General features: G+C 66.0%; 54 protein-coding genes and 3 tRNA genes (1 of these 57 running past the window's edge). 2 read left to right on the top strand and 55 right to left on the bottom strand.

Translation table 11 applies throughout. The annotated features are described in order from the left end of the window. Together WDC82_RS19670 and WDC82_RS19675 are read left to right on the top strand one after the other, a co-directional pair. Positions 1-145, top strand: a 145-nt coding sequence (locus WDC82_RS19670) for a citrate/2-methylcitrate synthase (RefSeq protein ID WP_340119165.1), incomplete at its 5' end; no start/stop codon positions are given. A 175-nt stretch (positions 146-320) separates the two neighbouring features. Beyond that, positions 321-833: a hypothetical protein gene (locus WDC82_RS19675; RefSeq protein WP_340119100.1), complete on the top strand. Its 513-nt coding sequence runs from the start codon at positions 321-323 to the stop codon at positions 831-833. A gap of 53 nt (positions 834-886) precedes the next feature. On the opposite strand, the gene lpxB is transcribed toward WDC82_RS19675, so the two are convergent. The 55 genes from lpxB to WDC82_RS19950 all read right to left on the bottom strand — a co-directional run. Then, on the bottom strand, positions 887-2050 hold the full coding sequence (gene lpxB, locus WDC82_RS19680; protein ID WP_340119101.1) for a lipid-A-disaccharide synthase: 1164 nt from the start codon (positions 2048-2050) through the stop codon (positions 887-889). Beyond that, positions 2047-2886 (bottom strand): UDP-2,3-diacylglucosamine diphosphatase LpxI domain-containing protein, encoded by an 840-nt coding sequence (locus WDC82_RS19685; RefSeq protein WP_340119102.1) that lies wholly within the window; start codon positions 2884-2886, stop codon positions 2047-2049. The genes lpxB and WDC82_RS19685 overlap by 4 nt, the downstream gene beginning before the upstream one ends. Then, a complete protein-coding gene (lpxA, locus tag WDC82_RS19690) occupies positions 2886-3677 on the bottom strand; it encodes an acyl-ACP--UDP-N-acetylglucosamine O-acyltransferase (RefSeq protein ID WP_340119103.1) in 792 nt (263 codons plus the stop codon). The genes WDC82_RS19685 and lpxA overlap by 1 nt, the downstream gene beginning before the upstream one ends. Beyond that, a complete protein-coding gene (gene fabZ, locus WDC82_RS19695; protein ID WP_340119104.1) occupies positions 3677-4165 on the bottom strand; it encodes a 3-hydroxyacyl-ACP dehydratase FabZ in 489 nt (162 codons plus the stop codon). The genes lpxA and fabZ overlap by 1 nt, the downstream gene beginning before the upstream one ends. Next, positions 4158-5192, bottom strand: coding sequence for a UDP-3-O-(3-hydroxymyristoyl)glucosamine N-acyltransferase (lpxD, locus tag WDC82_RS19700; protein WP_340119105.1), 1035 nt, complete (start codon positions 5190-5192; stop codon positions 4158-4160). The genes fabZ and lpxD overlap by 8 nt, the downstream gene beginning before the upstream one ends. A 53-nt stretch (positions 5193-5245) precedes the next feature. Continuing rightward, a complete protein-coding gene (locus tag WDC82_RS19705) occupies positions 5246-5752 on the bottom strand; it encodes an OmpH family outer membrane protein (protein WP_340119106.1) in 507 nt (168 codons plus the stop codon). Positions 5753-5814: 62 nt separating this feature from the next. Beyond that, the gene (gene bamA, locus WDC82_RS19710; RefSeq protein ID WP_340119107.1) at positions 5815-8037 is read right to left on the bottom strand and encodes an outer membrane protein assembly factor BamA; all 2223 of its coding nucleotides are present in this window, start codon (positions 8035-8037) and stop codon (positions 5815-5817) included. 128 nt (positions 8038-8165) lie between these two features. After that, a complete protein-coding gene (gene rseP / locus WDC82_RS19715; RefSeq protein ID WP_340119108.1) occupies positions 8166-9302 on the bottom strand; it encodes an RIP metalloprotease RseP in 1137 nt (378 codons plus the stop codon). Positions 9303-9504: 202 nt separating this feature from the next. Beyond that, positions 9505-10707: a 1-deoxy-D-xylulose-5-phosphate reductoisomerase gene (locus WDC82_RS19720; protein WP_340119109.1), complete on the bottom strand. Its 1203-nt coding sequence runs from the start codon at positions 10705-10707 to the stop codon at positions 9505-9507. A gap of 1 nt (position 10708) precedes the next feature. Beyond that, positions 10709-11491 (bottom strand): phosphatidate cytidylyltransferase, encoded by a 783-nt coding sequence (locus tag WDC82_RS19725; protein ID WP_340119110.1) that lies wholly within the window; start codon positions 11489-11491, stop codon positions 10709-10711. 10 nt (positions 11492-11501) lie between these two features. Continuing rightward, the gene (locus tag WDC82_RS19730; protein WP_340119111.1) at positions 11502-12239 is read right to left on the bottom strand and encodes an isoprenyl transferase; all 738 of its coding nucleotides are present in this window, start codon (positions 12237-12239) and stop codon (positions 11502-11504) included. Between the two features lie 63 nt (positions 12240-12302). After that, complete coding sequence (gene frr / locus WDC82_RS19735) at positions 12303-12860, bottom strand: ribosome recycling factor (protein WP_340119112.1); 558 nt, start codon at positions 12858-12860, stop codon at positions 12303-12305. 3 nt (positions 12861-12863) lie between these two features. Continuing rightward, complete coding sequence (pyrH, locus tag WDC82_RS19740) at positions 12864-13610, bottom strand: UMP kinase (RefSeq protein WP_340119113.1); 747 nt, start codon at positions 13608-13610, stop codon at positions 12864-12866. A gap of 240 nt (positions 13611-13850) precedes the next feature. Further along, positions 13851-14777, bottom strand: coding sequence for a translation elongation factor Ts (tsf, locus tag WDC82_RS19745; RefSeq protein ID WP_340119114.1), 927 nt, complete (start codon positions 14775-14777; stop codon positions 13851-13853). A 121-nt stretch (positions 14778-14898) separates the two neighbouring features. Beyond that, positions 14899-15702, bottom strand: coding sequence for a 30S ribosomal protein S2 (rpsB, locus tag WDC82_RS19750; RefSeq protein WP_340119115.1), 804 nt, complete (start codon positions 15700-15702; stop codon positions 14899-14901). Between the two features lie 232 nt (positions 15703-15934). Further along, positions 15935-17170: a cyclopropane-fatty-acyl-phospholipid synthase family protein gene (locus WDC82_RS19755; protein ID WP_340119116.1), complete on the bottom strand. Its 1236-nt coding sequence runs from the start codon at positions 17168-17170 to the stop codon at positions 15935-15937. Positions 17171-17343: 173 nt separating this feature from the next. Next, a complete protein-coding gene (gene dnaE, locus WDC82_RS19760) occupies positions 17344-20817 on the bottom strand; it encodes a DNA polymerase III subunit alpha (protein WP_340119117.1) in 3474 nt (1157 codons plus the stop codon). Between the two features lie 109 nt (positions 20818-20926). Next, entirely contained in the window at positions 20927-21391 is a 465-nt protein-coding gene (locus WDC82_RS19765) for a PAS domain-containing protein (protein ID WP_340119118.1), read from the bottom strand. A 405-nt stretch (positions 21392-21796) separates the two neighbouring features. Further along, positions 21797-22117, bottom strand: coding sequence for a multidrug efflux SMR transporter (locus WDC82_RS19770; RefSeq protein WP_340119119.1), 321 nt, complete (start codon positions 22115-22117; stop codon positions 21797-21799). A 206-nt stretch (positions 22118-22323) separates the two neighbouring features. Further along, entirely contained in the window at positions 22324-22998 is a 675-nt protein-coding gene (locus WDC82_RS19775) for a hypothetical protein (protein WP_340119120.1), read from the bottom strand. Between the two features lie 15 nt (positions 22999-23013). Continuing rightward, positions 23014-23727, bottom strand: coding sequence for an ABC transporter ATP-binding protein (locus WDC82_RS19780; RefSeq protein WP_340119121.1), 714 nt, complete (start codon positions 23725-23727; stop codon positions 23014-23016). A gap of 7 nt (positions 23728-23734) precedes the next feature. Then, on the bottom strand, positions 23735-24982 hold the full coding sequence (locus WDC82_RS19785) for a lipoprotein-releasing ABC transporter permease subunit (protein WP_340119122.1): 1248 nt from the start codon (positions 24980-24982) through the stop codon (positions 23735-23737). A 9-nt stretch (positions 24983-24991) separates the two neighbouring features. Then, positions 24992-26317, bottom strand: coding sequence for a proline--tRNA ligase (gene proS / locus WDC82_RS19790; RefSeq protein WP_340119123.1), 1326 nt, complete (start codon positions 26315-26317; stop codon positions 24992-24994). Between the two features lie 197 nt (positions 26318-26514). Next, positions 26515-26970, bottom strand: coding sequence for a hypothetical protein (locus WDC82_RS19795; RefSeq protein WP_340119124.1), 456 nt, complete (start codon positions 26968-26970; stop codon positions 26515-26517). 375 nt (positions 26971-27345) lie between these two features. Continuing rightward, the gene (locus tag WDC82_RS19800) at positions 27346-27882 is read right to left on the bottom strand and encodes a DNA-3-methyladenine glycosylase I (protein WP_340119125.1); all 537 of its coding nucleotides are present in this window, start codon (positions 27880-27882) and stop codon (positions 27346-27348) included. Continuing rightward, positions 27879-28172: a DUF1467 family protein gene (locus WDC82_RS19805; protein ID WP_340119126.1), complete on the bottom strand. Its 294-nt coding sequence runs from the start codon at positions 28170-28172 to the stop codon at positions 27879-27881. The genes WDC82_RS19800 and WDC82_RS19805 overlap by 4 nt, the downstream gene beginning before the upstream one ends. A gap of 11 nt (positions 28173-28183) precedes the next feature. After that, positions 28184-28588, bottom strand: coding sequence for a methylmalonyl-CoA epimerase (gene mce, locus WDC82_RS19810; RefSeq protein WP_340119127.1), 405 nt, complete (start codon positions 28586-28588; stop codon positions 28184-28186). Positions 28589-28704: 116 nt separating this feature from the next. Beyond that, positions 28705-30384 (bottom strand): ribonuclease J, encoded by a 1680-nt coding sequence (locus WDC82_RS19815; protein WP_340119128.1) that lies wholly within the window; start codon positions 30382-30384, stop codon positions 28705-28707. Positions 30385-30388: 4 nt separating this feature from the next. Further along, positions 30389-31162: a type III pantothenate kinase gene (locus tag WDC82_RS19820; protein WP_340119129.1), complete on the bottom strand. Its 774-nt coding sequence runs from the start codon at positions 31160-31162 to the stop codon at positions 30389-30391. Between the two features lie 21 nt (positions 31163-31183). Further along, positions 31184-31990: a biotin--[acetyl-CoA-carboxylase] ligase gene (locus tag WDC82_RS19825; protein ID WP_340119130.1), complete on the bottom strand. Its 807-nt coding sequence runs from the start codon at positions 31988-31990 to the stop codon at positions 31184-31186. After that, a complete protein-coding gene (gene nuoN / locus WDC82_RS19830; protein WP_340119131.1) occupies positions 31987-33432 on the bottom strand; it encodes an NADH-quinone oxidoreductase subunit NuoN in 1446 nt (481 codons plus the stop codon). Before nuoN ends, WDC82_RS19825 begins: the two co-directional genes overlap by 4 nt. A gap of 19 nt (positions 33433-33451) precedes the next feature. Next, positions 33452-34984 carry an NADH-quinone oxidoreductase subunit M gene (locus WDC82_RS19835; protein ID WP_340119132.1) on the bottom strand — a complete coding sequence of 511 codons (1533 nt, stop codon included), beginning with the start codon at positions 34982-34984 and terminating at the stop codon, positions 33452-33454. A gap of 7 nt (positions 34985-34991) precedes the next feature. Further along, on the bottom strand, positions 34992-36938 hold the full coding sequence (gene nuoL, locus WDC82_RS19840) for an NADH-quinone oxidoreductase subunit L (RefSeq protein WP_340119133.1): 1947 nt from the start codon (positions 36936-36938) through the stop codon (positions 34992-34994). Positions 36939-36948: 10 nt separating this feature from the next. Next, entirely contained in the window at positions 36949-37260 is a 312-nt protein-coding gene (gene nuoK / locus WDC82_RS19845; RefSeq protein WP_340119134.1) for an NADH-quinone oxidoreductase subunit NuoK, read from the bottom strand. Positions 37261-37264: 4 nt separating this feature from the next. After that, positions 37265-37879: an NADH-quinone oxidoreductase subunit J gene (locus tag WDC82_RS19850; protein ID WP_340119135.1), complete on the bottom strand. Its 615-nt coding sequence runs from the start codon at positions 37877-37879 to the stop codon at positions 37265-37267. 116 nt (positions 37880-37995) lie between these two features. Next, positions 37996-38484 (bottom strand): NADH-quinone oxidoreductase subunit NuoI, encoded by a 489-nt coding sequence (gene nuoI / locus WDC82_RS19855; RefSeq protein ID WP_340119136.1) that lies wholly within the window; start codon positions 38482-38484, stop codon positions 37996-37998. A 17-nt stretch (positions 38485-38501) separates the two neighbouring features. Continuing rightward, positions 38502-39530: an NADH-quinone oxidoreductase subunit NuoH gene (nuoH, locus tag WDC82_RS19860; RefSeq protein WP_340119166.1), complete on the bottom strand. Its 1029-nt coding sequence runs from the start codon at positions 39528-39530 to the stop codon at positions 38502-38504. A 4-nt stretch (positions 39531-39534) separates the two neighbouring features. Beyond that, positions 39535-41610, bottom strand: coding sequence for an NADH-quinone oxidoreductase subunit NuoG (nuoG, locus tag WDC82_RS19865; protein ID WP_340119137.1), 2076 nt, complete (start codon positions 41608-41610; stop codon positions 39535-39537). 10 nt (positions 41611-41620) lie between these two features. After that, positions 41621-42907, bottom strand: coding sequence for an NADH-quinone oxidoreductase subunit NuoF (gene nuoF / locus WDC82_RS19870; RefSeq protein ID WP_340119138.1), 1287 nt, complete (start codon positions 42905-42907; stop codon positions 41621-41623). Between the two features lie 20 nt (positions 42908-42927). Beyond that, the gene (gene nuoE, locus WDC82_RS19875) at positions 42928-43563 is read right to left on the bottom strand and encodes an NADH-quinone oxidoreductase subunit NuoE (RefSeq protein WP_340119139.1); all 636 of its coding nucleotides are present in this window, start codon (positions 43561-43563) and stop codon (positions 42928-42930) included. Continuing rightward, a complete protein-coding gene (locus WDC82_RS19880) occupies positions 43560-44738 on the bottom strand; it encodes an NADH-quinone oxidoreductase subunit D (RefSeq protein WP_340119140.1) in 1179 nt (392 codons plus the stop codon). Before WDC82_RS19880 ends, nuoE begins: the two co-directional genes overlap by 4 nt. Beyond that, positions 44738-45364, bottom strand: a complete 627-nt coding sequence (locus WDC82_RS19885) for an NADH-quinone oxidoreductase subunit C (protein WP_340119141.1) — start codon at positions 45362-45364, stop codon at positions 44738-44740. Before WDC82_RS19885 ends, WDC82_RS19880 begins: the two co-directional genes overlap by 1 nt. A 41-nt stretch (positions 45365-45405) precedes the next feature. After that, on the bottom strand, positions 45406-45954 hold the full coding sequence (locus WDC82_RS19890) for an NADH-quinone oxidoreductase subunit B family protein (RefSeq protein ID WP_340119143.1): 549 nt from the start codon (positions 45952-45954) through the stop codon (positions 45406-45408). Then, positions 45945-46310, bottom strand: a complete 366-nt coding sequence (locus WDC82_RS19895; RefSeq protein ID WP_340119144.1) for an NADH-quinone oxidoreductase subunit A — start codon at positions 46308-46310, stop codon at positions 45945-45947. The genes WDC82_RS19890 and WDC82_RS19895 overlap by 10 nt, the downstream gene beginning before the upstream one ends. Before the next feature lie 342 nt (positions 46311-46652). Then, a tRNA-Asp gene (locus WDC82_RS19900) sits at positions 46653-46729 on the bottom strand. A gap of 236 nt (positions 46730-46965) precedes the next feature. Next, positions 46966-47041: transfer RNA gene (locus WDC82_RS19905), tRNA-Val, on the bottom strand. A gap of 104 nt (positions 47042-47145) precedes the next feature. Further along, complete coding sequence (locus WDC82_RS19910; protein ID WP_340119145.1) at positions 47146-47418, bottom strand: HU family DNA-binding protein; 273 nt, start codon at positions 47416-47418, stop codon at positions 47146-47148. A gap of 194 nt (positions 47419-47612) precedes the next feature. Continuing rightward, a complete protein-coding gene (gene lon / locus WDC82_RS19915) occupies positions 47613-50024 on the bottom strand; it encodes an endopeptidase La (protein WP_340119146.1) in 2412 nt (803 codons plus the stop codon). A 156-nt stretch (positions 50025-50180) separates the two neighbouring features. Then, entirely contained in the window at positions 50181-51446 is a 1266-nt protein-coding gene (gene clpX / locus WDC82_RS19920) for an ATP-dependent Clp protease ATP-binding subunit ClpX (protein WP_340119147.1), read from the bottom strand. Positions 51447-51779: 333 nt separating this feature from the next. After that, complete coding sequence (locus WDC82_RS19925) at positions 51780-52439, bottom strand: ATP-dependent Clp protease proteolytic subunit (protein WP_340119148.1); 660 nt, start codon at positions 52437-52439, stop codon at positions 51780-51782. A 164-nt stretch (positions 52440-52603) separates the two neighbouring features. Continuing rightward, a complete protein-coding gene (gene tig, locus WDC82_RS19930; RefSeq protein ID WP_340119149.1) occupies positions 52604-54058 on the bottom strand; it encodes a trigger factor in 1455 nt (484 codons plus the stop codon). A gap of 135 nt (positions 54059-54193) precedes the next feature. Further along, positions 54194-54278: transfer RNA gene (locus tag WDC82_RS19935), tRNA-Leu, on the bottom strand. Between the two features lie 177 nt (positions 54279-54455). After that, positions 54456-54809: a hypothetical protein gene (locus WDC82_RS19940; RefSeq protein WP_340119150.1), complete on the bottom strand. Its 354-nt coding sequence runs from the start codon at positions 54807-54809 to the stop codon at positions 54456-54458. An 87-nt stretch (positions 54810-54896) separates the two neighbouring features. Next, positions 54897-55166 (bottom strand): hypothetical protein, encoded by a 270-nt coding sequence (locus WDC82_RS19945; protein ID WP_340119151.1) that lies wholly within the window; start codon positions 55164-55166, stop codon positions 54897-54899. A 116-nt stretch (positions 55167-55282) separates the two neighbouring features. Continuing rightward, positions 55283-56513, bottom strand: the 3' portion of a protein-coding gene (locus WDC82_RS19950; protein ID WP_340119152.1) for an NAD(P)H-hydrate dehydratase. It continues 302 nt past the right edge of the window; only the last 1231 of its 1533 coding nucleotides appear in the window; its start codon lies off the right edge, out of view; it ends in the stop codon at positions 55283-55285.

Below are 56513 nucleotides of genomic sequence, written 5' to 3' on the forward strand. Positions count from 1 at the left end.
GGTGCTCTTCGCCGTCGCCCGCACGGTCGGCTGGGTCGCCCAGTGGCGCGAGATGATCGAGGACCCCAAGCAGCGCATCAGCCGCCCGCGCCAGCTCTACCACGGCGAAACCAAGCGCGAGTACATCCCGCTCGACAAGCGCTGATCCGCAACGCTCGAGACTAAAAGAAAGGGCGCCCTGCCAAGAGCAGCGGCGCCCTTTCCTTTTGCGGGCAGCCTTAATCGGTGTTCGCGCGGCGCCTCTTTAGGTTACCTTTGTAAGGGGGCGACGCCGTCAGGCGACTGTCCATTCGTGACGAAGTCAGAAGGACAGTCAGCCGATGGACGAGTGCAGCACAGGAGAGCTGATCGGGTCGTTCGTTTTCTTTTTTCTGCTTATTGTCCTCATCCATGCCGCGCCGATGGCCTGGCTCTTCAAGCGGTGGGGTTATCGATATTATTTGGGGCTCCTTCCAGCCGCATTTTGCGCCATGGGGGCCGCTACCTACCTCAGTTTTAAAGTGTCATGCGGAACGGCAGGCTTCGAACATCCAATCACCTACGTGGCCGCTGCGTTTTACGCCGTTTGCTATCTCCTGTTGGTGTTCTTTAAGCCCGATATGGCCGTCCCTGGTGAGGCGGGGGGCGAAGTGATCTTGCCTTTCATTCTGAGCATTCCATCAGTGGGCGCGGTTGCGGCAGTTGTCTGGCTGTTGTTGAGCCTAGGGCGGGATCGCCTGCTGATGGTAACCGGAAAGGAAACGACCCTAAGGTACAGGGCCTATGAAACCTTAGCGCTTGGTGTGATCATCATTTTGGGCGGCGCATATGTCGCCTATCGAAACCTTGACTAGAGCCACGCATATCGCACGCAGCTCGTCCAAGTGTTACCCAATTCCCGATGATTTCAGCCCTTCAGGCTGTCCAGAATGCACTTGGCCGCCGCACGGCTGGGTGAGCCCTCGGGCGGGGTCAAGGCTTCGACCACGCCGCGGTAGCCCTGGCGCTGGTCGGCGCGGGCGACCGGGTCGCTCAGCAGGCGCTCGACGGCGGGCAGCAGATGCTCGCTGCGGCAGCGGCGCTGCAGGTATTCCGGCTGCACCTCGCGCCCGGCGATGAGGTTGGCCAGGCTGACAAAGGGAACGCCCAGCAGCGAGGGCGGCAGCAGCCCGACGATGCCGGCGAAGCGGTAGGCCACCACGGTCGGCACCTTGGCGACGGCGAGCTCCAGGGCGACGGTGCCGGAAGCCGCCAGGGCCGCCGTCGCCGCCCGGAAGGCCTGCGCCTTGGCTTCGGCGCCGCGCACCACCGCGACCGGGACAGGCCAGTCGGCGGTCTGTGCGCGCACCATATCCTCCACGGTTTCCACCGTCGGGATGACCACCTTCAGGCCCGGATGCCGCGGCGCCAGGCCGCGCACCACCGCGGCGAAGACCGGCAGCAGCTTCTTCACCTCGCCCTTGCGGCTGCCCGGCAGCACCAGCAAGCGTGGCGGGCCTTGCGGCTCTTCCGGGGCCAGCCCAGCCGCGGCGGCCTCCACGGCGGGGTGGCCGACGAAGTGGGTCGCCAGGCCGTGGCGCTCGAAGTACGGCGGCTCGAAGGGCAGCAGCACCAGCAGGTGGTCGAGGTAGCGGGCGATCTTCTTGGCCCGCCACGGCTTCCAGGCCCAGACCTGCGGCGCCACGTAGTGGATCAGCGGGATGCCCTCACCGTGCAGGCGCTGGGCGATCTCCAGGGTGAAGCTCGGCGAGTCGATGGTGACCACGGCATCGGGATGCAGGGCGCGGATCGCCGTCACGGTTTCGCGCATGCGCCTCAGGATCACAAAGAGGTGCGGCAGCACCTCGATCAGCCCCATCACCGCCAGCTCGTGGATCGGAAAGCGGCTCTTCAGCCCCTCCGCCGTCATCTGCTCTCCGCCGACGCCGGCGAAACGCACCCGCCCCCCGGTCTCCTCCCGCAGCGCCGCCATCAGGCGGGCGCCCAACTGGTCGCCCGAAGGCTCGCCGGCGATCAGAAAGATCAGCGGGGCGGCCGCCGGATCCGCGTCTGACGGGGCGGGCCCGGTCATGACGACGCGGCGCGGATGCCGACGAGGAACAGTCCCGCCCGGTCGGCCGCCTCGGCCACCGCCGGCGCGTCCACCACCAGGGTGGCGCCGGCCTCCACAGCGATGCCGCGCAGGCCGGCGGCGGCGGCTTCCGCGACGGTCCTCACGCCGATGGTCGGCAGATCGGCGCGGCGTTCCTGGCCCGGCTTGCTGAGCTTCACCAGCACGCCGCCCGGCCCGGCCCGGCGCAGCGGTCCGCAGCGTGCCAGCAGGGCGTCGGTGCCCTCCACCGCCTCGACCCCCAGCACCAGGCCGTCCTGGATCACCGTGGCCTGGCCGACGTCGGCGGCGCCCATGGCGCGCACCACCTCGATGCCGCGGCGGATGTCCCGCCAGGCCGCTTCGTCCGGCACCACCTGCCCCAGGCAGCCTTCCTGGGCCAGCAGATCGGCGAGGAACTCGTCGACGCCGCGCAGGGTGAAGCCCTCGGCCTCCAGGGCCTTGACCACGGCGCCCAGCAGACCGTCGTCGCCCAGCGCCTTGAAGCCGATCCTGGCGAAGAACTTGAAGGTCAGGCGGTCGGGCCGGAGCTCGGTCATGCTCGGCCGCTTCACGGCGCCGACCAGGACGAGTTCCTCGGCGCCGGCGGCACGCAGGGCGCCGATCGCCTTCTCGCTCTGGCCCATGCGGATCCACAGGTGGTCGGTGCCGGCGACCGTGGCGGGGTCGGTGTGTCCCTCGATGGCGATGACGAAAGCGCCGCGGCCGCTGTCGCGGCAGACCTCGACGAGCCGGCGAGGAAGCGATCCGCCACCGGCAACGATACCGAGCGGCCCCGTTCCCGGCGGCCGGGCCATCAATCCTCTTCCGGCCGCAGGATCGGGCGCGAGGTTTCGGCGCGCAGGAAGCCGACCACGGCGTCGACGGTGGCGCGGCCGCCGTAGGATTCGGCCACGGTGTCGATGCGCTCGGCGAAGGTGCCTTCGGTGCCGAAGAGGTGCTCGTAGGCCTTCATCAGGGCCTGGATTTCCTTCGAGTCGACGCCGGCCCGCTTGAGGCCGACCAGGTTGAGGCCGGCCAAGAGGCCCGGGCGTCCCATCACCATGCCGTAGGGAATGACGTCGCTCTTGGCGCCGGCCATGGCGCCGATGATGGCGCCGCGCCCGATCCGCACGAACTGCTGCGCGCCGGAGAGGCCGCCCATGATGACATGGTCCTCCAGAACGACGTGACCGGCCAGGGTCGTGTGGTTGGCCATGATCACGTTGTCGCCGATGCGGCAATCATGGGCGACGTGGCTGCCGGGCATGAAGAGGCAGCGGTTGCCGATCCGGGTCACCATGCCGCCCCCCTCGGTGCCGGTATTCATGGTGACGTGTTCACGAATGACGTTGTCGGTGCCGAGGCGCAGTTCCGAGGGTTCGCCCTTGTACTTGAGATCCTGAGGCGGCTGGCCGATCGAGGAAAAAGGATAGATCTGGGTGCGCGCGCCGACGGTCGTGCGCCCATCGATCACCACGTGGCTGTGCAGCCGCACCCCCTCACCCAGGCTGACGTGCGGCCCGACGACACAATAGGGGCCGACGACACAACCTTCGGCGATCTGCGCCGCGGGATCGACGATGGCGGTTGCATGGATATCCGGCATCAGTAGCCCATGATCATGGCAGAAAAGCTCGCGTTTGCGACTAGCACGCCCTCGACCTTGGCTTCGCCCTGGAACTTCCAGACACTGCGCCGGTTCTGGATGCGGGTGACGTGGATCTTCAGCGTATCGCCCGGCACCACCGGCTTGCGGAAGCGCGCGTCGTCGACGGACATGAAGTATACGACCTTGCCATGCGCTTCCTCCCCGAGGGTGTACATGACCAGCGCGGCGGCGCTCTGCGCCATGGCTTCGACGATCAGCACGCCCGGCATGACCGCCTGGGCGGGGAAATGCCCCTGGAAGAAGGGCTCGTTGATAGTGACGTTCTTGAGGCCGGTCGCGCTCTCGCCGGGGACGATGTCCTCCAGGCGATCGATCAACAGGAAGGGATAGCGATGGGGCAGCAGCCCCATGATCTCGTGTACGTTGAGCGGGCCCAGCTTCTGCTGCTTATCCGCCGGCTGCTGCTCGGGGGTTTCTTTATTCATCCTTCTTCTTGCCTCTTGCCTTCAACTCCCGATCCCACAAGGCGCAAAGCCGGAAAAACTCCCGCACCGGCCGAGCGGGACTGCCGAGCACCTGCATGCCGCTCGGAATGTCGCGCATAACGCCGGACTTTGCGCCAATCTGCGCGCCGGCACCGATCTTCAGATGGCCGGAGATTCCGGCCTGGGCGGCGACGGCAACGAAGTCCTGCAGCACGGTGCTGCCGGCCACGCCGGACTGGGCCACCAGGACGCAGCCGCGCCCGATGCGCACGTTGTGCCCGATCTGCACCAGATTATCAATCTTCGCCCCGGCCCCGATTACGGTGTCCGGGCCGGCGCCACGGTCGATCGTGGTGTTGGCTCCGATTTCGACGCCATCCTCGACGATCACGCGGCCCAGTTGGGGGACATCGACAAAGCCCTCCGGATCCATGGAAAAGCCGAATCCCCGGGTGCCGATTCGCGCGCCGGCGTGAATCTGGCAGGCGCGCCCGATCCGGCAATAGGCCAGGGAGACATTGGGGCCGATGACGGTGGCGTCGCCGATGCTGACCGCTTCGCCGACCACGGTGTTGGCCTCGATGCGGCAGCCGCGCCCGATCTCGGCGCCAGGGCCGACCACGACGCCGGCGCCCAGTTCGCTGCCTTCGCCGACGCTGGCGGAGGGATCGACCACGGCGGAGGGATGCACCCCCGGACGCGGTCGCGGCAGCGGGTAGAAAGCCTGGGCGACCTTGGCGTAGCCCCGGTAGGGCCGCCGGGCCAGCAGCAGCAGCATCCCCGGCGGCGCCCGCTCGGCGAGTTCCGGTGACACGATGCAGGCGCCGGCCTTGCTCTCGGCGAACTGCCCCAGATAGCGTCGGTTGTCGAGGAAGCTCACATCGTCCGGGCCGGCGCTGTCCAGCGGCGCCACGTCGGCGAAGCTGCGCTCGCCGTCGGCGCCGGGCTGTAGCTCGGCTTCAGCGATCCCCGCCAGGGCGGCAAGCGTGAAAGGGCCTGCATTGTCGAAGAACCTGGGATCAGCCATGCGGCACCTTTTTCAGACTCTGGCAGTCAGACTCGGACAGCCAACGCTGCGCGTCAATTCTGCGTCGGCGGCAGCGGCACGTCCTTCAGGACGGCGTTCAGCCGCTGCAATGCCTCGTCGGTGAAGTCGAACTCCGAGCGGACTATGATAACAGTGGTTTTAGCCACGATGAGATCAAGATCGTTCTCGCTGGCGATATCCTGCGAAATCTGCAGCAGAACCTGCTGGATCTGCGCCATACCCTGGCTGAAGCGCTGGTCGAGCCGGCGGCGCTCCTCCTGCAGCTGGCGCTGCAGTGCGACGCCCTCGGTCTCCAGCTTACTGCGCTCCTGCGCATAGGCTTCCGGCGACAGGCTGGCGCGGCGCTGCGCCAGGTCCTGATCGGCCGCACGCAGGGCCTCCTCGCGATCCTGGATGGCGGCCTGGGCCTCTTCGCGCTGCGCCTCGATCTCCGCCGAGAGATTCTGCACCGCGGTGGAGGCACGCAGCACGCCCTGGATGTCGATGACGCCGACCATGGCCGGCCGGTCGACCTGCGCGCGCACAGGCCCCACCGTCACCGCAGCTACGAGAAGGAGTGCGGCCAGGCGCGCAGACCAGCAGCGGAGCCTTTTCATCGGGTCTAGAACTGCGTTCCGAAGCTAAAGCTGAAGATTTCGGTCTCGTCGAAATCCTCTTTGACCAGGGCCAGGCCGAGATCGACCACCACCGGACCAAAGGGCGAATTCCAGGAAATGCCGGTGCCGACGGTGACGCGCGGCGACGAGGAATCCTGCACGTCCACCGGGATACTGTTGTCGTCGATCGCCCAGGCGGCGCCGATGTCGGTAAAGACGCGGCCGCGGATATCCAGGTCGAACGGTAGGGACAGCGGGAAGGAAGCCTCGACGGTACCGGTATAGAAATGCTTGCCGCCGAGGGAGTCGTCCGTGGCCGCATCGCGCGGACCGATGCCGCCGTACTCGAAGCCGCGGGGCTGTCCGCCACCTTTGAAGAAGCGGTCCGAGATCAGGGTATCCTCGCCGATGCCGGTCATGGTGCCACCGCTGCCGCGGACGCTGAGAGTGTAATCCTCGAACACCGTATAATAGTAGCCCGCCGATGCCGTGGCACGCGCGAAGGTCACGTCGCCGCCCAGGCCGAAAAACTCCGTGCGCAGACTGGTTATGAAACCTTCGCGCGGGTCGAAACGGGAATCGCGGGTATCGTAGGTAAGCTCGTTGCTGACACCCGAACGCATCGTGGCCCCTTCTTCCGAGCGCACCAGCAGCGAGGCATCGCTATCGACGTCGGTGATGTCGCGGTTTTCCAGGGTGTAGCGGACGACGTTGCGCAGCTCGTCCGTAATGTTGAAACCACCGCGGAGCGAGCCGCCGATGCGCTCTTCTTCGTAGGAGCTCTCGTCTTCGCGGTCGGTGGTCACGCGGTAGAGATCGACACCGGCCGCCAGGTTGCGGTCGAGGAAATAGGGTTCCGTGAAGCTGAAGTCGAGTTCCGAGGCCTCGCCGGCCAGGGTGAAGCCGAGCCGCAGGTCCTGGCCGCGGCCGAGCAGGTTGCGCTCGCGAATGCCGATGTTGCCGATCGGACCGTTGGCCGAGGAGAAGCCGGCGCCGAAGGTCACGTCGCCGGTCGACTGCTCTTCGATATCGACTTTTACGATGGTGCGGTCCGGGGCGCTGCCGGGCTCGTTCTCGACGGTCACAGTCTTGAAGAATCCGAGATTCTGCACGCGCTGACGCGAGCGCCGCAGTTTCGAAGTATTGAAGGCGTCGCCTTCGACCAGACGGAACTCGCGGCGAATCACCCGGTCCAGGGTGCGGACGTTGCCCTCGATGTCGATCCGCTCGACGAAGACCTTCGGGCCTTCCTGAATGTCGTAGACGATATCGATGGTGAGGTTGTCGCGGTCGCGCTGCACGCGCGGTCGGATGTCGACGAAAGCGTAGCCGAGGTCGCCGACCGCATCGGTCAGGACCTCAATGGTCTTGTCGACCTCGCTGGCGTCGTACCAGTCACCTTCTTCCGTGGTCAACTCGCTGCGCAGGACTTCCGGGTCGAGATTGCGCAGGCCGGTCTGCAATCCGATCTTGCCGAAACGGTAGCGCGGTCCCTCTTCCACCGTGAAGGTGACGATGAAATCCTGCTGGTCCGGTGTGAGCTCGGCGATGACGGAGACGACGCGAAAGTCGGCATAGCCTTCGTTCAGATAGAAGCGTCGCAGGAGTTCGCGGTCGAAGGTCAGGCGGTCCGGATCGTAGGTGTCGGCGCTGGTGAAGAAGTTCCAGAACGACGCCTCGGTGGTCGTCACCTCGTCACGCAGTGTTGAGTCGGAGTACTCGCGGTTGCCGATGAAGTTGATCGAACGGATCGAGGTCAGCGGGCCTTCGTTGATTTCGAAGGCCAGGTCGACGCGGTTCTGCTCCAGCTGGATGACCTTCGGCTCGACGGTCGCCGCGAAGCGGCCGGAGCGGCGGTAGATCTCGAGGATACGCTGCGTGTCGCTCTGCACCTTGGTGCGGGTGAAGACCACGCGCGGCCGCAGTTCGATTTCCTGCGCCAGCGTATCGTCGTCGATGCGGTCGTTGCCCTCGAAGGCGATGCGGTTGACGATCGGATTCTCGTCGACGACAACCACCAGGACATTACCTTCGCGCTCCAGGCGGACGTCGGCGAAGAGGCCGGTGGCGAAGAGATTCTTCAGGGAATCGTCGAGACGGACGGGATCGAAGGGGTCGCCGGGATTGACCCGCATGTAGGAACGTACCGTGGCGGCTTCGATGCGCTGGGTGCCTTCGACCCGGATGGCATCGATGCGCCCTCCCGAGAGGATCGACTGCGCAACCACGCTTTGCGGAAGAAAGAGCGATGCTGCACAGGACAGCAGGCACGCCAAAACGACGACGAACAACCGTCCGCGAAACACGTTCTCTTGTCCTTCCCCCGTGGCGCTGGTGCGGTCTTGGCGACCGCGCTTTAAGTCACCAGGCCTTTAACGAAGCTCACTAAACCATCGAACCGAAGCAGGTCGTTCCAGGTCACGACCACCATCAAGGTCAATACCAGAGCCAAACCGATCCGAAAACCGTATTCTTGCGCCCTTTCGCCCAGCGGCCGCCCCCGCACGGCCTCGATCGCGTAGAACATCAGGTGCCCGCCGTCCAGCATCGGCACCGGAAACAAATTGATCAAACCCAGGTTGATCGACAACACCGCAGCGAAGTAGACCAGCGTCGCAAAACCGAGTTCAGCCGCCTGGCCCGACATCTGCGCGATGCGGATCGGGCCGCCGAGCTCGTCGGTGCCGCGGTCGCCGCGAATGATTTGGCCGAGCGCAGTGAAGGTCTGATCGACGATCGCGACGGTCTGGCGGGTCGCCTGCCATACAGCATCGACCGGACCGTGGCGGGCGTATTCCACGCCGCTGCGCTGCAGCCCCAGGCGCCCGATCTCCTGCTCCTCGCCCAGCGCGTTAGGCACCACCTCGCGCTTCGGGGTCGCCTGTAGCGTGATCTCCTCAATGCCGCGCTTCACCGTGAAGGTCAGCGGCTCTCCGGGGCGCAACGCGACATAGGCCTGCAGTTCTTCGAAACGCTCGATCGACGTGCCGTTCACCGCGAGGATCTCGTCGCCCGGCGCGAAGCCACCGGCCTCCGCCGCGGAGTCCTGCATCACCTCGCCGACCACGGCCGGGGTGAAGGGCTGGCCGACGATGCTGAAGAGTCCCGCCAGCAGGACAATGGCGAACAGGAAGTTGGCGATCGGGCCTGCCGAAACGATGGCCGCGCGCTGTCCCAGCCGCTTGTGCGGGAAGGCCACCGCGCGCTCCTCGGCGCTCATGGTTTCGGAGCCGTCGGCGGGCATGCTGGCGGCATTGGCATCGCCGAACATCTTCACGTAGCCGCCCAGCGGGACCATGCTGAATTTCCAGCGGGTGCCGGCCCTGTCATTCCAGCCGAAGATCTCCGGCCCGAAGCCGATGGAGAAGACCTCGACCCGCACGCCGTTCCACCGCGCGATCAGGTAGTGGCCAAGCTCGTGGACGAAGACCAGAGCGGTGAGCACCAGCAGGAATGGCACGATGGTGCCGAGGAATCCTCCGGAAAAATCCATGATTTACAGCGCATTCCTAAAGTTGCGTATTAGGACGAGGCGGCCCCGGGCCCGCGGGGCTGGGCGGATCCGCTGCCCGGCGGGGCCCTACAGGATTACGCGCCGCCCGCCAAAGCGGTGGCGGCGTCCGCAAACGGTTCCAGCTAGATAGCGTAAAACGGTTACCAAAGAAAGGACCCCAACGAACGCCCGGGGGTCTGACTTAGGCGCTGGGGGCGCGAGCTTCAAGCAGGCCGCGGGCCGTGCGGCGGGCCAGCGCGTCGACCGCCTCGACCTCCTCGAGGCTGCCCAGAGGGATGCTGGGATGGGTCTCCAGCGTGCGCTCGACCACTTCCGGAATGCCGAGGAAGCCAAGGCGCCCGGCGAGGAAGGCGGCCACCGCCTCCTCGTTCGCGGCATTGAGGGTGATCGGCGCGGTGCCGCCGGCCCTCAGCGCCTCGCGCGCCAGCCGCAGCGCCGGGAAGCGCTGATCGTCCGGGGGCTCGAAGGTCAGCCGGCCGATGGCCGCCAGGTCGAGGCGCTCGACCGGCGTCGCCATGCGCTCCGGCCAGGCCAGGGCATAGGCGATGGGCGTGCGCATGTCCGGCTGGCCGAGCTGCGCCAGCACCGAGCCGTCGACGTAGGAGACCATCGAATGAATGACCGATTCGGGATGCACCAGGATGTCGATGCGCGGCTCCGGCATGTCGAAGAGGAAATGCGCCTCGATCAGTTCCAGGCCCTTGTTCATCATGGTTGCGGAGTCGACCGAGATCTTCGCCCCCATGTCCCAGTTCGGATGGGCCACGGCCTGGGCCGGCGTCACCGCCGCCATGTCGGCGCGGCTCAGGGTGCGGAACGGGCCGCCGGAGGCCGTCAGGATGAGGCGGTCGACGCTCTCGGGCTGCTCCAGGTCGAGCACCTGGAAGATCGCGTTATGCTCCGAATCGACGGGCAACAGCTGAGCGCCGCAGCGGCGCACCTCGGCGGTCATCAGGCTGCCGGCGCAGACCAGGGTCTCCTTGTTGGCGAGCCCCACCACGGTGCCCTGGCGGATCGCCGCCAGGGTCGGCGCCAGGCCGGCAGCGCCCACGATGGCCGACATCAGCCAGTCGGTCGGCCGCCCCGCCGCCTCGGCCACCGCCGCGGCCCCGGCCGCGACCTCGATGCCGCTGCCCGACAGCGCTTCCTTCAGGTCCGCATAGGCGCTCTCGTCGGCCACCACGGCAAGGCGCGCGCCAAAGCGCTTGGCCTGCATGGCCAGGCGCGCGACCGAGCGATTGGCCGTCAACGCCTCGATGGTGAAGGCCTGCGGGTTGCGCTCCACCAGATCCAGCGTGCTGCAGCCGATCGAGCCGGTCGAGCCGAGGATGGAAAGCCGACGCGGCTGGCTGGCGCGTTTCGGCGAGGCGGACGCCAAAGACATGTCAGATTGTATCCTTCACTGCCCAAAAATACAGGAAGGCGACGGGCAGCACCGCCAGCAATCCGTCTACACGATCCAGGATACCACCATGTCCGGGGATGATGTGACTGGAATCCTTCACCCCGAAGCGGCGCTTGCACCAGGATTCCAGAAGATCCCCACCCTGCGCAATCACCGCGAGCAGCATGCCGCCGACCACCAGCAGCATGGCCTCGCGACCCAGAAAGCCGGCCGCCAACACGCCCACGAGGCCGGCCGACAGCGCGCCGCCGATGAGACCCGCCCAGGTCTTGTTGGGACTGATCTTCGGCGCCAGCTTCGGCCCGCCGATGCCGCGCCCAGCGAAGTAGGCGCCGATGTCCGTCGCCCACACCACGGCGAGCAGCCAGAACACCAGGTTGCGGCCCTCTTCGGGCACGTTGCGCAGCCACAGGAACGACAGGCAGGCGATGCCGATGTAGAGCGTGCCGAGCGCGATCCACAGCGCCTGGGGTGGCCGGGTGTACCAGGTGACCGCCGCCGCGACCGCCGTGCCGAGCAGCAGCTCCCACAGCGCATGCTGCGACACGCCGAAGGCGAAGGCGAGCGGCACGCCGACAAGCGCGGCGATTGCCACGATGCCGCCGGGGCCGGGGTGCCCCTCGCCGGTCATGCGCGCCCACTCCCAGCCCATCAGGCCGGCCGCCACCATCATGAGGCCGTCCAGCCAAAGGCCGCCGGCATAGATGTCGAGCAGAATCAGCGGCGCGAGAACCAGCGCGGAGAGGATCCGGGTCAGCAGCAAGGAAGCGGCCCTAGAGGGATTCGGCGGCCGCGCCGTAGCGTCGCTCGCGCCGGCGGAACTCCGCGACGGCGGCTTCGAGGTCGCTCTTGTCGAAGTCCGGCCACAGCTTGTCGACGAAGATGAACTCGCTATAGGCCGACTGCCACAGCAGGAAGTTGCTGAGGCGCTGCTCGCCGGAGGTGCGGATCACCATGTCGGGATCGGGGATGCCGGCGGTGAGCAGGCCGGCGCCGAAGGTATCCTCGTCGATGTCCTCCGGTGCCAACTCGCCGGCGGCCACGGCGGCCGCGAACTGGCGGGCCGCGGCGGCGATCTCCTGACGTCCGCCGTAGCTGATGGCGATCACCAGGGTCAGGGCCTCGTTCTCGCTGGTACGCTTCTCCGCGTCGTCGATCAGCCGCACGATGTCGCCCGGCAGACGGTCGCGCTCGCCGATCACCCGGAGGCGAATCCCGTTCTTGTGGAACTCGGCGATCTCGCTCTGCAGGTAGCGCCGCAGCAGGCCCATGAGGTCGTCGACCTCGCGGCTGGAGCGGCGCCAGTTCTCCGAAGAGAAACCGAAGAGCGTCAGGAAGGGGATGCCCATCTCCATGGCGCCGGTGATGCAGCGGCGCACGGCCTCCGCGCCCTGGCGGTGTCCGAGGGTCCGCGGCAGGCCGCGGGCGTTCGCCCAGCGGCCGTTGCCGTCCATGATGATCGCGACGTGCCGCGGCGATGCCTGATCGGGAGAGAAACGTGCGTCGTCCATTGCCTTCACCGACCGGGGCCGATCCAACCAGGAACCGCCGGGGTCGACCGAATTCGAGGGAGCCTAAACCTGCAGAATTTCTTCTTCTTTCTGCGCCAGGGCGTCGTCCACCGCCTTGATGTGCTTGTCCGTCAGGGTCTGGATCTGCTCGGACCAGTGATGGTGCTCGTCCTTGGAGATCTCGTGGTCCTTTTCCATCTTCTTCAGCATTTCCATGCCGTCGCGGCGCACGTTGCGCACGGCCACGCGCGCCTGTTCGGCGTACTTCCCGGCGATCTTGGTGAGCTCGACGCGGCGCTCTTCCGACAGCGCCGGGATCGGCACACGGACCAGCTGGCCGTCGGTCGCCGGGTTGAGCCCCAGGCCCGACTCGCGAATCGCCTTCTCGACGGCGCCGACCATGCCACGGTCCCACACCTGAATCGTCACCATGCGCGGCTCCGGCACGCTGACCGAGGCGACCTGGTTCAGAGGCATGCTGGCACCGTAGGCCTCGACGTGGATCGGCTCGACGAGGCCGACGGAGGCGCGGCCTGTGCGCAGGCCGGCGAATTCCTTGTGAAGCGCCTCGATGGCGCCGTCCATGCGGCGCGAGATGTCGCGTAGATCAGGATCAGCCACGGGTTATTCCTCGTTCTTGACCAGCGTGAAGCAGCCTTCGCCAGCCAATACCTCGGCAAAGGCGCCCGGTTTGTATATTGAGAACACCAGGATAGGGATAGCGTTTTCGCGGGCAAGCGAGATGGCGGCGTGGTCCATGACGCCCAGATCGTCGGTCAGCACCCGCATGTAGCCGAGCGTGTCATAGCGCTTGGCGTTCGGGTTCTTGGCCGGGTCGGAGTCGTAGACACCGTCCACCTTCGTGCCCTTCAGCAGCACGTCGCAGCCCATTTCCGAGGCGCGCAGGGCGGCCGCCGTATCCGTCGTGAAATAGGGGTTGCCGGTGCCGGCGGCGAAGATCACCACCCGTCCCTTTTCCATGTGGCGCACGGCGCGGCGGCGGATGTAAGGCTCGGCCACCGTGGACATGGGGATGGCCGACTGCACCCGGGTGTCGCAGCCGATGTTGTCCAGGGCGTTCTGCAGGGCCAGCGCGTTGATGACGGTCGCCAGCATACCCATGTAGTCCGCCTGAGCACGCTCCATGCCCCGGGCCGCCCCCGAGACGCCGCGGAAGATGTTGCCGCCGCCGACCACCAGGCAGACATCGACACCCAGGCTGCGCACCTTGGCGACGTCGTTCGCGATCTGCGCGACCATGCCGGCATCGAGGCCGTACTCGCGGTCGCCCATCAGGGCCTCGCCGGAGATTTTCAGCAGGACGCGCTGGTACTTGAGGGGGCTGTCGGCCCGTTTTGGTGATTTGGACATGAGCCCCTTTTTTTGAACTCTGGCACCTGAACAAGCCCGGCGGCGGGCGCCGGCGGCCGGAGGTTCGATCAGCTTGCCCGCCGGTGGAAGCGGGCACATCGTAATGCGCCCGCACGCGTCATGCCAGGGTGGCGACGATCCCCCCGCGGCACCGCTGCCTTTTGACACGCAATCAAGGCGAAACGGTGGCCGCGGCCGGGAAAAGTCTATGTCAGCCGCCCCGAACCAGCTGTTCCGAAATCAGCCGCCGAGGGTGGCGGCGACTTCGGCGGCGAAGTCCTGCTCCTCGCGCTCGACGCCCTCGCCGAGCTGCAGGCGCACGAAGCCGGCGACGGCGACCGGGGCGCCGACGTCCTTGGCGGCGGCTTCCAGCACCTTGCTGATCTTGGTCTCGCCATCGATGACGAAGACCTGCTCCAGCAGGACGACTTCCTCGTAGAACTTGCGCAGGCGGCCTTCGACCATCTTGGCGATGATGTCCTCGGGCTTGCCGCTGGCGCGCGCCTGATCGCTCAGCACGTCGCGTTCGCGATCCAGGGCGGAGGCGTCGACGCCGTCACGGTTCACGGCCTGGGGCTGCGCGGCGGCCACGTGCATGGCGAGCTGCTTGCCGAGGGCCTCCAGCTTGGCCTTGTCGCCCTTGGACTCGAGGCCGACCAGCACGGCGATCTTGCCGAGGCCCGGCGCCGTCTGGTTGTGGATGTAGGAGCACACCACCCCGTCGTCGACGGTGATGCTGGCGGCACGGCGCAGGTTCATGTTCTCGCCGATCTTGGCGATCATGTCGGTCAGCGCGTCGCCGACGGTGTTCGAGCCGCCGGGGAACTTGGCCGCCTTGATGGCGTCGACGTCGCCGCCGACTTCCAGGGCGACGCCGGCCACCTTGGTGACGAAATCCTGGAAGGTCTCGTTGCGGGCGACGAAGTCGGTCTCGGAGTTGACCTCGACCACCGCGCCCTTGGTGCCCTCGGCGGCCACGCCGACCAGGCCCTCGGCGGCCACGCGGCCGGCCTTCTTGGCGGCGGCTGCAAGACCCTTTTTGCGCAGCCAGTCGACGGCAGCGTCCACGTCGCCGCCGCTCTCGGTCAGCGCCTTCTTGCAATCCATCATCCCCGCGCCGGAGGTCTCACGCAGCTCTTTGACCAGCGCCGCTGTAATTTCAGCCATGACGGAATCCTTCTTTCTTCAAGTCTCGAACGCCCCCTGAAAGGGCGCTTCGTTTTACAGGAATTTCATTGCCGTTCGGGGAAACCGGCGTAGGCCGGCTTCCCCGAGGCAAGAGTCGGAATCAGGCCTGCGGCGCGGCCTCTTCGGCCGCCGGGGCGGCGGCCGCCTCGGCCTCTTCCGGCAGGGCCTCGACCGGACCGTCGGCGGACTCGCCGATGTCGGCGCCGCTGGCGGTCATCTCGGCCTGGATGCCGTCCAGGACGGCGTCGGCGATGAGATCGCAGTACAGGCCGATGGCGCGCAGCGCGTCGTCGTTGCCCGGCACCGGGAAGGTCACGCCGTCCGGATTGGAGTTGGAGTCGAGCACGCCGATCACCGGGATGTTCAGGTTGCCCGCCTCTTCGACGGCGATGTGCTCCTTGTTCGTATCGATCACGAACAGCACGTCCGGCAGGCCGCCCATCTCCTTGATGCCGCCCAGCGCGCGCTCCAGCTTGTCGCGCTCGCGCGTCAGCATCAGGACTTCCTTCTTGGTCAGGCCGACCTGCTCGCCCGACAGCTGCTCCTCGACCGTGCGCAGGCGCTTGATCGAGTGGGAGATGGTCTTCCAGTTGGTCAGCATGCCGCCCAGCCAGCGGTGGTTCACGTAGTACTGGCCGCAGCGCTTGGCCGCCTCGGCCACCTTGTCGCTGGCCTGGCGCTTGGTGCCGACGAAGAGCACGCGGCCGCCGCCGGCGACGACGTCGCGCACGGTGACCAGGGCCTGGTTCAGCAGCGGAACGGTCTGCTCAAGGTCGATGATGTGGATACCGTTGCGGGCCCCGAAAATGTAGGGGGCCATGCGCGGATTCCAGCGACGGGTGGTGTGTCCAAAGTGAACGCCAGCTTCCAAAAGCTGACGCATCGAGGGGCTCGGAAGCGCCATGAGATCTTCTCCGGTTGGTCCACCGCAGGCCTGTCATCTGATCTCAAAACTTTCCGCTAGAATGCTGGAAAATAAGAGATTTCAGACACCGGAGCGACTGTTCGGGATGTCTCCCCGACGGCCGCAATGCCCACGTGTGAGATTGATAATGGGCGGGAAATACCCCCCGGACGGCCAAAACGCAAGGGAAAACCTGGGCCGGCCCGGCGCCGGGGCATGGCCGGCACGGCCTTCAGTTGCCGATCGGGTGGCGCGTTTCCCAGGCCTCGATGTAGTTGCGGGTCCGGGGAACCGCGTCGCGGGATTTGCTCAATTGAATCTGGGTCACGATGTGGCTGCCTTGCATGAAGGTCAGTTCGCTGGTGGCCAGGTAGAACTCCCACATGCGACAGAAGCGCTCGTCGTAGAGCGCCGCGGCCCGCGTGCGGTTGGCCGCGAAGCGCTCCCGCCAGTGACGGCAGGTATGGCCGTAGTGATCGCGCCACACCTCGATGTCATTGATGAACATCCGCGTCTGCTCGATGCGCGGGATGATCTCGGAAATGGCCGGCGAATAGCCGCCGGGAAAGATGTACTTGCGGATAAACGGGTTGGTGGCGCTGGGCCCGTTGCGGCGCGCGATGGTGTGCAGCAGCGCAATGCCGTCCGCGGTGAGGAGTTCGCGGATCTTCTGAAAGAACGTCGCGTAGTGCGCGACGCCGACATGCTCGAACATGCCGACCGAGACGATCCGGTCGAAGGGCCCTTCGACGGCCCGGTAATCCCGTTCCACAAAGCGGACACGGTCTGCGACGCCGGCCTCCAGGGCCCGCGCCTCGGCGATGCGCCGCTGCTCCGGCGACAGGGTGACCCCCACCACCTCGGCACCGCATTCCCGGGCGAGATAAATCCCCATGCCGCCCCAGCCGCAGCCGATGTCGAGCACGCGCATGCCCGGTTCGATGCACAGCTTTGCGGCGATGTGGCGCTTCTTGGCGGCCTGCGCGGTCTCCAGGTCGTCGCTTTCCTTCTCGAAGTACGCGCAGGAATATTGCATGTCGGCGTCGAGAAACAGCCGGTACATATCGGCGTTGAGATCGTAGTGGTGGCGCGCGTTGCGGGAGGCCACGCGCGCCGGATTGAACTGAAACAGCCGCCGGATCACTTTCTGGAAGGCCTTGTTCCAGCCCTCCGCCCCGGGCTTCTTCGCGCTGCCGCGACTCTTCTTCAGCAGCAGCAGAAAGTCGTAGATCGAGCCGCCCTCGATCTCGATATCGCCGTTCATGTAGCCTTCGGGCAGGTGAAGCGCCGGATTGAGCGCCAGCTTCCTGACGATGGCCGCGTTCTTGAATCGCAGGGTGAGCGCCGGCGCGCTGCCGTCGCCCGCGACGATCGTCCGCCCGGTGTGATCGATCACCTGCAGCGCGCCGCCGCGGATGTAGGACTTCAGCAGCCGCTTCAGCAGGGCCGCACTCAGGGCTCCCGTCATGCCGGTCGGGCGCCTCTGCATCTGTTTGAAGAACAATCCGGACTACGCATTTTCAATTCCATCGACAGGCACCCCGCATGGCCTCATGAGCCGCGGCGCAAGCTAGCACAGTCCGCCATGGCCCTGCGCAACCGGTGTGGATCCACCATGGTGATTTTAGCGATGGGGTGATTTTAGCGATCCTGCATGACCACGCCGGGCACCGCCTTGATGGCCTGGCGGATCTCCGGCGATAGGCGGTAGGACTGGCCGAGGTCGAACTCCAGCTCCTGGCCGTCCTCGAGGGCGACGATGAGGCGGATATGCCCCCTGCCCCTGCCCTCGCGGGCCAGCAGGGTCTTCAGGCTCTCCAGCGGCCCGGGCGTCGCGAGGTGGATGTCGAGGCCCTTGGAGGCCCGCGCGGCGGCGGCGTCGAGCGGCTCCAGCGACTGCGCGGTCAGCCGCGGCTCGTCCTCCTCGCGCGCCTCCGCCGAGACCCTCAGCAGCAGGGTCTGGCCGCCCTCCAGCAGCTCGCGGCACTGGCCGAGCGTCTCCGAGAACAGCGTCACCTCGTAGACCCCGGTGGCGTCGGAGAACTGCACGAAGGCCATGCGGTGGCCCTTGCGGTTGTTGATCTCGCGCTTGCCGATGACGATGCCGGCCAGGGTGAAGTGGCCGCCGCCGGCCGCCTTCAGCTGGGCATAGGTGATCGCCTTCACCTTCTCCAGTGTGGTGCCGTAGGTATCCAGCGGGTGGGCCGAGAGGTAGAAGCCGATGGCGTCGAACTCGTGGCGCAGCCGCTCCATGCCCGGCCAGTCCTCGACCGGCGGCAGCGGCAGCGGCGCCGGGCCGCCGCTCTCGGCACCGCCGAAGAGGTTCACCTGGGCGCTGTCGCGCTCGCTGGCGGCGGCACTGGCGTGGCGCACGATGGTCTCGGCGGCGTGGAACACCTGGGCCCGGTTCGGGCTCAGCGCGTCGAACGCGCCGGCGCAGGCGAGGTTCTCGATCTGGCGCTTGTTGATCAGCCTGGCATCCAGCCGGTTGGCGAAGTCGGCCAGGCTCTTGAACGGTCCCTTGGCCTGACGCTCGGCCACCACCGCGGCCATGGCATTGGCGCCGACGTTCTTCAATGCCGCCAGCGCGTAGCGGATCGCCGGCGTGCCGTCCGCCATCACCTCGACGCTGAAGTCCGGCTCCGAGCGGTTGATGTCGGGCGGCAGCAGGGGCACGCCGAGGCGCTGCAGCTCCTGGCGGAACACGTTCAGCTTGTCGGTGTTGCCCATCTCGTAGGTCATCGACGCGGCGAGGAACTCGACCGGGTAGTTGGCCTTCAGGTAGGCGGTCTGGTAGGCGACCAGGGCGTAGCCGGCCGAGTGGGCCTTGTTGAAGCCGTAGCCGGCGAACTTGTCGACCAGGTCGAAGACGTAGGAGGCGCGGTCCTTGGTGACACCCTTGGCGGTCGCGCCCTTCACGAAGATGTCGCGCTGGGCGTCCATCTCCGCCTTGATCTTCTTGCCCATGGCGCGGCGCAGCAGATCCGCCTGGCCGAGCGTATAGTCGGCGAAGACCTGGGCGATCTGCATCACCTGTTCCTGGTAGATGATGACGCCGTAGGTGTCCTTCACCACCGGCTCAATGGTCTCGTGCAGAACCTCGGGCTGTTCCTTACCGTGCTTGCAGGCGACGTACTTGGGGATGTTCTCCATCGGGCCCGGGCGATAGAGCGCCACGAGGGCGATGATGTCTTCGAAGGTATCGACGCGCGCCTCGCGCAGCAGGCTGCGCATGCCTGAAGATTCAAACTGGAACACGCCGGTCGTGTCACCGCGGCTCATCATCTCGAAACTTTTCTGGTCGTCGAGCGGGATCAGCGAGAGATCGACCTCGACGCCGCGGCGGGCGAGCAGCTCGCAGCCGCGCTGCAGCACGGTCAGAGTCTTTAGGCCCAGGAAGTCGAACTTCACCAGGCCCGCTTGTTCGACGAACTTCATGTTGAACTGCGTCACCGGCATGTCGGAGCGCGGATCGCGATAGAGCGGAACCAGCTGGTCGAGCGGCCGGTCGCCGATCACCACGCCGGCGGCATGGGTCGAGGCGTGGCGGTAGAGCCCCTCGATGCGCAGCGCGATGGTCAGCAGCTTGTCGACCGACTCGTCCTCGCGGCGCATCTCCTGCAGCACCGGCTCGCCGTCGATCGCCTGCTGCAGGGTCACCGGGTTGGCCGGGTTGTTGGGCACCAGCTTGCAGATGCGGTCGACCTGAGGATAGGGCATCTGCAGCACGCGGCCGACATCGCGCAGCGCCGCGCGCGCCTGCAGCTTGCCAAAGGTGATGATCTGCGCGACGCGGTCTTTGCCGTACTTCTTCTGCACGTAGCGGATCACCTCGTCGCGGCGGTCCTGGCAGAAGTCGATGTCGAAGTCGGGCATCGACACGCGCTCGGGATTGAGGAAGCGCTCGAACAGCAGCGCGAAGCGCAGCGGGTCGAGGTCGGTGATGGTCAGTGCCCAGGCGACCACCGAGCCGGCGCCCGAGCCGCGCCCCGGCCCGACCGGGATGTCCTGGCCCTTGGCCCACTTGATGAAGTCGGCGACGATGAGGAAGTAGCCGGCAAAGCCCATCTCCTGGATGACGCCCAACTCGAACGCCAGACGTTCGCGATAGGGTCTGGCCGCGGCCTCGCGCGCCGCCTGGTCCATGCCCTCGCGGTAGACGATGGTCTCCAGGCGGTGCTCCAGGCCGCCCTCGGCCTGCGCCTGCAGTTCTTCCTTCTCGCTGCGCCCGCCTTCGGTGGCGAAGGGCGGCAGGATCGGACTGACGAACTCCGGGAAGTAGGCGCAGCGCCGGGCGATCACCAGGGTGTTGTCGACCGCCTCGGGCAGGTCGGCGAAAAGCGCTCGCATCTCCGCGGCACTCTTGAAAGCATGCTCCGGGGTCAGCCGCCGGCGGTCACTCTGGGCGATGTAGGCGCCCCCGGCGATGCACAGCAGGGCGTCGTGCGCCTCGTAGTCGTCGGCCGTGGGGAAGAAGGCCTCGTTGGTGGCGACCAGGGGGATGTCCTGGCTGTAGGCCAGCTCCAGCAGGCCGGGCTCGATCTGCGCCTCGACCGGCAGGCCGTGGCGCTGCAGCTCGACGTAGAGGCGGCCCGGGAAGATCCCGGCGAGGCGCTTCAGCATCGCCGCCGCGGCATCCTTCTGCGCGCCGGCCAGCAGGCGCCCGACGGCACCGTCCGGCCCGCCGGTCAGCGCCAGCAGTCCCTCGGCGTGCTCGGTCAGGACCGCGAGGCTTACCTGGGCGGCCTCGCTGGGCTCGCTCTCCAGGAAGGCCCGCGAGACCAGGCGCATGAGGTTCTCGTAGCCCTTCTGGTTCTGCACCAGCAGGACGATCGGGTCGGGCGCCGGCGCGGTCGCGTTGCGCGGCTCGCCAAATTCCGGGCTGGCGGACTCGCGCGTAATGTGGAGCTGGCAGCCGATGATCGGCTGCACGCCCTCCTTCTGGGCGGTCTGGGCGAACTCCAGGGCGCCGAACAGGTTGCCGGTGTCGGTCACGGCGACTGCCGGCATCCCCTGCCCCTTGCAGAGCTTCACCAGGGTCTTTACCGGGATCGCGCCTTCCGAGAGCGAATAGGCCGAGTGGACCCGCAGGTGGACGAAATCAGCGTGGGACATGGGCGCCATTCTGCCCGCCGGGAGCGAGTCGAGTCACGGCAGAAGGACTGTGGGTAGGTGCCGGTTTCTGGGGGTAAGTCGCGGAACGGCTTCTGCCTGCCTCGGCATCTTACTCGCTGAACACCCTGACCACGTGGATCAGGCGCCCGACGTCGTCGCCGCTGGCCCGAACGGGCAGTTCCAGAACCCTGATCGACAGGAAGTTCCTGGCCGAGATCGCGATCCTGCCTTCGGTGAGGCCGATCAGGCCGCTCCGCCTGATCGCGCCGAAGTGTTCCCGGAACTGCAGGTCGAAGAGACGCGGCCAACCCTCGCTGAAGTGCACGCCCTTCACATTGAAATCCAAGGCCTGCGTGAAGGTCTCGCCGGACAGGACGAAATAGGGGTCCGGCGCGTCCGAGTCGAAGACGCTCAGGACAATGTCGGCATGCCAGCCGCGGAAATCCGCAAATTCGAAATCAGACCAGTCCGGCAGCGGCGCGCCACGGCGCTTGCTGTTCCACAGGTGGAGCATGGCCTGGAAGTCCGGTGCGGCGGCCAGCGCTTCCTCGAACGTCAGGCGTTTCAGGTCCATAGGAGGAGAATTGGCATCTTCCTCCAGGGAGCGGAAAACCCTCTCAGTGGCCGTCTTCGAATCCACTCAGATCCACCTATACCTTTGCATCTTCGGAGAGGATTACCCTATAGAATCGGACTAGTAAAACTGAGCTGATGGATTAATACAGCATCCAAAGGCTTACTTGTGAACAGCGAATCTGTGATCGCGCGGTTCGAGTGGCGGCTGCTCGCCGCCTGCTGAATTTATTGAAACGATTTGCTATCTCTGCGAGAAACCTCGCCGAGGAACGGCGCGCGTAGGTATCCAGCAGCATGGCGTGCAAAGTGGCTCTCGCTGCTGCTTTCGCTTGCACTGGCCATGGTGCGCGTGGCGACGCCAAAGTAAGTCAGGACCGGCAGCGTACTGGCCCTCAAGCCGGGATCACGCGGTCGAAGAGAGCTTCATGATCACCACGCCGGCCAGAATGAACCCGGCGCCCAGCAGGCGTGCGGGCGTCAGCGGCTCTCCCAGAACGGTGATGCCAACCAGGAAAGCACCATTCGCACCGATGCCGGTCCAGATGGTGTAGACCGTGCCGAGCGGCAGCGTCCTCATGGCAAGGGAGAGCAGCATGAAGCTCGCGACCATCGCCGCGATGGTAATCAGCGACGGCCCCAGGAGAGTGAAACCCTGCGACCGCTTCATCGAGTACGCCCAGCCGATTTCCAACAGACCGGCGCAAACCAGAAGAATCCAAGGCATAACCGAGCCTCCTTTTCAGAGACCAGGCCGTCCTGGAAGTCAGATTGTGGTCGGGGTAGAGGGCGTCCTCCGCCTCTTAAATGGACCAATTCGCGGAGGTTTCAAGAGGTTCACACTACAGCACAGGTGGCTGGGTCACCCCTCCACGATACGGCCGTGCTCCAGGCGGAGGACGCGGTCCATGCGCTGGGCATGGCTGAGCCCGGCTAAGGTAGCAGTGACGCCGCTACGCCGCTGTAGATGTAAGTGACCGGCAGATCGTAGTCGCCCTGCCGTAAATCATCGGCCCAGCCGGGGAGCGGCTCCGGGTTCAGCGAGACGGCCACCGTATAGCCGCCGGTCAGGCCGCTGCCCCACATCACCGACACTCCGCCATCCTTTGCCAGCACGCGGAGCGGGAAGCGGCTGATGGCGAGGAGGTCGTGAGAATCGATCAGCGTTTGGGGTATGGGCACGGGCTTGAGCGTCAGAGGATCATGGCCCGCCGGCAGGGTCCGAACCCCACGCCGATCCAACTCTGCCATGATATCTGCTGCGAGCCGCTGGTAGTCGGTCTCTGAGAAGCCCTTCATCCGGTAGACGAAGGCGTCGTAAGCACCGAACAGTCTCGGTCCGGCCAAGACAATCGCAGGTCCGATCAACGCCACCAGAGCAACGCCGAGGTACCGCCTGCCCTTCCCCATAAAAAAGAGCGTCAGGCAGCCCAGAGCGTAGACGGCACCGACCAGCAACGAGCACGCCGCCAGCGCAAGACCCACGAAGGGGTAGAGCATACCGAGCGGAAAAAGTGCCGGGTCGACATAGTATCCACCCGCCAGCCCGAGCATCCAGACCGCCAGGCCGGCGAGGACGGCAACAGCGATCGCGACCCCATGCTTCACGCCATGACGCGCCGCCTACGCCTCGACGATGCGGCCGTGCTCCAGGCGCAGGACGCGGTCCATGCGCTGGGCGAGGTCCATATTATGGGTGGCGATGACGGCCGCGAGACCGCCGTCGCGCACCAGGTGCAGGAGCTGGGCGAAGACGCCTGCGGCTGTGTCGGGGTCGAGGTTGCCAGTCGGCTCGTCGGCCAGCAGAATCGAGGGATCGTTGGCAAGGCCCCGCACGATAGCCGCACGCTGCTGCTCGCCGCCGGAGAGCCGCGCCGGGCGATGGTCGGCCCTTGGCGTCATGCCGACGGTCTCCAAGAGCGCCGCGGCCTTCTCGCGTGCCTTCGCTTTGCCGGCGCCGGCGATCATCTGCGGCATCATCACGTTCTCCAGGGCGGAGAACTCGGGCAGCAGGTGGTGGTACTGGTAGACGAAGCCGATGGCCCGTCGCCGCAGCGTCGTGCGCTGGGCATCGGAAAGGCCGAGGCAGTCCTGGCCATCGATGAGGACCTGGCCGCCGTCCGGGCGCTCCAAGAGTCCGGCAATGTGCAGCAGGGTCGACTTGCCGGCGCCCGAGGGGCCGACCAGGGCGACGATCTCGCCGCCGGAGACCTTGAAGGAGGCGTCCTGCAGCACTTCCAGGTTGCTGCGCGCCTGCTTGAAGACACGGCGCACGCCGCGCAGTTCCAGGCCATGGCCGTTGCGGCTGCCGACCTTGCTGAGATCGCCCTTACTCATAGCGCCCTTATTCATAACGGAGGGCCTCGACCGGATCGAGCCGCGCGGCGCGCCAGGCCGGATAGAGCGGCGCCAGGAAGGACAGCACCAGCGCGATGCAAACCACCAGCGCGACCTCGGTCGAATCCACCTTCGCGGGCATGCGCGTCAGGAAGTAGATCTCGGCTGGAAACAGCTCGGTCTGCAGCAGGGCCTGCAGCCATTGCCTGATCGCCTCGATGTTCAGCGAAAACGACAGGCCGATCGCGAAGCCGAGGGCGGTGCCGACCACGCCGATGGTGGCACCCGTGGTGAAGAAGATACGCAGGATCATGCCGCGCGTGGCGCCCATGGTGCGCAGGATGGCGATGTCCCTGCCCTTGTTCTTCACCAGCATCACCTGGCCGGAGAGGACGTTGAAGGCGGCCACCAGGATGATGAGCGAGAGGATGAGGAACATCACGTTGCGCTCGGTCTTGATGGCGCCGAAGAAGGTGGCGTTGGTGCGCTGCCAGTCGACGATGCGGTAACCGGGGCCGAGGTCGCGCTGGATGCGCGCGCCCACCGTGAAGGCGTCTTCGGGATTGTCGGCGAAGACCTCCACGGCGTTCACGGATTCCGGCAGGCGGAAGAACAGCTGCGCGTCGGCGAGCGGCATGTAGATGAAGCCCTCGTCGTAGACCGCCATACCGACCTCGAAGAGCCCGGCGATGGTGTAGGTCTTCATGCGCGGCACCGTGCCCATCACGGTGGTATTGCCGCCCGGCAGCAATAGGGTAACGCGGTCGCCGGCGCGCAGGTTGAACTTGCGCGCGAGGCGGGCGCCCAGAAGGATGCCGCCCTCGGGGCCATAATTCTCAAGGCTGCCGGAGACGATGTTGTCGGCCAGCAGCGGGCGCGCCAGGATGTCTTCCTTCTTCATGCCGCGCACCAGCGCGCCGCTCGCGGACTCGCCGGCGGTGATCACCACCTGCTCCTGGATCTGCGGCGTCACCATGACGACGCCGTCGACGGCGCTGAGCTTGCTGGCGAGCTCGTCGTAGCTGTTGATGCGCGGCTCGTCGGCGAAGACGGTCAGGTGGCCGTTCACGCCGAGGATCTGGGCCAGCAGCTCCTGGCGGAAGCCGTTCATCACCGCCATGACGATGATGAGCGCGGCGACGCCGATGGCGATGCCCAGCATGGAGAGCGTCGCGATGATCGAGACGAAGCCCTCCTGCCGGCGCGGGCGCAGGTAGCGGAGCGCGACGAGACGTTCGAAGCCGGAAAAGAACATCCGTTGCGCCTAGCCGGCCAGCTTCGCGAGCGCGGCATCAGGCGACAGCTCTTCGCGGTCGTCGCTGCCGCGCCGCTTCAGCTCGACGACGCCGTTCTTCAGGCCGCGCGGCCCGACCACCAGCTGCCACGGCAGGCCGATCAGGTCCATGTTGGCGAACTTGGCGCCGGCCGACTCGTCGCGGTCGTCGTAGAGCACCTCGATGCCGGCTTCATTGAGCTGGCCGTAGAGCTTGTCGCAGGCCGCCGTGCAGTCGGCATCGGCCGCGCGCAGGTTCACCAGGCCGACTTTGAAGGGCGCGACGGACTCCGGCCAGATGATGCCGTTGTCGTCGTGGCAGGCCTCGATGATGCCGCCGACCAGGCGCGACACGCCGACGCCGTAGGAGCCCATCTGCACCGGCACGCTGTCGTCGTCGGGCGTGGTGACCACGGCGCCGAGCGGCTCGGAGTACTTGGTGCCGAAGAAAAAGATGTGGCCGACCTCGATGCCGCGCCCGGTATAGCGTCGGTCGGCGGGGACCGCCGCCTCGAAGGCCGCCGGGTCGTGCTTCTCGTCGGTGCGGGCGTAGAGGTTGGTGTAGTAGTCGACCACCTTCGCCACGCTGTCGGCGTCGGCATAGTCGACGGCGGTGCCGAGCACGTCGTGATCGAGGAACTCGCGGTCGCAGAAGACCTCCGACTCGCCGGTATCGGCCAGCACGATGAACTCGTGGCTGAGGTTGCCGCCGATCGGGCCGGTGTCGGCCTCCATCGGGATCGCCTTCAGGCCCAGGCGCGCGAAGGTGCGCAGGTAGGCGACGAACTGCCTCTGGTAGGCGCGCCGCCCGGCCTCGTAGTCGATGTCGAAGGAATAGGCGTCCTTCATCAGGAACTCGCGCCCGCGCATGACGCCGAAGCGCGGCCGCACCTCGTCACGGAACTTCCACTGGATGTGGTAGAGCCCCTTGGGCAGGTCGCGGTAGCTCTTGGCGCCGTTGCGGAAGATCTCGGTGATCAGTTCCTCGTTGGTCGGGCCGTAGAGCATCTCGCGCTCGTGGCGGTCCTTGATGCGCAGCATCTCCTTGCCGTAGTCGTCGTAGCGCCCCGACTGCTTCCACAGGTCGGCCGACTGGATGGTTGGCATCAGGACCTCCTGGTAGCCCGCGGCGTCCTGCTCCTCGCGGACGATCTGCTCGATCTTCTTCAGCACGCGGAAGCCGAGCGGCAGCCAGGAGTAGATCCCGGCACTGGCCTGGCGCACCATCCCGGCGCGCAGCATGAGCCGGTGGGAGACGATCTCCGCCTCCTTCGGGGTTTCCTTCAGGGTCGGCATGAAATACTGCGAAAGGCGCATACCACACTCGTAGGGTTGAACTTGACGTAGGGTTGATACCCGGGAAGAGCCCTCGCGGCTCCAGGCGCGAAAATGACCGGGAATCCGCCGCGCCGCAAGGGTGCAACCGGTCAGCGGAGCCTGTGCTGTATAGGGGAGCCGCCCCGCTCTGTCGATGGCGGCGGCGCGGAAGCTTGGCCGAGGCCCTGGCCCGCGCTCTACCGGGCGGGGGCCCGATCCCGGACGATGCGCTGGCAGCGGGCGGCCAGCTCGGCCTCGGCGTCGGTCTGCAGGGGCTGGCCGTTGAAGGTGGCCCGGCCGCTGGCGACGTCGACCACCACCTCGCCGATGAAGATGTCGCCCTTGAAATTGGCGCTGTTGGCCGGGATGCCGTAGCGCTCGAAGAGATCGACCTCGATGGGGATGACGACCGCGTCGGGCAGGATCAGCCCACCGTTCGCGTTTAAGTCGGCCGGCGCCACCGGCTTGCCGCGCACGTCGCTGCCGGGCTGGTAGGTCACGTCATCAGCGGGGTAGTGGCGGGTCAGGCGGGCGCAGTCGGCCTCGCTGATGGTCAGATAGGCCTCCTCGGCGGCCGCCGGCGCGGCCGTTACCCCCAAGAGCGGGGCCAGCAAGAGCAGAACGGCGCGGCGCGCCTTCACCTGAAGATCCATCGGCTGAGCCTAGGGGCCCTCCGTTTAACAAAGCAATAAGCGGCACAGCAGGACGCCTTGCTTGCAGCTAAACCCGATTTTTCAACCATAGGGCGGAGTTCCGCGCAATTGTTGCAATGCAACATGGGGTAATTGTAAAACATTGTTAGAAAAAGGGTGACGCGGCCCGCGAATTGGGATATTACATATGCCCGTAAGAACTGCGCAAAATAGCGCAGCGCGGCCCAGGTTTAGGGTGGACACGCCAAAAAAGAATGACGACCCAAGGTCGTCCAACTTCAAAATGAGCCTGACAATCGGGCCATAAAATCTGAACAGGGAACTGGCGAGGGCAAGCTGCGGCTTGCCTTATTTTTTTGCCTGACGGCCCTCCCCCTACCCCCGCATCCAGGGCGGCGACAGCCTGGCGAGCGTCTTGAAGACCGGGCAGTCCTCCCGGTGGGCGCCCGGCAGATAGCCGGTGCTCATGAGGAACTCGCCGACGATCTCCCCGCCGGTGAACTTGAAGGTCTTGCGGAAGAGCTTCACCCACTCAGCCTTTTCCAGGGGATGGTGGGCGGCGATCCAGCCTGAGAAGGAGCCATAGTCCTCCCGCAGGGCAACGATGCGCCGGGCGTTCTCGATGGCGGCATCGACCTTCAGGCGGTTGCGGATGATGCCGGCGTCGTTCAGCAGGCGGCTGCGCTGGCGCTCGCCGTAGCGGGCCACCTTGTCGATGTCGAAGCCGTCGTAAGCGGCGCGGAAGCCCTCCCGCTTCTTCAGCATCAGCTCCCAGGACAGGCCCGCCTGGTTGATCTCCAGAATTAGGCGCTCGAACAGGACGCTGTCGTCGTCCACCGGGAAGCCGTATTCGCGGTCATGGTAATGGGCGTGGATCGGGTTGCCCGGCGCATAGTCGCAATAGCCGCTCACTGTGTACTACCCGGGGGCGTGCTCTCCGTGGCGCCGGGCTTCACGAAGGGGTCGACGCTGTCGCGGAAGGAAATCCAGCCCTGGTCGATCACCACATAGATGGCGCCCCAGATCGCCAGGGAGATCAGCGAGGTGACGACGAACTTCCGCACCAGCATGGGCTTTTCCGGAGCGCCGGGCTCGTGGCCGGTTTCCGGTGCGTCCGGCGGCCGCACGCCCCAGGGCAGCACGGTCAGCAGCACGACGATCCAGACCATGCCGTAGACGAGGACACCGGTGAACCAGTTCATCGCGGCACCCCTCAGGCCTGCTCGAGCTCGATGAGGGTGCCGCAGAAGTCCTTGGGGTGGAGGAACAGCACCGGCTTTTCGTGGGCGCCGATCTTCGGTTCGCCGTCGCCCAGCACCCTGGCGCCCTCGGCCTTCAGGCGGTCGCGGGCGGCAAGGATGTCGTCGACCTCGTAGCAGATGTGATGGATGCCGCCGGCGGGGTTGCGCTCCAGGAAGGCGGCGATCGGGGAGCTGTCGCCCAGGGGATGCAGCAGCTCGATCTTGGTGTTGGGCAGGTTCACGAAGATGACGGTAACACCGTGCTTGGGCTGCGGCACCGCATCGGAGACGGCGGCACCCAGCATGCCGCGGTAGACGCCCGCCGCCGCCTCCAGGTCGGGCACCGCGATGGCCACGTGGTTCAGCCTGCCGATCATTGCGTCCTCTCCTCTATGTTTTGCGCCTAATTTGTGGCCCGCCGGCGCGGGACGCAAGGCCCAGGCGGGCCCGCGTCGGTCCCCTGCCCGACTCTCCTGACAGGTCCTGCGGCGCCTCACTCGAAGCGGATGACGTGCACCATCACCATCGGCTTCTTGCCGAGCAGGCGGTTGATCGCCCGCCGCGCCGCCTGGGCCGCGGCCTCCTCCACCGCCGCATCGTCCTTGCGCTCGCGCCGGCCGAGGCGCTGAACCGCGTCGGCGATGGCGATCTCGACCGCCGCCAGGTCTTCCTCCTCCTCGTGCGGCTCGAAGAGGCCGACAGTGGAGATGTCGGGCTCGCCGTCCAGGGCGCCGCGCTCGTCCATCACCAGGGTGACGGCGACGGCGCCGTTGAACATCATCTTCTGGCGGCCCTTCAAGACGGGACTGTCGCGCGACAGCAGGCGCCGGCCGTCATAGACCAGCCGGCCGCTGGGGACCGTATCGACGACCTCGGCGTTGCCGGGCGCCAGCCGGACCACCATGCCGTTGCGCCCGACGATCTGCTGCGGCACCTGGCACTGCTTGGCGATCTCGGCATGCGCGGCGAGGTGGCGCGCCTCGCCGTGGACCGGCACCGCGACCTGCGGACGCACCCACTGGTACATCTGGATCAGCTCGTCGCGGCCGGGGTGGCCGGACACGTGAATCTCGTGGTCGTGGTCGGTGACGACGGCGATGCCCATCTCGGCCAGGCTGTTCTGCAGTTCGAAGATCGTCGTCTCGTTGCCCGGAATGACGCGCGAGGAAAAAACCACCGTATCGCCGGCGTCGAGCGCCACGCTGGGGTGGTCGCCGCGGGCGATGCGCCACAAGGCGGCGCGCGGCTCCCCCTGGCTGCCGGTGCACAGCAGCAGCACCGCCTCACGCGGCAGGAAGTCGATCTCGTCCTCTGAGACGAAGGGCTGATGGTCCCGCAGGTAGCCGGCCTCGCGCGCGCACTCGACGATGCGGTGCATGGAGCGGCCCAAAAGGCAGACCCGCCGCCCGCATTCCTCGGCGACATGGATGACGGTTTCCAGGCGCGCCACGTTGCTGGCGAAACAGGCGACGGCGACACGCTTTTTCAGCGGCCGCACGACCTCCAGCAGATGCCGGCGCACGTCGGACTCGGAGCCTGCCTCGCCCCACACCATCGAGTTGGTGGAATCGCCGACCATCGCCAGCACGTTCTCATCCGCCAGCGCTTTCAGGCGCTGCTCGTCGTAGGTCTCGCCGACCAGCGGCTCGGGATCGAACTTCCAGTCGCCGGTGTGCAGCACCGTGCCGGCCGCGGTGCGGATGATCACCGCGTTGGGTTCCGGGATCGAATGGGTCAGGGTCACCAGCTCGATCTCGAAGGGGCCGACCTGGAAGGTGCCGGACAGCGGCACCTCGATCAGCGGCACCTCGTCCAGCAGGCCGACCTCGGCCAGCTTGCGGCGCACCAGGGCGGCGGTGAACTTGGTGGCGTAGACGGGGCAGCGCAGCTCCGGCCAGAGGTAGGGCACGGCGCCGATGTGATCCTCGTGGGCATGGGTCAGGATCAGGCCGGCGAGGTCCTCGCGGCGCTGGACGATGAATTCCGGGTCCGGCATCTCGACATCGATGCCCGGCAGCCGCGGGTCGCCGAAGATGATGCCGAGATCGACCATCAGCCAGGCGCCCTTGTGGCCGTAGAGGTTGAGGTTCATGCCGATCTCACCGGTGCCGCCGAGCGGAACGAAGTAGAGGTCCTCGGCACCGAGGTCCTTGCCGGTGTATTCCTTGGCCATGCGGCTATTCCTTACAGTTGGCCGCGTGGATCAAGCGAAGTCCGCGAAGCGTGAGATCGGGATCGACCACCTCGATGACCGGGGCGGCTTCGGCGTAGAGAGTGGCGAGGCCGCCGGTGGCAATCACCTTCATCGGCCGGCCGTATTCCTGCTGGATGCGCGCGGTCAGCCCTTCGATGAGACCGACGTAGCCCCAGTAGATGCCGGACTTCATCGCCGGCACGGTGTCCTTGCCGATGACGTGCTCGGGCCGCTCGATCTTCACCCGCGGCAGCTGCGCCGCCGCGCGGTAGAGCGCCTCGACCGAATGCTGCGCCGAGGGCGCGATGACACCGCCCTCATAGGCGCCGTCCGGCCCGACGATGTCGAAGGTGGTGGCGGTGCCGAAGTCGATGACGATCAGCGGGCCGCCGTGGGCCCGGTGCGCGGCCAGCGCGTTGACCAGCCGGTCGGCGCCGACGTTCTCGCGGTGGTCCATGTGGACCTCGATGCCGAGATCCAGCTTGGGATCGCCGACCACCATCGGCTCGACCTTGAAGAACTCGCTGCACAGGGTGTTGAGATTGTAGGCCGAGGCCGGCACCACGTTGGCGATGATCGCCCCGGTGATGTCCGCCGGCTTCAGGTTCTGCAGCGTCATCAGCTGGGTCAGCCAGACGGCGTATTCGTCCGCGGTGCGCTTGGCGTCGCTGGAGGCGCGCCACTTGGCGCGCAGGGTCTCGCCGTCGAAGATCGCGAAGACCACATTGGTGTTGCCGGCATCGATGGCGACGAGCATGGCTTCTCCCTCGGCCTCCCCTTACGCGCCTTGCGCCTCGCCCGGCAGATAGACTTCGCCGGCGGCGATGCGGCGGGTGCTGCCGTCCGGCAGAGTCAGGACCAGGGTGCCCTGGGGATCGAGGTCGCTGAAGGTCCCGCTCAGCGTCTCGTGCGGCAGGCGCACCTCGATCTCCTGCTTGAGGCCCTGGGCGTGGCGCAGCCAGACCTCGCGCACCGGCGCGAAGCCCTCCTCCAGCCAGACGTTGATCCACGACAGCAGGTGGCGGGTGAAGGCCTCCAGCAGGTCGACGGCGGAAACGCTGGCCGGGCAGCCTTCGAAATGCAGGCTGGTCGCGGGCAGCCGGGTATCGCTGGGGAAGGAATTCACGTTGGCGCCCACGCCGATCACCAGCCACTCCAGGCGCTGGATACCGTCGGCTCCCGTCGCGCCTTGGGATTCCAGAAGGATGCCGGCCACCTTGCGGCCGTTCAGCAGCACGTCGTTGGGCCACTTGTAGGTGACGTCGATCTGCGGCTGGGCGACGCTGCCGATGGCCTCGCCCAGGGCGATGGCGGTGATGAAGCTGAACTGGGCGGCCTCGGCCAGGCTGCAGTCCGGGCGCACGATGACCGAGAGAAAGAGATTGCCCGACGCACTGGCCCAGCCCCTGCCCTGGCGCCCGTAGCCGGCGGTCTGACGGCGCGCCCAGATCAGGGTGCCGTCTTCGGCGCCCGCGGCGGCGCGGCGCTTGGCCTCGCTGTTGGTGCTGTCGATCTCGTCCAGCGCCACCAGCCGGTAGGCCGGCGGCAGGCGGGGGTCCCGGTTGCGGTCGGGTTCCGGGATCATCCCTGGAACAGCGAAGCCGCCGCCATGGCCGTGCCGTCCAGCAGCGGGGCGATGCCCACCGTCAGCAGGACGATCAGCAGGCTGGTCACGGCCAGGATGACGCCCATTTCCCGCCCGATCGGTCGGTCGAAGGCCTCGATGGGATCGTCGAAGTACATCAGCTTCACGATGCGCAGGTAGTAGTAGGCGCCGATAACCGAACTCAGCACGCCGACCACCGCCAGCACGTAGAGCCCCGCCTGGATGGCCGCCAGGAAGATGTAGAACTTGCCGAAGAAGCCGACCAGTGGCGGGATGCCGGCCATCGAGAACATGAAGATCGCCAGCGCGAGCGCCATCGCCGGGTTGGTCTTGCTGAGTCCCTTCAGGTCGTCGATGCGCTCCATCATCGTATCCTTCTGACGCATGCAGAGGATGACGGCGAAGGTGCCGAGGTTCATGACGATGTAGATCGTCATGTAGACCAGAATGCCGTTGATACCCTGCTCCGTTCCGGCGGCGAGGCCGATGAGGGCGTAGCCGATATGGCCGATGGAGCTGTAGGCCATCAGGCGTTTGATATTGGTCTGGCTGATCGCCGCCAGGGCACCGAGCACCATCGAGGCGATGGAGATGAACCAGATAATCTGCTGCCACTGCTCGACCAGGTCGCCGAAGGGGCCGACCATGACGCGCACGATAAGGGCGACGGCGGCCATCTTCGGCGCGGTGGCGAAGAACGCTGTGACCGGCGTCGGCGCGCCTTCGTAGACGTCCGGCGTCCACATGTGAAAAGGCACGGCGGAGATCTTGAAGGCGAGGCCCGCGGCCAGGAAGACGATACCGACGATGAGGCCGATCGGTGCCGAGATGCCGACCTCGAACTGTGCCGCCAGGGCGACGAAGGAGGTGGTGCCGGCGAAGCCGTAGATCATCGAGATGCCGTAGAGCAGCATGCCCGATGACAGGGCGCCGAGGACGAAGTACTTGAGGCCGGCCTCGCTGGAGCGCAGGTGGTCGCGGCGGAAGGCCGCCACCACGTAGAGCGACAGGCTCTGCAGTTCGAGGCCCAGGTAGAGCGACAGCATGTCGTTGGCCGAGATCATCAGCAGCATGCCGAGGGTCGCAAAGAGGATCAGCACCGGGTACTCGAAACGCGCCATGTCCTCGCGCTCGATATAGCGCATGGACATGATGAGGGTGACCGCGGAGCCGGCGAGCACCAGAAGCTTCATGAAGTCGCCGAAGGCATCGGCGATGAAGAGGCCGCCCATCGCCTGCTCGCTGCGTCCCATCGAGACCGCGATCATGATGAAGGCCAGGGTGAAGCAGGCAACGGTCAGCGACAGCACCAGACGGGTGCCGCTGTTGCCGCGGAACACGCCCAGCATCAGCAGGATCATGCCGGCGCAGGCCAGGAAGACCTCGGGCAGCGCGGCGGCGATATTCAACTCGGACATCATGTCTCTCCTAGCCTCCGCTCTAGCGCCCGGACCATAGGCTGGCGAACAGCGGCGTCTCGGCGGCGGCCAGGGACGCCTCGTAGCCTTCGATCAGGCGCTCCACCGACGGCGCCATCACGTCGATGAAGGACGCCGGGTAGATGCCCATCCACAGCACGAGCGCGAGCAGCGGCGCGAAGACCGCCTTTTCCCGCCAGTTGAGGTCGAGGATCGCCATGAGATCCTCCTTGGTCATCTTGCCGAAGATGATGCGGCGGTAAAGGTAGAGCATGTAGGCGGCACCCAGCACCATGCCGGTGGCGGCCAGCAGGGCGACCCAGGTATTGGCCTGGAAGGCGCCGACCAGTACCAGGAACTCGCCGACGAAGCCGCTGGTGCCCGGCAGGCCGACCGAGGCCAGCATGAAGACCATGAACACCAGGGCATAGCCGGGCATGCGGGCCACGAGGCCGTCGTAGCGCTCGATCAGGCGGGTGTGCAGGCGGTCGTAGACCACGCCGACGCAGAGGAACAGCGCGGCCGAGACGATGCCGTGGGACAGCATCTGGAAAATCGCCCCCTCGATGCCCTGCTGATTCGCCGCGAAGATGCCGATGGTCACGAAACCCATGTGAGCGACCGACGAATAGGCGATCAGCTTCTTCATGTCCTCCTGGGCGAGCGCCACCAGAGAGGTGTAGATCACGGCAATGACCGAGAGGGTGAAGACCAGCGGCGCGAAGAACTCGGAGGCCTCCGGCATCATCGGCAGCGAGAAGCGCAGGAAGCCGTAGCCGCCCATCTTCAGCAGCACGCCGGCCAGGATCACCGAGCCCGCGGTCGGCGCCTCGACGTGGGCGTCCGGCAACCAGGTGTGCACCGGCCACATCGGCACCTTCACCGCGAAGGAGGCGAAGAAGGCCAGCCACAGCCAGATCTGCATGCCGGCCGGGAAGCCGTGGCTCAGCAAGGTCGGAATGTCCGTGGTGCCGGCGTCGTAGAACATGGCGAGGATCGCCAGCAGCATCAGCACCGAGCCGGCCAGGGTGTAGAGAAAGAACTTGAAGGCCGCGTAGACCCGGCGCCCGCCGCCCCAGATGCCGATGATGAGGAACATCGGGATCAGCACGCCTTCGAAGAAGACGTAGAAGATCACCATGTCGAGGGCGCAGAACATGCCGACCATCAGCGTCTCGAGGACGAGGAAGGCGATCATGTACTCCTTCACCCGCACCTTCACCGCATCCCAGCTGGCTAGCACGCAGAGCGGCGTCAGCAGGGTCGATAGCAGGACGAACATCATCGAGATGCCGTCGACGCCCATGTGGTAGCTGATGTTGAACGCGGGGATCCAGTCGAAGCGCTCGACGAACTGGAAGTCGGCGCTGGCGCGGTCGAACTTGAACCACAGGAACAGCGAGACGACGAAGGTCACCAGCGAGGCCCAGAGCGCCATGGAGCGGGCGTTCTTGGCCGCCAGGGCCTCGTCCTCGTGGCGCACGAAGAACAGGATCCACAGCGCGCCCGCCAGGGGCAGGAAGGTGATCGTCGAAAGGATTGGCCAACCCGTCATCTTAGGATCACCCCACCTGGCTGAGGATGTACCAGGTGACCAGGACGACGACCCCGATCAGCATGGCAAAGGCATAGTGATAGACGTAGCCGCTCTGCAGGGCCGAGGTCCGCTTGGATGCGTTCTGCGTGGTGGCGGCGATGCCGTCCGGCCCGAGGCGGTCGATGATCGCGCCGTCCCCGCCCTTCCACAGGCCGAAGCCGAGGAGCCGCGCCGGCCGCACGAAGACGCGGTCGTAGAGCTCGTCGAAGTACCACTTGTTCAGCGAGAAGAGGTACAGCGGACGCAGCGCGCGGGCGGTCCTGGCCGGCAGCCCCGGCGCCGCCATGTAGTAGAGGTAGGCCAGCGCGATGCCGCCCAGGCCCGCCACCAGCGGCGCCAGCTTCACCCACAGCGGCACGTGGTGCGCCGCCTCCACCGTGTTATTCCCGGGCAGCACCAGCAGCGCCTCGCCCCAGAACTCCTCCATGTAGTGCCCGACGAAGTACTCGTAGGCGGCGATGCCGGCGAAGACGGCGCCGAAGGCCAGCACGTAGAGCGGGATCAGCATGACCTGCGGCGACTCGTGCACGTGCGACATCACCTCTTTCGAGGCGCGCGGCTTGCCGTGGAAGGTCATGAACATCAGGCGGCAGGAGTAGAAGGCGGTCATGAAGGCCGCCATGACGCCCATGACGAAGGCGAAGGTGCCGTGGGTCGAGTGATCGGCGAAGGCCGACTCGACCACGATGTCCTTGGAGTAGAAACCGGCGAAGCCGAAGACGCCGGGGATGCCGATGCCGAGCAGCGCGATGGTGCCGATCCACATGAGGCCCCAGGTCATCGGGATCATCTTGTAGATGCCGCCCATCTTGCGCATGTCCTGTTCGTCGGACATGGCGTGGATGACCGACCCGGCGCCGAGGAACAGCAGCGCCTTGAAGAAGGCGTGGGTCATCAGGTGAAAGATGCCTGCCGAGTAGGCCGAGACGCCGAGGGCGAAGAACATGTAGCCGAGCTGCGAGCAGGTCGAATAGGCGATGACCCGCTTGATGTCGTTTTGGGTCAGGCCCACCGAGGCGGCGAAGAAGGCCGTCAGCGCGCCGACGTAGGTGACCAGCTCCAGGGCGGTCGGGGCATACTCGAACATCGGCGAGAGGCGGGCCACCATGAAGACCCCGGCCGTCACCATGGTCGCGGCATGGATCAGCGCGGAGACCGGGGTCGGGCCCTCCATGGCGTCCGGCAGCCAGGTGTGCAGCCCCAGCTGGGCCGATTTGCCCATGGCACCGATGAACAGCAGGATGCAAATGATGGTCAGCGCGTGGCCGGAGATGCCGAAGGCCTCGAACTCGGCGGTGGCGTAGCCCGGCACGGCCTGGAAGACCTGGTCGAAACTGGCGGTCCCGAAAAGCACGAAGGCGCCGCAGATGCCCAGCGCGAAGCCGACGTCGCCGACGCGGTTGACCAGGAAGGCCTTGATGGCGGCGGCGCAGGCGCTCGGCCGCTCGTACCAGAAACCGATCAGCAGGTAGGAGGCCAGGCCGACGCCCTCCCAGCCGAAGAACATCTGCACGAAGTTGTCGGCCGTCACCAGCATCAGCATGAAGAAGGTGAAGAGGCTGAGGTAGGCGAAGAAGCGCGGCTTGGCCGGATCATGCGACATATAGCCGACGGAATAGACGTGCACCATGGAGGACACGCCGGTCACCACCACCAGCATGACGGCGGTCAGCGTGTCGACCTTCAGCGCCCAGCTGACCTCGAAGCTGCCGGAATCGATCCAGGTGAACAGCTCGGTGACGCGCGCGTTGTGGGCGAAGGCGACGTCGTAGAACACGATGCAGGACAGCACGGCGGAAACCAGCAGCAGGCCGCAGGTCACCAGCATGGCACCGCGGTCGCCGATGAAGCGCCCGAAGAAGCCGGCGATGATGGCGCCGAGCAACGGCAGCAGGACGATCAGTTGCTCCATGGTCCCTGCCCTAACCCTTCATCATGTTGATGTCTTCGACCTCGATGGATCCGCGGTTGCGGAAGTAGACCACGAGGATGGCCAGCCCGATGGCCGCCTCGGCGGCGGCTACGGTCAGCACGAAGAGCGCGAATATCTGGCCGACGAGATCCTGCAGGTGGGTCGAGAAGGCCACCAGGTTGATGTTCACCGCCAACAGCATCAGTTCGATCGACATCAGCATGATGATGACGTTCTTGCGGTTCAGGAAGATGCCGAAGATCCCCAGGGTGAAGAGGATCGCGGCGACCGTCAGGTAGTGGCCGAGGCCGATTTCCAGCATGGCGTTATACCCCGCTCCGGCTTGGGACCTGCTTCACCTCGACGGACTCTGCACGGGTCCGCGCGGTCTGCTTGGCGATCGACTGGCGCCGCACGCCCACGCGCTGGCGCAGGGTCAGCACGATGGCGCCGACCATGGCGACCAGCAGGATCAGGCCGGAGACCTGGAAGAGGTAGATGTAATCGGTGTAGATCACCCCGCCCAGGGCCCGGGTGTTGTGCATGTCGCCGGCCGGCACCTGCGGTTGGCTGGCCGCCAGCTGCGCCGCCGGGGAAATGATCCAGGCGCCGCCGACCAGGATCAGCTCGACCAGCAGGATGAGGCCGATAAGGCCGCCGAGCGGCAGGTACTGCAGGAAGCCCTCGCGCATGCGCACGAAGTTGATGTCCAGCATCATGACCACGAAGAGGAACAGCACCGCGACCGCACCGACGTAGACCACCACCAGGATCATCGCCAGGAACTCCGCCCCCATCAGGACGAAGAGCCCCGCGGCGTTGAAGAAGGCGAGGATCAGGAACAGCACCGAGTGCACGGGGTTGCGCGCCGTCACCACCATGACGCCGGCGGCCACGGTGACCGCGGCGAAAAGATAGAAGGCCAGGGCCTGGATGATCATGCCGTCTGTCCCCCCTCTTCCTTCCGGCCGGCCGGCTCACCGGCCCATTCGATCAAACGCACGGGTTACTCCCCCAAAGATATGCGCGCGCCCCGCGACCGCCCAGGCCCGTCGGCTCAGCGGTAGGGCGCATCGAGTTCCAGGTTCTGGGCGATCTCGTATTCCCAGCGGTCGCCGTTCGCGAGCAGCTTTTCCTTGTTGTAGAACAGCTCTTCGCGGTTCTCGGTGGCGAACTCGAAATTCGGCCCCTCGACGATTGCGTCCACCGGGCAGGCTTCCTGGCAGAAGCCGCAGTAGATGCACTTCGTCATGTCGATGTCGTAGCGCGTGGTGCGCCGGCTGCCGTCTTCGCGCGGTTCGGCCTCGATGGTGATGGCCAGCGCCGGGCAGATCGCCTCGCACAGCTTGCAGGCGATGCAGCGCTCCTCGCCATTGGGGTAGCGGCGCAAAGCGTGCTCGCCGCGGAAGCGCGGGCTGAGCGGCCCCTTCTCGTAGGGATAGTTCAGCGTCACCTTCGGCTTGAAGAAGTAGCGCAGGGTCAGCGACATGCCCGAGATGAGCTCGCTGAGCAACAGGCTGCGCAGGCCGCGGTCAATCATGCCCATAAGTCAGACTCCCGCCGTCATGTGTGCGGCACCAGATCGAAGGCGACCAGCACGCCCGCCGTCAGCACCACCCAGAACAGCGAGAACGGGAGGAACACCTTCCAGCCGAGGCGCATCAGCTGGTCGTAGCGGTAGCGTGGGAAGGTCGCGCGGACCCAGAGGAAGAAGAAGAGCACCAGGCAGATCTTGGCGATCAGCCAGATCGGCCCCGGAATCCAGTTGAACGGCGCAATGTCGATCGGCGGCAGCCAGCCGCCGAGGAACAGGATCGAGGTCATCGCGCTCATCAGGATCATGTTCGCGTATTCGCCCAGGAAGAACAGGGCGAAGGTCATCGCCGAGTACTCGACGAAGAAGCCGGCCACCAGCTCGGACTCGCCTTCCGGCAGGTCGAAGGGCGAACGGTTGGTCTCCGCCAGGGTCGAGATGAAGAAGATCACGAACATCGGCAGCAGCGGCAGCCAGAACCACGAGAACAGGCCGTAGTCGCCCTTTTGTGCCAGGACGATGTCGGAGAGGTTCAGCGAACCGACCAGCAACAGCACGGTGATGATGACGAAGCCCATGGAGACTTCGTAGGACACCATCTGCGCGGCCGAGCGCAGCGCGCCGAGGAAGGGGTACTTCGAGTTTGAGGCCCAGCCAGCCATGATGACGCCGTAGACGCCGAGCGAGGAGATCGCGAAGAGGTAGAGGATGCCGACGTTGATGTCGGCCAGCACCATGCCGGCGTCGAAGGGGATCACCGCCCAGCCGATCATCGCCAGGACGAAGGTCAGCATCGGCGCCATCAGGAAGACGATGCGGTTCGCCCCCGACGGCAGGATGGTCTCCTTGAACAGCAGCTTCACCGCATCGGCAATGGGCTGCAGCAGGCCGAAGGGGCCGACCACGTTGGGCCCCTTGCGCAGCTGCATCGCGGCGATGACCTTGCGCTCGGCATAGGTCAGGTAGGCGACGGCCAGCAGCAGCGGCAGCAGGATCGCCATGATCTTGCCGAGCAGAAAGATGCCCTGCCCGATCGGGTCGTTGTAGAGGAAGTCCATCACCTCAGCCATGGGTGCCGGTCCCCCGCTTCACGCCGAGCGAGAAGGCCTCGACGCACTGTGCCATGGTCTCCGAGGCCCGGCTGATCGGATCGGTCATGTAGAACACCCCGACGGGCGAGACGAAGGGGGCCGCGTCCATCGGCCCTTCCTTGCCGAAGGGGCCCCAGTCCGCCGGCTCGATCTGGTCGACCGCGGCGAACACCCGGTTCACCTCGATGAGGCGCTGGCGCAGCTCACCCAGGCTGTCGTAGGGCAGCCGCTTGCCGACCGTCTCCGAAAGCGCGCGCAGGATGGTCCAATCCTCGCGGGCGTCGCCCGGCGGGAAGGCGGCGAGACGCCCCAGCTGCACGCGGCCCTCGGTGTTCACGTAGGTGGCGTTCTTCTCGGTATAGGCGGCCCCCGGCAGGATGACGTCGGCACGGTGCGCGCCGGCGTCGCCATGGTGGCCCTGGTAGATCACGAAGGGCCCCTTGCCCGGCGCGCCGAGGCGGCCCATGGGCAACTCGTCAGCGCCGAGCAGGAAGATCGCCCGGACCGAGCCGTCCTCGCAGCCGGCCAGGATGCCGTCGCGGTCGCGGCCGCCCTCGCCCGGCAGGAAGCCGAGGTCGAGGCCGCCGACCCGCGCCGCCGCGGTGTGCAGCAGGTTGAAGCCGTTCCAACCGTCTTTAGCCATGCCGTAGCGTTCCGCGACCTTGCGCGCGGCGGCCAGCACGGCGCCGCCGTCGGGGCGCGCCAGCGCGCCCATGCCGACGATGACCATCGGCCGCTCGGCCTTTTCCAGCACGGCGGCGAAGTTGCCCTTGCCGTCCGCGATCTCCGCCAGCGTCTCCGGCCCGGCGCCGAGATAGCTGTAGGGAAAGGTCAGGTCGACCTGCTGGCCGATCATGCCCACCTTCAGGCCGTTCTGCAGGAAGCGCTTGCGCAGCCGGGCGTTCACCATCGCCGCTTCCCAGCGCGGGTTCGTGCCGACCAGCAGCACCGCATCGGCCTGCTCGATGCCGGCGATGGTGCTGTTGAAGAGGTAGGCGGCACGGCTGGACGCGTCGATCTTGGCGCCGTCCTGGCGGCAGTCGAGGTTCGGCGAGCCGAGCCCCGCCATGAGGTCCTTCAGCGCCAGCATCGACTCGGCATCGCAGAGGTCGCCGGCGATGGCGGCAATCTGCTTGCCGTCCAGTCCCTTAAGCTTGGCGGCGATGGCCTTGAAGGCGACATCCCAAGACACCGCCTCCAGGCGCCCGGCGCCGTTGCGCAGGTAGGGGCGGTCGAGACGCTGTCGCATCAGGCCGTCGCAGGCGTGACGCGTCTTGTCGTTGATCCACTCCTCGTTCACGTCCTCGTGCAGGCGCGGCAGCACGCGCATCACTTCGCGGCCGCGGGTGTCGACGCGGATGTTGGAGCCGACGGCGTCCAGCACGTCGATGGAGTCGGTCTTGCGCAGCTCCCAGGGGCGCGCGATGAAGGCATAGGGCTTGGAGGTCAGCGCGCCGACCGGGCAGACGTCGACCAGGTTGCCCGAGAGTTCAGAGTCGACGGCCTTTTCCAGCGTCGTGATCTCGGCATTCTCACCGCGGTTGACCAGGCCGATCTCCTCGACGCCGGCGATCTCGGTGGCGAAGCGCACGCAGCGGGTGCACTGGATGCAGCGGGTCATGATCGTCTTGATCAGCGGCCCCATGTACTTCTCGGTGACCGCGCGCTTGTTCTCTTCGTAGCGGCTGCGGTCGAAGCCGTAGGCCATCGCCTGGTCCTGCAGGTCGCACTCACCGCCCTGGTCGCAGATCGGGCAGTCGAGCGGATGATTGATCAGCAGGAATTCCATGACGCCGTTGCGCGCCTTCTTCACCTTGTCGGTGTCGGTCTTGATCACCATGCCCTCGCCCACCGGCATGGCGCAGGAGGCGATGGGCTTGGGCGCGCGCTCCATCTCGACCAGGCACATGCGGCAGTTGCCCGCGACCGACAGGCGGTCGTGGTAGCAGAAACGCGGGATCTCGACGCCGGCGAGTTCGCAGGCCTGCAGTACGGACAGACCGTCCGCGACTTCGATCTCTTTGCCGTCGATCGTCAGCTTCGGCATTGCTAACCCCCTACTCCGCCGCCGCCATGGACTGCTTGCGCTCCTTGATGCGGCGCTCAACCTCCGGACGGAAGTGGCGCAGCAGGCCCTGGACCGGCCAGGCGGCCGCATCGCCGAGCGCGCAGATGGTGTGCCCCTCGACCTGATAGGTCACATCGAGCAGCGTATCAATCTCTTCCAGTTCCGCATCGCCGCGCACCAGGCGGGTCATGACGCGGTACATCCAGCCGGTGCCCTCGCGGCAGGGCGTGCACTGGCCGCAGCTCTCGTGCATGTAGAAGTGCGACAGGCGGGCGATGGCCTCGACGATGTCGGTCGACTTGTCCATCACGATGACCGCCGCGGTGCCGAGGCCCGACTGCGCCTCGCGCAGCGAGTCGAAGTCCATCAGGATGTTCGTGCAGGTCGAGGCCGGCAGGCAGGGCACCGACGAGCCGCCGGGGATGACCGCCAGCAGGTTGTCCCAGCCGCCGATGACGCCACCGGCGTGCTTGTCGATGAGCTCCTTCAGCGGGATGCTCATCTCTTCCTCGACGTTCAGCGGCTTGTTCACGTGGCCGGAGATCGAGAAGATCTTGGTGCCGGTGTTGTTGGCCCGGCCGAAGCTGGTCCACCAGGCGACGCCGCGGCGCAGGATCTCGGGCGCGACGGCAATCGTCTCGACGTTATTGATCGTCGTCGGGCAGCCGTAGAGGCCGCAGGCGGCGGGGAACGGCGGCTTCAGGCGCGGCTGGCCCTTCTTGCCCTCCAGGCTCTCCAGCAGCGCGGTTTCCTCGCCGCAGATGTAGGCGCCGGCGCCACGGTGCAGGTAGATGTCGTAGTCGTAGCCGCTGCCGCAGGCGTTCTTGCCGATCAGGCCGGCGTCGTAGGCCTCGTCGATCGCCTTCTGGATCTGCGAGCTCTCGTGATAATACTCGCCGCGGATGTAGATGTAGCAGGCCGTGGCGCCCATGGCGAAGCCCGCCACCAGGCAGCCTTCCAGCAGGCGGTGCGGATCGTTGCGCAGGATCTCGCGGTCCTTGCAGGAGCCCGGCTCGGACTCGTCGGCATTGACCACCAGGTAGGCCGGGCGGTCGCCGCGGTCCTTCGGCATGAAGGACCACTTGAGGCCGGTCGGGAAACCGGCGCCGCCGCGCCCGCGCAGGCCCGACTCCTTGATCGTCTCGACGATCTTGTCGCGGCCCAAATCCAGCAGCGCCTTGGTGTTATCCCACACCCCGCGCCGCCGGGCGCCGGCCAGGCTCCAGTCGTCCTGGCCGTAAAGGTTGGTGAAGATGCGGTCCTTGTCTTTCAGCATAGGTTGGGGTCCTGCAGCATCTAGTCGTCCCCTCCGGCCCCGGTGCTCTCTGGGCCGGGCACGTTCAACAGCGTCTGCCGTCCGCCTTCCGGCGCCGAAGCCAGGCGCCCGGTCTGCGAACCGACCTTGACCTCGCCGCCGGCGCGCAGCTCGTCGATGATCTCTTCCATGCGCTGGGGTGTCAGGTCCTCGTAGTAGAAGTCGTTGATCTGCACCATCGGCGCGTTGGCGCAGGCGCCGAGGCACTCGACCTCCATGATGCTGAACAGGCCGTCGTCGGTGACTTGCTTGAGGCCGACGCCCAGCTTCTTCTTGCAGGCCCCGGTGATGCCGTCCGAGCCGCGCAGCCAGCAGGGCGTCGTACGGCAGACCTGGATGAGGTACTTGCCGACCGGCTGCAGGTTGAACATCGAATAGAACGAGGCGACCTCGTAGACGCGGATCGGCGCGACCTCCAGGTAGGCGGCCACGTATTCGATGGCCTCGGGCGACAGCCAGCCGTCGTTCTGGCGCTGCGCCAGGTCGAGCAGCGCGATGGTGGCGCTGGCCTTGCGGTCCGCCGGGTAGCGCGCGCAGATTGTCTTCGCGCGCGCGTCGTTCTCCGCCGTGAAGGCGAAGCCCCCGGTCTTGGGCTGGGGATAGCTGCTGGTCTTCATCGGTCCACTTCCCCGAACACGATGTCCATGGAACCCAGGATGGCAACGCTGTCGGCCAGCATGTGGCCGCGGCACATGTAGTCCATGGCCGCCAGGTGCATGAAGCCCGGCGCGCGGATCTTGCAGCGGTAGGGCCGATTGGAACCGTCGGCCACCAGGTAGACGGCGAACTCGCCCTTCGGCGCCTCGACCGCGGCGTAGGTGTCGCCCGGCGGCACGTGGTAGCCCTCGGTATAGAGCTTGAAGTGGTGGATCAGCGCTTCCATCGAGCGCTTCATCTCGCCGCGCTTGGGCGGTGTGATCTTGTGGTCGGCAACCTGGACCGGACCGCCCGGCATCTTGTCGATGCACTGCTTCATGATGTGCAGGCTCTGGCGCATCTCCTCGATGCGGCAGAGATAGCGGTCGAAGCAGTCGCCGTTCTTGCCGACGGGAATGTCGAACTCGACCTCCTCGTAGCAGTCGTAGGGCTGCGACTTGCGCAGGTCCCACGGCACGCCGGAGCCGCGCAGCATCGGACCGGAAAAGCCCCAGTCGTTGGCTTCCTCAGCGCTCACCACGCCGATGTCGACGGTGCGCTGGCGGAAGATGCGGTTCTCGGTCAGCAGGCCTTCCATGTCGTCGATGACCTTCGGGAAGGTCTCGCAGAAGCGCGCGATGTCTTCCAGCAGGCCCGCCGGCAGGTCCTGGTGCACGCCGCCGGGGCGGAAGTAGGCTGCGTGGAGTCGCGCGCCGCAGGCCCGCTCGTAGAACTCCATCAGCTTCTCGCGCTCTTCGAAGCCCCAAAGGATCGGGGTCATGGCGCCGACGTCGATGGCGAAGGTGGTGATGTTCAGCAGGTGATTGAGGATGCGGCCGATCTCGCAGTACAGCACGCGGATGTACTGGGCGCGCTTGGGCACCTCGATGCCCAGCAGCCGCTCGACGGCCAGGGCGAAGGCATGCTCCTGGTTCATCGGTGCGACGTAGTCCAGACGGTCGAAATAGGGCACCGCCTGCAGGTAGGTCTTGTACTCGATCAGCTTTTCGGTGCCGCGGTGCAAGAGGCCGATGTGCGGGTCGGCGCGCTCGATCACCTCGCCGTCCATCTCCAGCACCAGGCGCAGCACGCCGTGCGCGGCCGGATGCTGCGGGCCGAAGTTGAGGGTCAGCGGCTTGATCTGTACCTCGGCCATCAGGCGCCCCCCTCTTCCTGCTTGGACGTCGCCGGCGCCTTCTCGTCGCCCGGCAGGTGCAGCATGCCTTCCCACGGGCTCATGAAGTCGAAGCGGCGGAATTCCTGCGTCAGCTTCACCGGCTCGTAGACCACGCGCTTCTGCTCCTCGTCGTAGCGCACTTCCTTGAAGCCGGTCAGCGGGAAGTCCTTGCGCAGCGGATGCCCCTCGAAGCCGTAGTCGGTGAGGATACGGCGCAGGTCGGGATGGTCGGCAAAGAAGATTCCGAACATGTCCCAGGTCTCGCGCTCCAGCCAGATGGCCGAGGAGAACGTGCCCCAGACCGAGGCGACGGGCGTGCGCTCGTCCGTGGTCAGCTTCACGCGGATGCGATGGTTCAGCTTCAGCGACAGCAGATTGTAGACCACCACGAACCGTTCGGCCTGATCGGGATGATCGACCGCCGTCAGATCGACCAGCTGCTTGAACTGGCAGTTCTGGTCGTCGCGCAGAAAGGTCAGAACCTTGGTGATGGCGTCACGATTGACGTGCAGGTTCAACTGGTCGTAGGCGATATCGACGGCCAAGAGATCGTTGCCGATCGCGGCCTCGAGATAGTCGCCAAGGTCTCGCAGCGCTTCGTTCATCGAACTTCCGCTTATCCTAGTGACGTCCATGCCAAGCGAGATCACCGCGCAAGGGTCGCGCTCCGCTTGATCTTCTTCTGCAGCTGAATGACGCCGTAGAGCAGCGCCTCGGCAGTGGGCGGACAACCCGGCACGTAGATGTCGACCGGCACGATGCGGTCGCAGCCGCGCACCACGGAGTATGAGTAGTGATAGTAACCGCCGCCGTTGGCGCAGGAGCCCATGGAGATGACCCAGCGCGGCTCCGGCATCTGGTCGTAGACCTTGCGCAGGGCCGGCGCCATCTTGTTGGTCAGCGTGCCGGCGACGATCATCACGTCGGACTGGCGCGGGCTGGGCCGGAACACCATCCCGAAGCGGTCGAGGTCGTAGCGGCTGCAGGCGGTGTGCATCATCTCCACGGCGCAGCATGCCAGACCGAAGGTCATCGGCCACAGCGAACCGGACTGCGCCCAGGCGGCCAGCTTGTCCATCTGAGCGAGGACGAAGCCCTTATCGGAAATCTCGTTGGCGACGCGGCTGAGCACCGCGTCCTGCTGGCTGCCCGGCGGAAGGGTGGTGGTGGCGCGTTCCATGTTGCCTACTCCCATTCCAGGGCTCCCTTCTTCCATTCGTACACAAAGCCGATGGTCAGAATGCCGAGGAAGATCACCATCGACCAGAAGCCGAAGACGCCGATGTCGCCCAGGGCCACGGCCCAGGGAAACAGAAACGCCACCTCGAGGTCAAAGATGATGAACAGGATGGCGACCAGGTAGAAGCGGACATCGAAGCGGCTGCGCGCGTCGTCGAAAGCCTCGAAACCGCACTCGTAGGCGGAGACCTTTTCGGAGTCGGGACGCTGGCGCGCGAGGATATAGGATGCGGCCACGATGATCACCGAAAGCCCGACCGCGATGCCGAGGAAGATCAGGATCGGCAAGTATTCAGCCAGCAAGGCATCCATGCTTCACTCTCCTAACCCGCCGTTAGTGGCGTGTTGTTTGGTCCGGTCAGTTCAGGCGTCGAAAAAACGTCGAACCAGCGTGCGTTTACTGCCGCATGGCATGGGGCATTGCAAGGTCAATCATCGCTGTTTGCCCCGGCGCTGCCTTGCTGCGGACTATAGGGCGGAAGGGAATCGCGGGAAAGCGCCAATCCCCAGGGCCTATCAACGGATTACGCGCGGGACGGCGGGCGGGCCGCAAAGGCCCCTGTGCCGAAGCTGTCGCGGGGGTAGATTCCCGGTCTGCAGGGCAAACCAAAGAGACGTCTTGCGCGAAGGCCGGGTGCGTGTCCGGAGAGGGAATGGCGGGAGTGACGGGACTTGAACCCGCGGCCTCCGGCGTGACAGGCCGGCGCTCTAACCAACTGAGCTACACCCCCGTATCCGGGACGCGGTGATGTACTCCACCACCCCCGGGGTGTCAAGCGGCGCAGGCTCCCGGCGGCCGCTTTTTTTGATTGCCGCGCTGACCGCCCGCCCGGCCTGCGGCGGCGCTGAGGCCCCCGGACAACCTTGCCCAGGCTCGCCGTCCGGAAGCGGGGCGAAATCGCCTCAGACGCCGTGGGAGCCCGACAGGGCCGTCGCCTCGGGTCTTCGGCATCGGGCTGGCGAAGGGTGGTGGGCGGTGACGGGATCGAACCGCCGACACTCGCGGTGTAAACGCGATGCTCTACCAGCTGAGCTAACCGCCCTCGCACAAGGCCGCTTCGTCGTTTCGAAGCAGGCCTTGTAAAATAGCACCGGCCGCCACCGAATCAACGGGGCGGCCGGGCCGAAGAAGCTGATGCTTCCGTGCTTAGTTCACGGCGTCCTTCAGGCCTTTGCCCGCCTTGAACTTCGGTTGCTTGGATGCGGGGATTTGAATCCGCTCACCCGTGCGGGGATTGCGGCCTTCGGAAGCAGCGCGCTGGGTGACATTGAAGGTGCCGAAGCCAACGAGGCGAACTTCTTCGCCGCCCTTCAGCGAGTCGGTGATCGCGTCGAAGACACAATCGACCGCCTTTGTGGAATCGGCCTTCGACAGGCCGGTCTTGTCAGCGACGACTGCTACCAGATCATTTTTATTCACGTTTAACCCCCCTCCTAACAGTAGGGAATAGGATGTGCAGAGAGATAAAAGAACCGCTCCGAGGAGGGGCGAATTGTAGATCGCGCTAACTTAAGGCGTCAACGCGAGAACGGCAGAAATGCAGGGGTTTTAGCCCTATTTAGGCTAAAGTTCCCCTGCTTTCCTGAAACGAATCGAGGATTGTCCGTTTCCGCTTAGTGCGTCAGCACGCCGGAGGGTGCATCGCCACCGCTGGGCGCCCGAGTCGTCTGAACGTCGTCGTCCGATTCGGTCCACTCGATGGGCGTCAGTTCCCTCACCAGCGCACGGGCGAGAACCTCGTCGCAGTCGGACACCGGAACGATCTCCATCTTCCGCTTCACGTTGTCCGGAATGTCGGCCAGGTCCTTCTCGTTCTCCTTCGGGATCAGCACCGTCTTGATGCCGGCGCGCAGCGCCGCCAACAGCTTCTCCTTCAGCCCGCCGATCGGCAGCACGCGCCCGCGCAGCGTCACCTCGCCCGTCATCGCCACGTCGCGGCGCACCGGGTTCTGCGTCAGCACCGAGACGATCGCCGTCACCATCGCGATGCCGGCGGACGGACCGTCCTTCGGCGTGGCCCCCTCGGGCACGTGCACGTGGATGTCGCGGCGCTCGAACAGCGTCGGCTTGATGCCGTACTGCACCGCGCGGCTCTTCACGAAGGACTCGGCCGCCTGGATCGATTCCTTCATGACCTCGCCCAGCTTGCCGGTGGAGGTCACCTTGCCCTTGCCGGGCAGCATGACCGCCTCGATGGAGAGCATCTCGCCGCCCACCTCGGTCCAGGCCAGACCGGTAGAGACACCGATCATGTCCTCCAGCTCCGCCTCGCCGTAGCGATAGCGCGGCACGCCGGCGTACTTCTCGAGATTGCGGCGGTCGAGCTTCACCGTCTTGGCCTTGCCGATGGCGATCTCCTTCACCGCCTTGCGCACCAGGTTGGCGATCTCGCGCTCCAGGTTACGCACGCCGGCCTCTCGCGTGTAGAGGCGGATCATGTCGCGCAGCGCCGACTCGGAGATCGACCACTCGTCCTCCTTCACGCCGTGATCCTTCATCTGCTTCGGGATCAGGTAGCGCTGGGCGATCTGCACCTTTTCGTCCTCGGTGTAGCCGGGGATGCGAATCACCTCCATGCGGTCGAGCAGCGGCCCGGGCATGCGCAGGGTGTTGGCGGTGGTCACGAACATCACGTCCGAGAGGTCGTAGTCGACCTCCAGGTAGTGATCGTTGAAGCTGCTGTTCTGCTCCGGATCGAGCACCTCCAGCAGCGCCGACGAGGGGTCGCCGCGCCAGTCGGCGCCCAGCTTGTCGATCTCGTCCAGCAGGAACAGCGGATTCGACGACTTGGCCTTCTTCATCGACTGGATGACCTTGCCGGGCATCGAGCCGATGTAGGTGCGGCGGTGGCCGCGGATCTCGGCCTCGTCACGCACGCCGCCCAGGCTCATGCGCACGAAGTTGCGCCCGGTCGCCCTGGCGATCGACTTGCCCAGCGAGGTCTTGCCGACGCCCGGAGGGCCGACGAGGCAGAGGATCGGACCCTTCACCTTCTTCATGCGCTGCTGCACGGCGAGGTACTCGAGGATGCGCTCCTTGACCTTCTCCAGCCCGTAGTGGTCGGCGTCCAGGATCTCCTGCGCGTGCTTGATGTCGCGCTTGATCTTGGTGCGCTTCTTCCAAGGAATCGAGAGGATCCAGTCGAGGTAGTTGCGCACCACCGTGGCTTCCGCCGACATCGGGCTCATCGAGCGCAGCTTCTTCAGTTCGGCGAGCGCCTTTTCGCTCGCTTCCTTGGTCAGCTTGGTCGACTTGATGCGCTCTTCCAGCTCGGCCAGTTCGTCGCGGCCGTCCTCGCCCTCGCCGAGCTCCTTCTGAATCGCCTTCAGCTGTTCGTTCAGATAGTACTCGCGCTGGGTCTTCTCCATCTGGCGCTTCACGCGATTGCGGATGCGCTTTTCGACCTGCAGCACGCCGATCTCGCCTTCCATGAAGGCATAGACCTTCTCCAGGCGGTCGCTGACGGTTTCGCTCTCCAGCAGCTCCTGCTTCTCGGGAATCTTCAGCGCCAGATGCGAGGCGACGGTGTCGGCCAGCTTCGAGAAGTCGTCGATCTGGTTGATCGAGACCAGCACCTCCGGCGGGATCTTCTTGTTCAGCTTGATGTACTGCTCGAACTGCGAGACCACCGTGCGCGCCAGCGCGTCGAGCTCGCGGTCGTCGCCCGCGTCGTCGGGCACCGGCTCGGCATAGGCCTGGAAGAAGTCTTCGGTATCGGCATATTTGCTGATGCGCGCGCGCTGGCCGCCCTCGACCAGCACCTTCACGGTGCCGTCGGGCAGTTTCAGCAGCTGCAGCACCGTGCCGATGGTGCCGACGGAATAGATGTCGGCCGGCGTCGGGTCGTCCTGTGCCGCGTTCTTCTGGGTCACCAGAAGGATCTGCTTGTCGTCCTTCATGACGTCCTCGAGGGCGCGCACGGACTTATCGCGGCCGACGAAAAGCGGCACGATCATGTGCGGGAAGACGACGATGTCGCGCAGGGGCAGAACCGGAAATAGGTTACCGCGAGCAAGTTCCAACATATTACCTCGTGCTAAACAGAGGGCGCGCAGCCGGGGGCAGGCGGGATGCGACAGGCGCCCGGGAGAGGACGCCCAAGAGTAGTCCATCCAGATTTAAAAATTGTAGATTCTTGTCGAGACTTCAAGGCCCACAAATGAGCCATGTAAAACAAGCGCTTATGCGCTGGTCCCCAAGTCTTCGCGACGATCCGTATAGATGTAGAGCGGCTTGGCCCGGCCATCCACGACCTCGCGATTGATGACGATTTCCTCGACGTTCTCCAGGCCCGGCAGGTCGAACATGGGGTCGAGCAGGATGCTTTCCATGATCGAACGCAGGCCGCGCGCACCGGTCTTGCGCGCAATCGCCTTATTGGCGATTGCCTTCAGCGCATCCTCGGTGAAGTCGAGGCGGACGTCTTCCATCTCGAAGAGGCGCTCGTACTGCTTTACCAGGGCGTTCTTCGGCTGGGTGAGGATCTCGATGAGGGCGCCCTCGTCCAGGTCCTCCAGGGTCGCGACCACCGGCAGGCGGCCGACGAACTCGGGGATCAGGCCGAACTTCAACAGGTCTTCCGGCTCGACCTCTTTCAGGATCTGGCCGGTCGAGCGGTCTTCCGGGCCGCGCACGTCGGCGCCGAAGCCGATCGAGGTGCCCTTGCCGCGGCCGGCGATCAGCTTGTCGAGGCCGGCAAAGGCGCCGCCGCAGATGAACAGGATGTTGGTGGTGTCCACCTGCAGGAATTCCTGCTGCGGATGCTTGCGGCCGCCCTGCGGCGGGACCGAGGCCACCGTGCCTTCCATGATCTTCAGCAGGGCCTGCTGCACGCCCTCGCCCGACACGTCGCGGGTGATCGAGGGGTTGTCCGACTTGCGGCTGATCTTGTCGACTTCGTCGATGTAGACGATGCCGCGCTGTGCGCGCTCGACATTGTAGTCGGCGGACTGCAGCAGCTTCAGAATGATGTTCTCGACGTCCTCGCCGACATACCCCGCCTCGGTCAGCGTGGTGGCGTCGGCCATGGTGAAGGGCACGTCGAGGATGCGCGCCAGGGTCTGGGCCAGCAGCGTCTTGCCGCAGCCGGTCGGGCCAATCAGCAGAATGTTCGACTTGGCCAGCTCGACGTCCGACGACTTGGCGCCATGCGCCAGGCGCTTGTAGTGGTTGTGCACGGCGACCGAGAGCACGCGCTTGGCATGCTTCTGACCGATCACATAGTCGTCCAGCACCGAGCAAATGTCCTGCGGCGTCGGCACCCCGTCGCGCGACTTCACAAGCGTCGTCTTGTGCTCTTCGCGGATGATGTCCATGCACAGCTCGACACATTCATCGCAGATGAATACCGTCGGGCCGGCGATGAGCTTCCGCACCTCGTGCTGGCTCTTGCCGCAGAAGGAGCAGTAGAGAGTGTTCTTGGAATCGCTGCCGCTGGACTTTGTCATACCGCTCTAACTAGGCGTCTGTTCCTCATTCGGCCATGTTAGTCAAACGGCCCGCCCCCACACAACGACAAAAACCGAGGGATTTGGGCTATGTCCGGGAAGCCTCCCGGGGACGTTCGCTAACTAAGCAATTTGAGCCTAATTCGAAGGGCTCAACAATCTCTTAACGAAAGGGTAAAGATCGCACTTTTCAAGGGTTGGCGTGGCTTTCGGCCACCACCGGACCGCTGCGCGGTCCGCTAAACGGGAGGTGCCGCCGGGCGGGCCGCCGGGGAGTGCCGGAGGCGGATTTCTCCGCCCGGGACCGCCGGCGAGCCGTCCGGAGCAGCGGTTTTAGCTCTTGCCGCCGGGCGTCGGCGATTCGCTGGCCGGGCGCTTGTCGACCACCTGATCGATCAGGCCGAACGCCTTGGCCTTCTCGGAATCCATGAAGTTGTCGCGCTCCATCGCCTTCTCGATCGTGTCCATGTCCTTGCCGGTGTGGAGGCAATAGAGCTCGTTCAGGCGCCGGCGGGTCCGGATGATCTCTTCCGCATGGATCTGGATGTCCGATACCTGACCCTGGAAGCCGCCGGAGGGCTGGTGGATCATGATCTTGGAATTGGGCAGCGCGAAGCGCTTGCCCTTGGCGCCGGCCATCAGCAGCAGCGAGCCGGCCGAAGCGGCCTGGCCGATGCACACCGTCTGCACCTCGGGGCGGATGTACTGCATGGTGTCGTACATCGCCAAGCCGGCGCTCACCACGCCGCCCGGCGAGTTGATGTAGAAGAAGATGTCCTGGGTCGGGTTCTCGGATTCCAGGAACAGCAGCTGGGCGCAGATCAGGCTGGCGACCTGATCGTGCACCGGCCCGGTCAGGAAGATGATGCGCTCCTTCAGCAGGCGCGAATAGATGTCGTAGGCACGCTCGCCCCGGCTGGTCTGCTCGACCACCATGGGAACCAGGGTATTCATGACCGTTTCAGGCAGGTCGTTCAGGGACATTCCGCTCATGGACATTCCTTAGAAGCTGGAGTCTCCCTGGATCGCCGGGAATCGGGCGACCCGGGGAAAAGTCGAAGTCGACATTTAAGTCCTGAGGCCCGCCAGGGAAAGCCCCTCGTGGAGTCGGACTCCCGAGGGTGCCTTTCCAGCCTGTTTCGTAAGTCCGCGGACGATCAGGCGTCGTCGCCGCCGCCCGCATCGCTTGAAGCGTCGTCCGGCTTGGCCTGCTTCGGCTTCGCGGCGGCCTTCTTTGCCGGCTTTTTCTTCGCTGCCGTCTGCTTCGGCTTGTCGGCGGCCTCGGCGGCTTCCTTCTCCTCTTCCTCGCGCAGCTCGTCCGGGGAAACTTCCCGTTCGGTGACCTTGGCGAGGTCGATGATGTAGTCGATCACCTTGTCCTCGAAGAGCGGCGCACGCAGCTGGGCCTGCGCCTCGGGGTGCGAGCGGTAGTACTCGATGACCTGCTGCTCCTGGCCGGGATGGCGCTGGGCCTCCATGAACAGGGCCCTGTTGACCTCGTCCGGGGTGACCTCGATCTGGTTGAGACGGCCGACCTCGGAGAGCAGCAGGCCGAGACGCACGCGCCGCTCGGCGATCGCGCGGTACTCCGCCTTCACGTCTTCGTCGTCCTTGCCCGCGTCATCGGGGTCGACGCGGCCCTGCTCGCGGTCGTGCTCGACCTGGTGCCAGATGGCGTCGAACTCCAGGTTGACCATGCCTTCCGGCACCTCGAAGTCGTGCGCGTCGGACAGCTGATCCAGGATCTGGCGCTTCACCCGCATGCGCGAGAAACCCTCGTAGTCCTGCGCCAGGCGCTCGCGCACCTTCTCCTTCAGGTCGTCCAGGCCCTCGGCCCCCATGGACTTGGCCAGCTCGTCATTCAGCTCGGCCGGCACCGACTCGCGGATTTCCTTGATGGTGCATTCGAAGACCGCCGGCTGACCGGACAGCTTCTCGTTGCCGTAGCCTTCCGGGAAGGTGACGTTCACCGTGCGGGCGTCGCCGACCGAGGCGCCGATCAGCTGCTCCTCGAAGCCGCCGATGAAGGTGTTGGAGCCGAGTTCCAGGTGATGGTCCTCGCCCGCCATGCCCGGCAGCGCCTCGCCGTGCACCGTGCCCTTGAAGTCGATCACCACGACGTCGCCGGACGCGGCCGGACGCGGGGTCTCCAGCGGCTTGGACTCCTTGCGGCTGGCCGCCAGGCGCTCCAGGGCGGAGGTCACTTCCTCCTCCGGCACCTTGATCTTCACCCGCTCCAGCTCCAGCGTGGCGAAGTCCATCGGCTGGATCTCGGGCAGCAGCTCGATGGCCATCGAGTACTCGAGGTCCTTGCCGGCCTCGAAGGAATCGATCTCGATCTTGGGCTGTATCGCCGGCCTGAGGCCGCGCTCGTTCAGCGCCTGGGCCGAGGAATCGGTGACCGCGCGCTCCAGCACCTCGCCCATGACCGACTGGCCGTACCGCTGCTTCAGCAGCTTGATCGGGGCCTTGCCGGGGCGAAAGCCGGGGATCTTGATCCGTCCGGCGAGCTCGCGAAGCCGATTCTCGACTTTCTCATTAATTTCTTTGGCTTCGATAACGACCTTAAAGTCGCGCTTCAAGCCATCGTTGCTAACTTCCGTGACCTGCATGATCGGCTAGGCCTTCCTCAGCCTTGTCTTTGGGTGATGATCCGTGAGGAAACTCCGGGCTTCGGAGCCGCCCCGGCCCGAAAACGCCCCAGAGAAACGCCCCGCAGAGGGTTTCGCATTTGGCCGCAGCTGCGCTGGTGCGGGCGGAGGGACTCGAACCCCCACGGATTGCTCCACTGGTACCTAAAACCAGCGCGTCTACCAGTTCCGCCACGCCCGCGCTGACCGCGGAGGGCCGATGTATATCATCGCAGCCGGTCGCGCAATAGCAACCGGCCGCGCAGGCGCGGCAGATCATCTGCCGCGTCGGCGTAAAAGTACAGGATTTCGCGGAAGAAACGGCGCCGGGCGCCAGGGCGGCATCAGGAGCCGGCCGGCCCGCGGAAGGGGGAGCCGGTCAGGAGCCGACGGGATCGCAGAAGTGCTCGAGGAAGGTCTTCATGCCGAGCACCCGGGGGCCGTCCTCGAAGGGCCGGTGGCCGGGCTTTTCGATGCGCAGGTCGTAGCGCACATGGGTCATGCCAAGGATCTCGCAGAGGCAGATGACGGTGGCGGTTTCCTGGCGGCCGTTGCCGTCGCCTCGGCGAAACACCCGGCCGGCCTTGACCTGCTCCGGGTTCGCCCCGCGGCGGCTGAACAGGCGGCGCTCGCCATGGCCCGTCAGGGCCCCGGAGAGGTTCTGCCAGAAGCCCGAGGAACGGCTGGCGCTCGGCTCGTTGGCTTCTCTGTTGTGCTGCGGCGTCTCAATCATGATGCCGAAGAGGCTAATGGCAAATCTTTGATGTAGGATTAATTTCGCTCAATTTCTCACGGCGCGGATACGGGGAAAAACTGAACGTCAGGCGTCCTGCTTTTCCGGCGCGATGGCGTCGCGAAAGCGTTCGGTGAACGACTGCAGGCCGAGGGTGCGGCGCTCCTCGTACTTGGCGAGGCGGGCACGCTCCACCGAGACGTCATAGGTGACGTGCGGGATCCCCAGAGCGTCCGGTCCGACATCCACCACCTTGGCGATCTCCACAATGTTGCCCTGGTGGGCAAGCTTGTAGACGGATCCGACCTTGATGGCGTCGGCCTTCAGCGGTTGCTTGAACCAATGTGCTGCGAGCATGATCTCAATACCTTCTCAATCAAGGCCTGCCCCCGGGACTTGCGCACAGCCCCGACTGCGCGAATTGCCAATTTAACGCGGCAGGGGTGAAGCTTTCGTTAACGAATATGGCAGAACTATCTAAAACTGTTGAAGAAATCCGCCTCGTTCACCGCGTTTGTGGAGAGTCGGTGAAGCTGCTGCAAAACCTCCGGTAGGGCGTTTGGCAGGTCCTCGGCGATCAGCCCCGGTCCGCGTTGCGCCGTGGCGCGGCCGTGCAGCCAGACCGCCGCGGCGGCGCCCTCGAAGGGCGCCATGCCCTGGGCCAGCAGGCCGCCGATCATCCCGGCCAGCACGTCGCCGGTGCCGCCGGTCGCCAGCCAGGGCGGCGCGGAGCCATTGATGGCCGCCCGCCCGTCCGCGGCGGCGATGACGCTGTCCGGCCCCTTGAATACGATGGTAGCGCCACTGCGGGCGGCCGCGGCGCGCGCCCGTTCCAGGCGGTTACCCCGGATGTCGGGAAACAGCCGCTGGAACTCGCCGTCGTGGGGCGTCAGCACCACCTGCGCTGCCGGATGAGTCGCGATGAGATTCCAGAGGCTTGCGGGCTGATCCTGAAACACCGTCAGAGCGTCGGCGTCGAGCACGACGGCCCTGCCCGCTTCGATGGCCGCCTCCGCGCGCGCCCGGGTCCCCGATGTCACCCCGTTGCCGGGCCCGATCAGCACCGCGTTGCGCCGCGGATCCTCCAAGGCAGCGGCAAAGTCAGCCGCTTCCGGCGCTTCCAGGGTGATCACCGCGGGGTTGGCGACGGCAAAGATGGGCAGGCTGGCCGGTGCGCAGGCGACCGAAACCAGCCCGGCGCCGATCCTCAGGCCCGCGCGGCAGGCCAGCTGCGCCGCCCCGGTCATCGTGGTGCCGCCGGCGACCAGCAGATGGCCGGCGCGATACTTGTGGGAGGCGGTGGTCCGCCAGGGATAGGCGGCCAGCCAGAGGCCCGGCCCATTCTCGAAGGTGCGCGGCGCGATCTCCGCAAGGACGGCGGCCGGAATCCCGATCTCGGCCAGGATCACCTGGCCGCAGAATTCTCGCGCCGGAACAAGTAGATGTGCCGGTTTCTTGCGGAAGAACGTGACGGTCTTCTCGGCATGAAAGGCGAGCCCGCCCAAGGGCTCCGACCCATCGCCCGGCAGACCGCTCGGCACGTCCACCGCGATCACCGGGAGGTCGAGGTCCAGGGTTCGACGGGCCAGTGCCGCCGCCCTGCCCTCCAGCGGCCGTGCCAGTCCGGCCCCGAACAGCGCATCGACCACCACGTCGCCCGCCGCGGGCTCCAGGGCGTCGAGCGGCTCGATGCGGCCGTGCCAG

Origin of the sequence: Pelagibius sp. 7325, from assembly GCF_037652055.1 — a bacterium.
Classification (GTDB): Bacteria; Pseudomonadota; Alphaproteobacteria; order Kiloniellales; family Kiloniellaceae; genus Pelagibius.

Bases quoted from the DNA above. Each gene is read 5' to 3' on its own strand.
- WDC82_RS19720 (WP_340119109.1), bottom strand. From the start codon at position 10,707: ATGTCTTTGGCGTCCGCCTCGCCGAAACGCGCCAGCCAGCCGCGTCGG.
- WDC82_RS19755 (WP_340119116.1), bottom strand. From the start codon at position 17,170: ATGACGGGAGCCCTGAGTGCGGCCCTGCTGAAGCGGCTGCTGAAGTCC.
- nuoI (WP_340119136.1), bottom strand. From the start codon at position 38,484: ATGGGCATGATTGACCGCGGCCTGCGCAGCCTGTTGCTCAGCGAGCTC.
- WDC82_RS19815 (WP_340119128.1), bottom strand. From the start codon at position 30,384: ATGGCCAAGGAATACACCGGCAAGGACCTCGGTGCCGAGGACCTCTAC.
- WDC82_RS19765 (WP_340119118.1), bottom strand. From the start codon at position 21,391: ATGGACCTGAAACGCCTGACGTTCGAGGAAGCGCTGGCCGCCGCACCG.
- WDC82_RS19780 (WP_340119121.1), bottom strand. From the start codon at position 23,727: ATGAGTAAGGGCGATCTCAGCAAGGTCGGCAGCCGCAACGGCCATGGC.
- proS (WP_340119123.1), bottom strand. From the start codon at position 26,317: ATGCGCCTTTCGCAGTATTTCATGCCGACCCTGAAGGAAACCCCGAAG.
- nuoH (WP_340119166.1), bottom strand. From the start codon at position 39,530: ATGGACTTCCTCTACAACGACCCGATCGGGCAGGGCATCTTTCTGCTC.
- WDC82_RS19895 (WP_340119144.1), bottom strand. From the start codon at position 46,310: ATGGATGCCTTGCTGGCTGAATACTTGCCGATCCTGATCTTCCTCGGC.
- WDC82_RS19685 (WP_340119102.1), bottom strand. From the start codon at position 2,886: ATGGCCCGGCCGCCGGGAACGGGGCCGCTCGGTATCGTTGCCGGTGGC.
- nuoE (WP_340119139.1), bottom strand. From the start codon at position 43,563: ATGAAGACCAGCAGCTATCCCCAGCCCAAGACCGGGGGCTTCGCCTTC.
- nuoG (WP_340119137.1), bottom strand. From the start codon at position 41,610: ATGCCGAAGCTGACGATCGACGGCAAAGAGATCGAAGTCGCGGACGGT.
- WDC82_RS19795 (WP_340119124.1), bottom strand. From the start codon at position 26,970: ATGGATCTTCAGGTGAAGGCGCGCCGCGCCGTTCTGCTCTTGCTGGCC.
- WDC82_RS19890 (WP_340119143.1), bottom strand. From the start codon at position 45,954: ATGGGAGTAGGCAACATGGAACGCGCCACCACCACCCTTCCGCCGGGC.
- tsf (WP_340119114.1), bottom strand. From the start codon at position 14,777: ATGGCTGAAATTACAGCGGCGCTGGTCAAAGAGCTGCGTGAGACCTCC.
- WDC82_RS19925 (WP_340119148.1), bottom strand. From the start codon at position 52,439: ATGAGCGGAATGTCCCTGAACGACCTGCCTGAAACGGTCATGAATACC.
- nuoK (WP_340119134.1), bottom strand. From the start codon at position 37,260: ATGCTGGAAATCGGCCTCGGCCACTACCTGACGGTCGCCGCGATCCTC.
- WDC82_RS19730 (WP_340119111.1), bottom strand. From the start codon at position 12,239: ATGGACGACGCACGTTTCTCTCCCGATCAGGCATCGCCGCGGCACGTC.
- mce (WP_340119127.1), bottom strand. From the start codon at position 28,588: ATGATCGGCAGGCTGAACCACGTGGCCATCGCGGTGCCCGACCTGGAG.
- rpsB (WP_340119115.1), bottom strand. From the start codon at position 15,702: ATGGCGCTTCCGAGCCCCTCGATGCGTCAGCTTTTGGAAGCTGGCGTT.
- tig (WP_340119149.1), bottom strand. From the start codon at position 54,058: ATGCAGGTCACGGAAGTTAGCAACGATGGCTTGAAGCGCGACTTTAAG.
- dnaE (WP_340119117.1), bottom strand. From the start codon at position 20,817: ATGTCCCACGCTGATTTCGTCCACCTGCGGGTCCACTCGGCCTATTCG.
- WDC82_RS19945 (WP_340119151.1), bottom strand. From the start codon at position 55,166: ATGCTCGCAGCACATTGGTTCAAGCAACCGCTGAAGGCCGACGCCATC.
- lpxD (WP_340119105.1), bottom strand. From the start codon at position 5,192: ATGGCTGATCCCAGGTTCTTCGACAATGCAGGCCCTTTCACGCTTGCC.
- WDC82_RS19940 (WP_340119150.1), bottom strand. From the start codon at position 54,809: ATGATTGAGACGCCGCAGCACAACAGAGAAGCCAACGAGCCGAGCGCC.
- WDC82_RS19885 (WP_340119141.1), bottom strand. From the start codon at position 45,364: ATGAACGAAGCGCTGCGAGACCTTGGCGACTATCTCGAGGCCGCGATC.
- clpX (WP_340119147.1), bottom strand. From the start codon at position 51,446: ATGACAAAGTCCAGCGGCAGCGATTCCAAGAACACTCTCTACTGCTCC.
- rseP (WP_340119108.1), bottom strand. From the start codon at position 9,302: ATGGATTTTTCCGGAGGATTCCTCGGCACCATCGTGCCATTCCTGCTG.
- WDC82_RS19850 (WP_340119135.1), bottom strand. From the start codon at position 37,879: ATGATCATCCAGGCCCTGGCCTTCTATCTTTTCGCCGCGGTCACCGTG.
- WDC82_RS19805 (WP_340119126.1), bottom strand. From the start codon at position 28,172: ATGAACTGGTTCACCGGTGTCCTCGTCTACGGCATGGTCTGGATCGTC.
- lpxA (WP_340119103.1), bottom strand. From the start codon at position 3,677: ATGCCGGATATCCATGCAACCGCCATCGTCGATCCCGCGGCGCAGATC.
- lon (WP_340119146.1), bottom strand. From the start codon at position 50,024: ATGTTGGAACTTGCTCGCGGTAACCTATTTCCGGTTCTGCCCCTGCGC.
- nuoL (WP_340119133.1), bottom strand. From the start codon at position 36,938: ATGGAGCAACTGATCGTCCTGCTGCCGTTGCTCGGCGCCATCATCGCC.
- WDC82_RS19770 (WP_340119119.1), bottom strand. From the start codon at position 22,117: ATGCCTTGGATTCTTCTGGTTTGCGCCGGTCTGTTGGAAATCGGCTGG.
- WDC82_RS19820 (WP_340119129.1), bottom strand. From the start codon at position 31,162: ATGCTCGTCGCCATCGATGCCGGCAACACCAATGTGGTCTTCGCGATC.
- pyrH (WP_340119113.1), bottom strand. From the start codon at position 13,610: ATGTCCAAATCACCAAAACGGGCCGACAGCCCCCTCAAGTACCAGCGC.
- nuoN (WP_340119131.1), bottom strand. From the start codon at position 33,432: ATGATGTCCGAGTTGAATATCGCCGCCGCGCTGCCCGAGGTCTTCCTG.
- WDC82_RS19785 (WP_340119122.1), bottom strand. From the start codon at position 24,982: ATGTTCTTTTCCGGCTTCGAACGTCTCGTCGCGCTCCGCTACCTGCGC.
- WDC82_RS19825 (WP_340119130.1), bottom strand. From the start codon at position 31,990: ATGATCCCGGAACCCGACCGCAACCGGGACCCCCGCCTGCCGCCGGCC.
- fabZ (WP_340119104.1), bottom strand. From the start codon at position 4,165: ATGAATAAAGAAACCCCCGAGCAGCAGCCGGCGGATAAGCAGCAGAAG.
- lpxB (WP_340119101.1), bottom strand. From the start codon at position 2,050: ATGACCGGGCCCGCCCCGTCAGACGCGGATCCGGCGGCCGCCCCGCTG.
- WDC82_RS19675 (WP_340119100.1), top strand. From the start codon at position 321: ATGGACGAGTGCAGCACAGGAGAGCTGATCGGGTCGTTCGTTTTCTTT.
- WDC82_RS19835 (WP_340119132.1), bottom strand. From the start codon at position 34,984: ATGACGGGTTGGCCAATCCTTTCGACGATCACCTTCCTGCCCCTGGCG.
- nuoF (WP_340119138.1), bottom strand. From the start codon at position 42,907: ATGCTGAAAGACAAGGACCGCATCTTCACCAACCTTTACGGCCAGGAC.
- WDC82_RS19880 (WP_340119140.1), bottom strand. From the start codon at position 44,738: ATGGCCGAGGTACAGATCAAGCCGCTGACCCTCAACTTCGGCCCGCAG.